Source organism: Streptomyces sp. NPDC001068, assembly GCF_042897315.1.
GTDB lineage: Bacteria > Actinomycetota > Actinomycetes > Streptomycetales > Streptomycetaceae > Streptomyces.
Genome location: NZ_JBIAYD010000025.1, coordinates 1 through 51,956, shown reverse-complemented (window position 1 = coordinate 51,956; position 51,956 = coordinate 1). Strand labels below are relative to the sequence as shown.

The 51,956-nt window shown below is 68.2% G+C and carries 67 protein-coding genes and 4 pseudogenes (1 of these 71 running past the window's edge); 25 read left to right on the top strand and 46 right to left on the bottom strand.

From position 1 onward, the window contains the following. Window positions 1–194, top strand: partial view of a type III effector protein gene (locus ACFY3I_RS41885; RefSeq protein ID WP_390866220.1) — the 3' end only. The gene continues 457 nt to the left of window position 1, outside the view; 194 of the gene's 651 nt are visible here — the last part of the coding sequence; its start codon lies off the left edge, out of view; the stop codon is at window positions 192–194. 473 nt (window positions 195–667) lie between these two features. Here ACFY3I_RS41885 and ACFY3I_RS41880 read toward each other — a convergent pair whose 3' ends face one another. Next, window positions 668–838, bottom strand: coding sequence for a hydrophobic protein (locus ACFY3I_RS41880; protein WP_390866219.1), 171 nt, complete (start codon window positions 836–838; stop codon window positions 668–670). A 138-nt stretch (window positions 839–976) separates the two neighbouring features. On the opposite strand from ACFY3I_RS41880, the gene ACFY3I_RS41875 reads away from it, so the two are divergent. From ACFY3I_RS41875 to ACFY3I_RS41850, 6 genes and pseudogenes are all read left to right on the top strand, one after another. Beyond that, the gene (locus ACFY3I_RS41875) at window positions 977–1,150 is read left to right on the top strand and encodes a CsbD family protein (protein WP_390866218.1); all 174 of its coding nucleotides are present in this window, start codon (window positions 977–979) and stop codon (window positions 1,148–1,150) included. Window positions 1,151–1,289: 139 nt separating this feature from the next. Beyond that, window positions 1,290–1,376 (top strand): annotated as a pseudogene (locus tag ACFY3I_RS41870) (alpha/beta hydrolase); the annotation flags it as partial. 179 nt (window positions 1,377–1,555) lie between these two features. Further along, entirely contained in the window at window positions 1,556–2,236 is a 681-nt protein-coding gene (locus ACFY3I_RS41865; RefSeq protein ID WP_390866217.1) for a HemK2/MTQ2 family protein methyltransferase, read from the top strand. Beyond that, a complete protein-coding gene (locus ACFY3I_RS41860) occupies window positions 2,220–2,441 on the top strand; it encodes a CDGSH iron-sulfur domain-containing protein (RefSeq protein WP_390866216.1) in 222 nt (73 codons plus the stop codon). Before ACFY3I_RS41865 ends, ACFY3I_RS41860 begins: the two co-directional genes overlap by 17 nt. After that, on the top strand, window positions 2,438–3,445 hold the full coding sequence (locus tag ACFY3I_RS41855; protein ID WP_390866215.1) for an iron-containing redox enzyme family protein: 1,008 nt from the start codon (window positions 2,438–2,440) through the stop codon (window positions 3,443–3,445). Before ACFY3I_RS41860 ends, ACFY3I_RS41855 begins: the two co-directional genes overlap by 4 nt. 9 nt (window positions 3,446–3,454) lie before the next feature. Next, window positions 3,455–3,600, top strand: a pseudogene (locus tag ACFY3I_RS41850) (IS110 family transposase); the annotation flags it as partial. Window positions 3,601–3,625: 25 nt separating this feature from the next. On the opposite strand, the gene ACFY3I_RS41845 reads toward ACFY3I_RS41850, so the two are convergent. From ACFY3I_RS41845 to ACFY3I_RS41830, 4 genes are all read right to left on the bottom strand, one after another. After that, window positions 3,626–3,952, bottom strand: a complete 327-nt coding sequence (locus ACFY3I_RS41845) for an ankyrin repeat domain-containing protein (RefSeq protein ID WP_390866214.1) — start codon at window positions 3,950–3,952, stop codon at window positions 3,626–3,628. Window positions 3,953–4,122: 170 nt separating this feature from the next. Continuing rightward, entirely contained in the window at window positions 4,123–4,527 is a 405-nt protein-coding gene (locus tag ACFY3I_RS41840; protein WP_390866213.1) for a hypothetical protein, read from the bottom strand. Between the two features lie 219 nt (window positions 4,528–4,746). After that, window positions 4,747–5,100 carry a hypothetical protein gene (locus tag ACFY3I_RS41835; protein WP_390866212.1) on the bottom strand — a complete coding sequence of 118 codons (354 nt, stop codon included), beginning with the start codon at window positions 5,098–5,100 and terminating at the stop codon, window positions 4,747–4,749. 173 nt (window positions 5,101–5,273) lie between these two features. Continuing rightward, window positions 5,274–5,834 carry a hemerythrin domain-containing protein gene (locus ACFY3I_RS41830; RefSeq protein ID WP_390866211.1) on the bottom strand — a complete coding sequence of 187 codons (561 nt, stop codon included), beginning with the start codon at window positions 5,832–5,834 and terminating at the stop codon, window positions 5,274–5,276. 378 nt (window positions 5,835–6,212) lie between these two features. On the opposite strand from ACFY3I_RS41830, the gene ACFY3I_RS41825 reads away from it, so the two are divergent. Next, entirely contained in the window at window positions 6,213–6,794 is a 582-nt protein-coding gene (locus ACFY3I_RS41825; RefSeq protein ID WP_390866210.1) for a transposase, read from the top strand. Between the two features lie 648 nt (window positions 6,795–7,442). On the opposite strand, the gene ACFY3I_RS41820 is transcribed toward ACFY3I_RS41825, so the two are convergent. Further along, window positions 7,443–7,862, bottom strand: coding sequence for a DUF4440 domain-containing protein (locus ACFY3I_RS41820; RefSeq protein ID WP_390866209.1), 420 nt, complete (start codon window positions 7,860–7,862; stop codon window positions 7,443–7,445). Window positions 7,863–8,134: 272 nt separating this feature from the next. Here ACFY3I_RS41820 and ACFY3I_RS41815 point away from each other — a divergent pair, with 272 nt between their 5' ends. Beyond that, window positions 8,135–8,356, top strand: a complete 222-nt coding sequence (locus tag ACFY3I_RS41815; protein ID WP_390866208.1) for a hypothetical protein — start codon at window positions 8,135–8,137, stop codon at window positions 8,354–8,356. A 141-nt stretch (window positions 8,357–8,497) separates the two neighbouring features. Here ACFY3I_RS41815 and ACFY3I_RS41810 read toward each other — a convergent pair whose 3' ends face one another. Next, a complete protein-coding gene (locus ACFY3I_RS41810; protein ID WP_390866207.1) occupies window positions 8,498–9,034 on the bottom strand; it encodes a hypothetical protein in 537 nt (178 codons plus the stop codon). A gap of 387 nt (window positions 9,035–9,421) precedes the next feature. After that, the gene (locus tag ACFY3I_RS41805) at window positions 9,422–9,625 is read right to left on the bottom strand and encodes a cold-shock protein (protein WP_390866206.1); all 204 of its coding nucleotides are present in this window, start codon (window positions 9,623–9,625) and stop codon (window positions 9,422–9,424) included. A gap of 518 nt (window positions 9,626–10,143) precedes the next feature. On the opposite strand from ACFY3I_RS41805, the gene ACFY3I_RS41800 reads away from it, so the two are divergent. After that, window positions 10,144–10,293 carry a DUF6233 domain-containing protein gene (locus ACFY3I_RS41800; RefSeq protein WP_390866236.1) on the top strand — a complete coding sequence of 50 codons (150 nt, stop codon included), beginning with the start codon at window positions 10,144–10,146 and terminating at the stop codon, window positions 10,291–10,293. A 35-nt stretch (window positions 10,294–10,328) separates the two neighbouring features. Here ACFY3I_RS41800 and ACFY3I_RS41795 read toward each other — a convergent pair whose 3' ends face one another. Genes ACFY3I_RS41795 through ACFY3I_RS41785 form a run of 3 tightly spaced genes read right to left on the bottom strand, consistent with a single transcriptional unit; the run spans window position 10,329 to window position 11,364 of the window. Beyond that, complete coding sequence (locus ACFY3I_RS41795) at window positions 10,329–10,703, bottom strand: STAS domain-containing protein (RefSeq protein ID WP_390866205.1); 375 nt, start codon at window positions 10,701–10,703, stop codon at window positions 10,329–10,331. Between the two features lie 50 nt (window positions 10,704–10,753). After that, window positions 10,754–10,969 carry a hypothetical protein gene (locus ACFY3I_RS41790; protein WP_390866204.1) on the bottom strand — a complete coding sequence of 72 codons (216 nt, stop codon included), beginning with the start codon at window positions 10,967–10,969 and terminating at the stop codon, window positions 10,754–10,756. Between the two features lie 44 nt (window positions 10,970–11,013). Next, a complete protein-coding gene (locus ACFY3I_RS41785) occupies window positions 11,014–11,364 on the bottom strand; it encodes a hypothetical protein (protein ID WP_390866203.1) in 351 nt (116 codons plus the stop codon). Between the two features lie 553 nt (window positions 11,365–11,917). On the opposite strand from ACFY3I_RS41785, the gene ACFY3I_RS41780 reads away from it, so the two are divergent. After that, window positions 11,918–12,118 carry a hypothetical protein gene (locus tag ACFY3I_RS41780; RefSeq protein WP_390866202.1) on the top strand — a complete coding sequence of 67 codons (201 nt, stop codon included), beginning with the start codon at window positions 11,918–11,920 and terminating at the stop codon, window positions 12,116–12,118. Between the two features lie 87 nt (window positions 12,119–12,205). Here ACFY3I_RS41780 and ACFY3I_RS41775 read toward each other — a convergent pair whose 3' ends face one another. Beyond that, window positions 12,206–12,586 (bottom strand): ANTAR domain-containing protein, encoded by a 381-nt coding sequence (locus ACFY3I_RS41775; RefSeq protein ID WP_390866200.1) that lies wholly within the window; start codon window positions 12,584–12,586, stop codon window positions 12,206–12,208. 397 nt (window positions 12,587–12,983) lie between these two features. Between ACFY3I_RS41775 and ACFY3I_RS41770 the strand changes: the two genes are divergently transcribed. After that, a complete protein-coding gene (locus ACFY3I_RS41770; protein WP_390866199.1) occupies window positions 12,984–13,247 on the top strand; it encodes a hypothetical protein in 264 nt (87 codons plus the stop codon). Between the two features lie 43 nt (window positions 13,248–13,290). On the opposite strand, the gene ACFY3I_RS41765 is transcribed toward ACFY3I_RS41770, so the two are convergent. From ACFY3I_RS41765 to ACFY3I_RS41635, 27 genes are all read right to left on the bottom strand, one after another. Then, on the bottom strand, window positions 13,291–14,259 hold the full coding sequence (locus ACFY3I_RS41765) for a Ku protein (RefSeq protein ID WP_390866198.1): 969 nt from the start codon (window positions 14,257–14,259) through the stop codon (window positions 13,291–13,293). Window positions 14,260–14,386: 127 nt separating this feature from the next. Next, on the bottom strand, window positions 14,387–15,436 hold the full coding sequence (locus tag ACFY3I_RS41760) for a ParB/RepB/Spo0J family partition protein (protein ID WP_390866197.1): 1,050 nt from the start codon (window positions 15,434–15,436) through the stop codon (window positions 14,387–14,389). Next, window positions 15,433–16,716, bottom strand: coding sequence for a ParA family protein (locus tag ACFY3I_RS41755; protein ID WP_390866196.1), 1,284 nt, complete (start codon window positions 16,714–16,716; stop codon window positions 15,433–15,435). The genes ACFY3I_RS41760 and ACFY3I_RS41755 overlap by 4 nt, the downstream gene beginning before the upstream one ends. Before the next feature lie 344 nt (window positions 16,717–17,060). Beyond that, the gene (locus tag ACFY3I_RS41750; RefSeq protein ID WP_390866195.1) at window positions 17,061–18,332 is read right to left on the bottom strand and encodes a helix-turn-helix domain-containing protein; all 1,272 of its coding nucleotides are present in this window, start codon (window positions 18,330–18,332) and stop codon (window positions 17,061–17,063) included. Window positions 18,333–18,984: 652 nt separating this feature from the next. After that, window positions 18,985–19,365, bottom strand: a complete 381-nt coding sequence (locus tag ACFY3I_RS41745; protein WP_390866194.1) for a hypothetical protein — start codon at window positions 19,363–19,365, stop codon at window positions 18,985–18,987. Window positions 19,366–19,603: 238 nt separating this feature from the next. After that, window positions 19,604–20,005, bottom strand: coding sequence for a hypothetical protein (locus tag ACFY3I_RS41740; RefSeq protein WP_390866193.1), 402 nt, complete (start codon window positions 20,003–20,005; stop codon window positions 19,604–19,606). Further along, window positions 19,998–20,354, bottom strand: a complete 357-nt coding sequence (locus ACFY3I_RS41735) for a hypothetical protein (protein WP_390866192.1) — start codon at window positions 20,352–20,354, stop codon at window positions 19,998–20,000. Before ACFY3I_RS41735 ends, ACFY3I_RS41740 begins: the two co-directional genes overlap by 8 nt. A 69-nt stretch (window positions 20,355–20,423) precedes the next feature. Then, a complete protein-coding gene (locus ACFY3I_RS41730) occupies window positions 20,424–20,930 on the bottom strand; it encodes a hypothetical protein (RefSeq protein ID WP_390866191.1) in 507 nt (168 codons plus the stop codon). Then, window positions 20,927–21,133, bottom strand: a complete 207-nt coding sequence (locus ACFY3I_RS41725) for a hypothetical protein (RefSeq protein WP_390866190.1) — start codon at window positions 21,131–21,133, stop codon at window positions 20,927–20,929. The genes ACFY3I_RS41730 and ACFY3I_RS41725 overlap by 4 nt, the downstream gene beginning before the upstream one ends. A gap of 35 nt (window positions 21,134–21,168) precedes the next feature. Beyond that, window positions 21,169–21,408: a hypothetical protein gene (locus tag ACFY3I_RS41720; protein WP_390866189.1), complete on the bottom strand. Its 240-nt coding sequence runs from the start codon at window positions 21,406–21,408 to the stop codon at window positions 21,169–21,171. Between the two features lie 98 nt (window positions 21,409–21,506). Further along, the gene (locus ACFY3I_RS41715) at window positions 21,507–21,911 is read right to left on the bottom strand and encodes a WhiB family transcriptional regulator (RefSeq protein WP_390866188.1); all 405 of its coding nucleotides are present in this window, start codon (window positions 21,909–21,911) and stop codon (window positions 21,507–21,509) included. A gap of 90 nt (window positions 21,912–22,001) precedes the next feature. Further along, window positions 22,002–22,481 (bottom strand): Pycsar system effector family protein, encoded by a 480-nt coding sequence (locus tag ACFY3I_RS41710; protein WP_390866187.1) that lies wholly within the window; start codon window positions 22,479–22,481, stop codon window positions 22,002–22,004. A gap of 22 nt (window positions 22,482–22,503) precedes the next feature. Beyond that, window positions 22,504–22,962 carry an RRQRL motif-containing zinc-binding protein gene (locus tag ACFY3I_RS41705; RefSeq protein WP_390866186.1) on the bottom strand — a complete coding sequence of 153 codons (459 nt, stop codon included), beginning with the start codon at window positions 22,960–22,962 and terminating at the stop codon, window positions 22,504–22,506. 375 nt (window positions 22,963–23,337) lie between these two features. Continuing rightward, entirely contained in the window at window positions 23,338–25,605 is a 2,268-nt protein-coding gene (locus ACFY3I_RS41700) for a hypothetical protein (protein ID WP_390866185.1), read from the bottom strand. Beyond that, window positions 25,605–26,693, bottom strand: coding sequence for a hypothetical protein (locus ACFY3I_RS41695; RefSeq protein WP_390866184.1), 1,089 nt, complete (start codon window positions 26,691–26,693; stop codon window positions 25,605–25,607). Before ACFY3I_RS41695 ends, ACFY3I_RS41700 begins: the two co-directional genes overlap by 1 nt. Before the next feature lie 114 nt (window positions 26,694–26,807). Then, window positions 26,808–28,049: a hypothetical protein gene (locus ACFY3I_RS41690; protein ID WP_390866183.1), complete on the bottom strand. Its 1,242-nt coding sequence runs from the start codon at window positions 28,047–28,049 to the stop codon at window positions 26,808–26,810. Window positions 28,050–28,051: 2 nt separating this feature from the next. After that, window positions 28,052–28,327 carry a hypothetical protein gene (locus tag ACFY3I_RS41685; RefSeq protein ID WP_390866182.1) on the bottom strand — a complete coding sequence of 92 codons (276 nt, stop codon included), beginning with the start codon at window positions 28,325–28,327 and terminating at the stop codon, window positions 28,052–28,054. 4 nt (window positions 28,328–28,331) lie between these two features. Then, window positions 28,332–29,357, bottom strand: a complete 1,026-nt coding sequence (locus ACFY3I_RS41680) for an NlpC/P60 family protein (RefSeq protein WP_390866181.1) — start codon at window positions 29,355–29,357, stop codon at window positions 28,332–28,334. 122 nt (window positions 29,358–29,479) lie between these two features. Next, window positions 29,480–31,138 carry an FtsK/SpoIIIE domain-containing protein gene (locus tag ACFY3I_RS41675; RefSeq protein ID WP_390866180.1) on the bottom strand — a complete coding sequence of 553 codons (1,659 nt, stop codon included), beginning with the start codon at window positions 31,136–31,138 and terminating at the stop codon, window positions 29,480–29,482. Between the two features lie 196 nt (window positions 31,139–31,334). Then, a complete protein-coding gene (locus ACFY3I_RS41670; RefSeq protein ID WP_390866179.1) occupies window positions 31,335–32,483 on the bottom strand; it encodes a hypothetical protein in 1,149 nt (382 codons plus the stop codon). A 46-nt stretch (window positions 32,484–32,529) separates the two neighbouring features. Continuing rightward, the gene (locus tag ACFY3I_RS41665; RefSeq protein ID WP_390866178.1) at window positions 32,530–32,751 is read right to left on the bottom strand and encodes a hypothetical protein; all 222 of its coding nucleotides are present in this window, start codon (window positions 32,749–32,751) and stop codon (window positions 32,530–32,532) included. Window positions 32,752–32,914: 163 nt separating this feature from the next. Continuing rightward, the gene (locus ACFY3I_RS41660; RefSeq protein ID WP_390866177.1) at window positions 32,915–33,091 is read right to left on the bottom strand and encodes a hypothetical protein; all 177 of its coding nucleotides are present in this window, start codon (window positions 33,089–33,091) and stop codon (window positions 32,915–32,917) included. A 1-nt stretch (window position 33,092) separates the two neighbouring features. Continuing rightward, window positions 33,093–33,224, bottom strand: coding sequence for a hypothetical protein (locus ACFY3I_RS41655; RefSeq protein WP_390866176.1), 132 nt, complete (start codon window positions 33,222–33,224; stop codon window positions 33,093–33,095). After that, window positions 33,224–33,502 carry a hypothetical protein gene (locus ACFY3I_RS41650; RefSeq protein ID WP_390866175.1) on the bottom strand — a complete coding sequence of 93 codons (279 nt, stop codon included), beginning with the start codon at window positions 33,500–33,502 and terminating at the stop codon, window positions 33,224–33,226. Before ACFY3I_RS41650 ends, ACFY3I_RS41655 begins: the two co-directional genes overlap by 1 nt. A 157-nt stretch (window positions 33,503–33,659) precedes the next feature. Then, window positions 33,660–34,052, bottom strand: a complete 393-nt coding sequence (locus ACFY3I_RS41645; protein ID WP_390866174.1) for a hypothetical protein — start codon at window positions 34,050–34,052, stop codon at window positions 33,660–33,662. A gap of 186 nt (window positions 34,053–34,238) precedes the next feature. Next, entirely contained in the window at window positions 34,239–34,403 is a 165-nt protein-coding gene (locus tag ACFY3I_RS41640; RefSeq protein ID WP_390866173.1) for a hypothetical protein, read from the bottom strand. Window positions 34,404–34,507: 104 nt separating this feature from the next. Then, window positions 34,508–35,347 carry a hypothetical protein gene (locus ACFY3I_RS41635; protein WP_390866172.1) on the bottom strand — a complete coding sequence of 280 codons (840 nt, stop codon included), beginning with the start codon at window positions 35,345–35,347 and terminating at the stop codon, window positions 34,508–34,510. 419 nt (window positions 35,348–35,766) lie between these two features. On the opposite strand from ACFY3I_RS41635, the gene ACFY3I_RS41630 reads away from it, so the two are divergent. The 3 genes from ACFY3I_RS41630 (at window position 35,767) to ACFY3I_RS41620 (ending at window position 38,304) form a co-directional block, all read left to right on the top strand. Further along, entirely contained in the window at window positions 35,767–36,525 is a 759-nt protein-coding gene (locus ACFY3I_RS41630; protein ID WP_390866171.1) for a GntR family transcriptional regulator, read from the top strand. Between the two features lie 181 nt (window positions 36,526–36,706). Further along, window positions 36,707–37,738, top strand: coding sequence for an AAA family ATPase (locus ACFY3I_RS41625; RefSeq protein ID WP_390866170.1), 1,032 nt, complete (start codon window positions 36,707–36,709; stop codon window positions 37,736–37,738). Further along, window positions 37,735–38,304 carry a guanylate kinase gene (locus ACFY3I_RS41620; RefSeq protein ID WP_390866169.1) on the top strand — a complete coding sequence of 190 codons (570 nt, stop codon included), beginning with the start codon at window positions 37,735–37,737 and terminating at the stop codon, window positions 38,302–38,304. Before ACFY3I_RS41625 ends, ACFY3I_RS41620 begins: the two co-directional genes overlap by 4 nt. A 7-nt stretch (window positions 38,305–38,311) precedes the next feature. On the opposite strand, the gene ACFY3I_RS41615 is transcribed toward ACFY3I_RS41620, so the two are convergent. Next, window positions 38,312–39,154 (bottom strand): DUF1932 domain-containing protein, encoded by an 843-nt coding sequence (locus ACFY3I_RS41615; protein ID WP_390866168.1) that lies wholly within the window; start codon window positions 39,152–39,154, stop codon window positions 38,312–38,314. Window positions 39,155–39,158: 4 nt separating this feature from the next. Further along, window positions 39,159–39,806 (bottom strand): HAD family hydrolase, encoded by a 648-nt coding sequence (locus ACFY3I_RS41610; RefSeq protein ID WP_390866167.1) that lies wholly within the window; start codon window positions 39,804–39,806, stop codon window positions 39,159–39,161. A gap of 155 nt (window positions 39,807–39,961) precedes the next feature. Between ACFY3I_RS41610 and ACFY3I_RS41605 the strand changes: the two genes are divergently transcribed. The 4 genes from ACFY3I_RS41605 (at window position 39,962) to ACFY3I_RS41590 (ending at window position 43,231) form a co-directional block, all read left to right on the top strand. Further along, window positions 39,962–40,192: a helix-turn-helix domain-containing protein gene (locus tag ACFY3I_RS41605; protein WP_390866235.1), complete on the top strand. Its 231-nt coding sequence runs from the start codon at window positions 39,962–39,964 to the stop codon at window positions 40,190–40,192. Window positions 40,193–40,582: 390 nt separating this feature from the next. Beyond that, window positions 40,583–41,611: a hypothetical protein gene (locus tag ACFY3I_RS41600; RefSeq protein ID WP_390866166.1), complete on the top strand. Its 1,029-nt coding sequence runs from the start codon at window positions 40,583–40,585 to the stop codon at window positions 41,609–41,611. A gap of 111 nt (window positions 41,612–41,722) precedes the next feature. Beyond that, window positions 41,723–42,298 (top strand): transcriptional regulator, encoded by a 576-nt coding sequence (locus ACFY3I_RS41595; protein ID WP_390866165.1) that lies wholly within the window; start codon window positions 41,723–41,725, stop codon window positions 42,296–42,298. A gap of 186 nt (window positions 42,299–42,484) precedes the next feature. Then, complete coding sequence (locus ACFY3I_RS41590) at window positions 42,485–43,231, top strand: DUF5131 family protein (RefSeq protein WP_390866164.1); 747 nt, start codon at window positions 42,485–42,487, stop codon at window positions 43,229–43,231. Window positions 43,232–43,246: 15 nt separating this feature from the next. Here the strand turns inward: ACFY3I_RS41590 and tcmP are convergent, their stop codons facing one another. After that, on the bottom strand, window positions 43,247–44,362 hold the full coding sequence (tcmP, locus tag ACFY3I_RS41585) for a three-Cys-motif partner protein TcmP (RefSeq protein WP_390866163.1): 1,116 nt from the start codon (window positions 44,360–44,362) through the stop codon (window positions 43,247–43,249). Window positions 44,363–44,630: 268 nt separating this feature from the next. Here tcmP and ACFY3I_RS41580 point away from each other — a divergent pair, with 268 nt between their 5' ends. From ACFY3I_RS41580 to ACFY3I_RS41560, 5 genes and pseudogenes are all read left to right on the top strand, one after another. After that, window positions 44,631–44,858 (top strand): hypothetical protein, encoded by a 228-nt coding sequence (locus ACFY3I_RS41580; RefSeq protein ID WP_390866162.1) that lies wholly within the window; start codon window positions 44,631–44,633, stop codon window positions 44,856–44,858. After that, window positions 44,858–45,130 (top strand): hypothetical protein, encoded by a 273-nt coding sequence (locus ACFY3I_RS41575; RefSeq protein WP_390866161.1) that lies wholly within the window; start codon window positions 44,858–44,860, stop codon window positions 45,128–45,130. The genes ACFY3I_RS41580 and ACFY3I_RS41575 overlap by 1 nt, the downstream gene beginning before the upstream one ends. Window positions 45,131–45,548: 418 nt before the next feature. Continuing rightward, a pseudogene (locus ACFY3I_RS41570) lies at window positions 45,549–45,833 on the top strand (RNA polymerase sigma factor); the annotation flags it as partial. Window positions 45,834–45,916: 83 nt separating this feature from the next. Further along, window positions 45,917–46,123 carry a sigma factor-like helix-turn-helix DNA-binding protein gene (locus tag ACFY3I_RS41565; RefSeq protein WP_390866160.1) on the top strand — a complete coding sequence of 69 codons (207 nt, stop codon included), beginning with the start codon at window positions 45,917–45,919 and terminating at the stop codon, window positions 46,121–46,123. Continuing rightward, window positions 46,120–47,226: a hypothetical protein gene (locus ACFY3I_RS41560; protein WP_390866159.1), complete on the top strand. Its 1,107-nt coding sequence runs from the start codon at window positions 46,120–46,122 to the stop codon at window positions 47,224–47,226. Before ACFY3I_RS41565 ends, ACFY3I_RS41560 begins: the two co-directional genes overlap by 4 nt. Window positions 47,227–47,985: 759 nt before the next feature. On the opposite strand, the gene ACFY3I_RS41555 is transcribed toward ACFY3I_RS41560, so the two are convergent. Further along, complete coding sequence (locus ACFY3I_RS41555) at window positions 47,986–48,138, bottom strand: hypothetical protein (protein WP_390866158.1); 153 nt, start codon at window positions 48,136–48,138, stop codon at window positions 47,986–47,988. Window positions 48,139–48,393: 255 nt separating this feature from the next. On the opposite strand from ACFY3I_RS41555, the gene ACFY3I_RS41550 reads away from it, so the two are divergent. After that, complete coding sequence (locus ACFY3I_RS41550; RefSeq protein WP_390866157.1) at window positions 48,394–49,815, top strand: hypothetical protein; 1,422 nt, start codon at window positions 48,394–48,396, stop codon at window positions 49,813–49,815. Between the two features lie 183 nt (window positions 49,816–49,998). Here the strand turns inward: ACFY3I_RS41550 and ACFY3I_RS41545 are convergent. From ACFY3I_RS41545 to ACFY3I_RS41535, 3 genes and pseudogenes are all read right to left on the bottom strand, one after another. Continuing rightward, window positions 49,999–50,157 (bottom strand): annotated as a pseudogene (locus ACFY3I_RS41545) (transposase); the annotation flags it as partial. Window positions 50,158–50,160: 3 nt separating this feature from the next. Continuing rightward, entirely contained in the window at window positions 50,161–51,006 is an 846-nt protein-coding gene (locus ACFY3I_RS41540) for a hypothetical protein (RefSeq protein WP_390866156.1), read from the bottom strand. 5 nt (window positions 51,007–51,011) lie between these two features. Next, window positions 51,012–51,395 (bottom strand): hypothetical protein, encoded by a 384-nt coding sequence (locus ACFY3I_RS41535; RefSeq protein ID WP_390866155.1) that lies wholly within the window; start codon window positions 51,393–51,395, stop codon window positions 51,012–51,014. Window positions 51,396–51,956 lie beyond the last annotated feature (561 nt).

Sequence of the window (51,956 nt, the reverse complement as noted above, 5' to 3'; positions counted from 1 at the left end):
TCGGCCCCCTCGCGCCCGAAGCGCGCCCCGCCCAGGCCGCCCTGCATGCCGCTCTCGGCACCGCCGACGCCGCCGAGCTCATCGCGCCCCTGGCCGGCATGCGTCCCTACCTCGATGCCCGCCACGCCAGCCTCGCCGATTCCCTGGACGCCATCGACGACCGGCACGCGGCAGCAGCCCCTGACGATGACTGACTCCCAGGCGCGGTCACGCCATGCGGGTGCGGAACGGCCCGCACCCGAACCACGCCGACGACGGGCAGCGGTCCCTGCTGTGGCCCGAAGAGGGCGGGCCTCAGTTGGGTGAAACGGCGCGGAGATGCCATTGGCGCAACACGGGCCGGCATTCCCCGCAGGCGGAGCCCTACGGCGCTCCCCTTGTCCGGCGGGACGGTGCGCAACAGCCGGTCAACTCTAGGCGCGCTGGTCATGACATTGAGCGTCTGGCCGACTCGGTGCGGCCGGGCCGGGGGCGGAATGCGCTGGGAGGTTGCGCGGGTTCCGGCGCGCATGCGCCCCGCCCCCGACACAACACGCCTGCCCCGGCCTCGCTTGGCAACTCCTAAGGCCGGTTTTGCGGAGTCGTGGGATTGTTCACCGGTCGTACGTGTGGGGCCCGGCCGTCGCGACGGCCGGGCCCCACACGAGAGGGTGTGTGCGGTGTCAGGTCACCATCGGTACCAGCGGCCGCGGCCACCTCCGGCGTTGGTGGACCGCATGACGAAGCCGAGCAGCCACAGCACGAGGACGACCACGGCCACCCACCAGAGGATCTTGATGGCGAATCCGGCGCCGAAAAGGATCAGGGCGAGCAGTAGAACGAGAAGCAGGGGAACCATAGTTATCAACCTCCTGGCCGCCGTGTGCCCCGCCAATCGCGCGCCATTCACCCAGCGGTCCTTGTTTGTGAAGGGAGTGGCGGGGCAGCCGGGGCTTTACCGCGACAGCGGAAGTGAAGCGACGAGGAGGCGTATTCCATGAGTGCCGGCGAGAAGGCCAAGGCGAAGACCGAGCAGGCCACGGGCAAGGCCAAGGAGGCCCTCGGGCGCACCCTCGGCAACGAGCGCATGGCTGCTGAGGGGCAGATGCAGAAGAGCGCGGGTGACGCCCGTGAGGCCAAGGAGAAGGCCAAGGACGCCTTCAAGAGCTGACGCCCGCTCACCCGGCGAGGGTGTCCCCCGGAATTGTTCCGGGGGACACCCTCGCCCTGTGTGTGTACGGCGTCCGCGGCTGCGGCGAGGGCTGGTTCGCGGCCGGTGCAGAACGGCGGGCGGCTGCGAGGCTGCCCGGATGAATATCGGCCGCAGGAACAACGTCAGCGTCATCGGCAACCCGCAGGGGCGGACGGTGGTGCTGGCTCACGGGTTCGGCTGTGATCTGAGCACTCTCTGCAAGCGTGACTTGTGAGGCGCACGAGGTTTCCCGGTCCGCCGGACGGAAACCCGTTCGGCGCCAGCGCTGCCTTGCGACCCCCGCGGCATCAGGGCACTCGTGGAGGCACCCTTTGCCGCAGAGGTCATGGGACGCAGAGGCGGACGACGGCTGAGGAGGACACTGTGACAGCCACCCTTCCCACCAGTGCCCGGCCTCTGCGCTGCTGGGTCCCCCCTGGCGTGTACGCCCCCCAGGCCGACACCCGGCTGCTGGGGCGGGCACTGTCCCGCGAACGGATCACGCATGAGACGGACGTCCTGGAACTGGGCACCGGAAGCGGCATGCTCGCGGTAGAGGCGGCACGGCTGGGCGGCCACGTCACAGCCATCGACATCTCCTGGCGGGCCGTCGTCGTCACCTGGATCAACGCGCTGTTGAACGGGCAGCGCCTGCGGGTGGTGCACGGCGACCTGACGGCGGTACTACCCAGCGACCGCCGCTTCGATCTCGTGATCGCCAACCCGCCCTACGTGCCCGCTCCAGGCAGCGGACCGTCCCAGGGCCCGGCCCGGGCGTGGGATGCCGGCACGGACGGCCGTCTGCTGATCGACCGCATCTGCGACACCGCACCGAAAGTTCTGCGTCCGACGGGAAAGCTTCTGATCGTGCACTCACACCTGTGCTCCATCGGCGCCACGCTCACCCGGCTGGCAGCCGCGGGGCTGCGGGCGCAGGTCGTCGACCGCACCCGGTTGCCCTTCGGACAGGTCCTGCTCTCCCGCCTCGACTGGCTGCGCGAGCACGGCCTGGCAGGCAGCGGCACGACAGAGGAACTGGTGGTGATCCGTGCCGAACTCGCCTGAGCGTGTCTGCCGCATCCGTGTCCAGCGCGACGGACCCCTCCTGGTCGAGGGCCCGGTCGAAGTGGTGGGCGAGAGGGGCGAGGTGACGGCTTCGACGCGTTTCATGGTGGCCGTCTGCACCTGCCGCCGCAGTCGGACCTTCCCCTGGTGCGACACCAGCCACCGCTGCCGCGGCAAGCGACCCGACGAAGGCGATGCCTTATGACCCGCCGCCTTTCCCCAGCGCTGCCCGAGCCGCGCGGCCCGCTCTCGGCCGCCGTGACGGCCGCCCTGCGCGGCGCGGATCCGGCGGGCACACCGTCCCCGGCGCACTGCTTCCCGTACGGCGATGATCTCCAGCTTGCCCTCTACGTCCTCTACGAACTGCACTACCAGGGTTTCGAGGGCGTCCCTGACGGCCTGGAGTGGGACAGCGGGCTGCTGGCCGTCCGCGAAGCCCTGGAGGACCGCTTCCTGCACGCGCTCCACACCGACGTGCCCGTCAACGGTGCCGACACCGCCGCACAGGCGCTCGACGAGCTCCAAGTCGAACCGGCAACGGATCCCGGCAACAGCGTCTCCCACTTCCTCCAGGCCGAGGGCACCCTCCGACACCTGCGGGAATACGCCGTCCTGCGCTCGCTCTACCACCTCAAGGAAGCCGACCCGCACGCCTGGGTCATTCCCCGGCTGCGCGGGCGCGCCAAAGCGGCCATGGTCGCCGTCGAGTACGACGAGTTCGGCGCCGGACGCGCCGACGAGATCCACGCGGAGCTCTTCGCCGCCCTCATGGCCGACCTCGGGCTGGACACGACGTACGGCCGGTACGTCGACGCCGCGCCGGCCGAAGCGCTCACCACCGTCAATCTGATGTCCCTGCTGGGTCTGCACCGGTCGCTGCGCGCCGCGCTTGTCGGGCATTTCGCCGCCGTCGAGGTGACCTCGTCCCCTGCCTCAAGCCGCCTGGCCGAGGCGATGCGCCGGACCGGCGCAGGCCCGGCGGCCGTACGGTTCTACACCGAGCACGTCGAGGCGGACGCCGTGCACGAACAGGTCGTACGCCACGACGTCGTCGGCGGACTGCTGGAGAGCGAGCCGCACCTGGACGCCGACGTGGTGTTCGGGATCCGCGCGACCACCTTCGTGGAGGACCGCCTCGCCGCCCAGCTCCTCACCGCCTGGCGCGAGGGAGCCACTGCGCTGCGCGCAGACGAACGCCGTGGCTCGTAGCAGGTCGCCGCCCTCGGCGACCCGGCATCCCGGGCCTACTACGACAAGAAAATCGCTCAGGGCAAGCACCACACCCAAGCCCTGCTCTACCTCGCCGACGCCAGGCCGATGTCCTCTTCGCGATGCTCCGCGACGGCACCTTCTACGAACCCCAGCCCGGCCTGACCTGCAGAAACTGCACTACGAGGAAGGACGTTCCCCGAAATGCACCGCGACATCTGAACCAATACGCCAGTCGGCAAGACGCCGCGGGCTCACACCATGAAGGTTGTCCCTGTCCGGATCAGCACCGGCCTTAACCAGCAGCGACAACACTGCGCCATCGCCTCGATACGTGAACACGGCCAGCCACAAAGGCGTATTGCCCTGCCCATCCGGGGCATCCACCTGCGCACCCCCCGCCAGGAGAGAGCCGACAACCGCGGCATCCTGCGCATCCGCCGCGAAGTGCAACTGCGTCCACCCCTGGCGGCTCTCACGACCCAAGCCCTGATCCTCATCCGTCATGCCCGTCATCATCACGATCGCTTGACGAAGGAGATAGGGGCACCCCCCGCGTTTCCGGACTCCGCACGGCAGCGACGCTGAGGGCCGGGACGTACGGGTGCCCGGCGTGCGTGGGCGACGCCACGCCCTTTGGCACCGCACGCGACCGCACCGCCACCGCCGGGGAGCGGTCAGGAGGCCCGGGATACGAGCGCCTCGTACTCGACGTCGGACAGGTGGGTGGCCTCCAGGTGGACCTGGACCCGGTCGAGCAGGCTCCGGAGTGTGTTGTAGCCGGAGGAGTGGGCGATCGTCTCCTCAGTCTTCGTCCCAGCCGGACACCAGGAAATCAGTACAACCCTCTCGTGCCGGGTCCCGTCGGCTGTCGCGAAGAGCAGGTAGTGGACAACGTAGCGGGGTTCATCGGCGGGCAGAGCCTTCAGCAGTTCGTCGTGCGTCAGGTTCCCCTTGAAGTCGGGGACTACGGTCTCCAGTGTGTCGCTCAGCCGGTAGATCACTGTGTTGATGTCCCGCCTGCTTTTCAGCTCCTGGAAGATGCTGATACAGCTGTCGTCCACCGGGATATCACCGCTCACGACGAAACCTTCCTTATGGGAGAGCAGGCCGGACGGCTCAACGACCCGACTTCTGGGAGGTTCTGGGCGGCCTGTACTGAGCCTGTCCTGTCCTGCGGGCGTGGGCAGGACCGGCGGATCCGCTTGCGAACGAGGAGTCGGCCGCGGTCAGGGAGCCACGGCCCGGCGTCGGCTCCGGTCGGCGGTTCAGGCGGAGTGACAGGCACTCGGCCGCTGAGCTCAGGGAAGCTCCACCGGATCGGCGCTGAGGAGTTTGTGGAGCTGGGGCCGGTGCAGGCCCGCGATGTGCTCGAGCAGGTCGGGATGGCGCAGCAGAGGCGCGGCTTCGGTATCCCGCTTCCCGGGGGCGGTCAGCCGCCGCAGGCCACCGGCGGCGTGGTGCTCGCTCACGGCGTCGGCTTGGCGGGCGGCGTGGGCAGCCAGGGCAGGGTCTGCCAGGAGGCAGGCCGCCCAGCTGACGACGGTCTCGTCGATCCAGGTGCGCCACGCGGTGTCGTCGGGCTGCGGATCGCAGCCGGTGAGCCGGTCCAGCTGGTGGGATCCACTCGGTGCGAGCAGGTGGAGCAGTTCCACGTCAGGCGCGGTGAGGTAACGCAGTGTGGCGGCGAGGGTGACGGCCTGCCGGGCCTGGGCGCAGCCGGAGCCGAGGAGGGAATGAGCCGCGTCACAGGGTGCCCGGCGTCCGCGTCGCGGGCCGGGACCGAACGTGCGCGGTCCCGGCCCGGAAGCAGCGTGTCCCGGCAGGGTCAGGACGTGCCGCGGCCGGTGATGAAGTCGCGGGCCCGGTCCACCAGGCCGGCCCCCGGGGCGAGGAGCTTGTTCGCGGGCGGGGTGTTCGGAGCGGCGGGGTGCGGGCGGGTCGGGGCCAGGGACTTGGCCCGGCGGATCTTGTCACCGAGGTCGTTCAGAGCCTCTTGAGAGCAGGCCTGCCGCAGCATCGGGAAGAGGTTGTCCTCCTCGTCCTGGACGTGGGCGGAGACCTCGTCCATGAGCTGCTGCAGCAGCGGGCTCATACGGGCGTCCTCGGTGTCGGTCTTCTCCAGCTCCTTCAGGAGCTTCTCGACCCGGCCGTGGTCCGCGATCTCCTTGTCCGCGATCCGGTCACCGCCCTCGATGTGCTCACGCACCGCCGGATACAGGTACTCCTCCTCGGCGACCGAGTGCCGGACCAGTTCGATGGTGACTTCGTCCACCGCGTCACGGAGGTCCTGCCCGCCGCCCGGCATCCCCTGGATTCGGGCGAACATCTCCTCGACCTCCCGGTGGTCGGTCATCAGTTCCGCAAGCGCGTCTCCGCCGTGTCCCATCGTCCATCCGCCTCTCGTGTCGTTCACGGTGCCCGGGCCGGGCCGCTCCCGCCCCAGCTGTCAGTGGTTCCCCCGCCGGGCCGCCGCCGGCGCCGCCCGGGGCGCGGTCCACCCGGTCGGATGCCGGTGCCGTTCCGAGAGTGACGGACCGGCCGGCCCGTCACCGTGCGTGCGCCACGGCTGCCGGCGGTCCGGGGCGGCAGCGAACCGGTGGCCCGTTCCCTAGGGGCGCCGGCGGCCGGCTGTCACCGTCGGCTGCCCTCACCCACCGCCGCCCACAGACAGCGCCGCAGGTCCCCGCGATTCCTCGGCGTACGGCAGGACGACACCACCCGCGACATCACAGCGAGCCCCACGAGGGACGCGGTGGGGCAGCGGATGTTCCTTGATCAGCAATCGCCAGTCCTGCGAGCCTGGGCCGCCTCGCAGAGTCCGCGGACCCGGTCGGCGTGCAGACAGGCGGTGAAGGCCATCACCTGCCCGAAGGGCAAGATCACGAGCTGGTGGGCGTCACCACCGTCACTTGCTCCCTACATCACGGCCAGCTTCACCGTCGCCGACTGCCGGGACTGCCCGGTGAATTCTTCCTGCACCCGCACCGACGCCCGCACGGTCGCCTTCCTGCCGCGCGATCTCTACGACATCCAGTCCGAGTCGCGAACTGAGCAGCACACCCAGGAGTGGCTGTCGCGCTATTCGCTGCGGGCCGCCATCGAGAGCACGATCAGCGAGTCCGTCACGGTCACGGCATGCGCCAGTGCCGCTACCGGAGCGAAAGGCCCACGTCCAGCACGTCCTGACCGCCATCGCGGTCAATCTCGAACGCATCGATGTCCACTTGCCGCCGGTACCCGCCCGGCAGCCCAGGAATCCAACCGGACTCCAAGGATTCCTCGACTGGCAGCGCATCCCCCGGCCCCGGTCCCGGCGCGTCGCCACCCATCCCGCAGGCTGAAGTGATCCCTCTCAGTACCTGAGACTGATGCCCGCCTGGCCAATCGTCACCCAACGTCGACAGCCCCCGGCCTTCGAGGGGAAGACCGGGGGCCGCCTGCCATGACAGGACGGTCATCAGAGCCACTGGTTCCCAACCCCACGCCGGCGAGAAATGGGACCGCACAACACTGCGGTGCACGCATGTCATCGTGAACTACGCGCAGAATCCAGCGCGGCCACCCTGCCGTCAACCTCCCACGTCAGCAATGCACTTCATGCCATCCGCTCTGAGAGTCGATATGCGGCGCTCAAGGTGGTGACCACCACCTTGCCCCAGACCGGTCGCAGACCGACCGCCGATTTCAACTCTGACATAACAGCTCTGCGGGGACAGTCCGTTCAGCTCGATGATCTCCCGCAGGAAGTGCTCGGCCAAGATACCCGACAGCGTCAGGCACTGAAGACGTTGAGCTGGTCATCGAACGTCATGTACGGGGGAGAGGTCAGGGGATCCTCAGCGGTCTGGAGAGTCAGCCCGGCACCGAAGAGTTGGTTCGAGGCGAGTTCGAACTGGTGGGCCAGTTCCGCTAGGACCTGTCTGACAATTGGCGTCGGATCAGGCCGGGCGAACCCGATCCGGCGGGAAAGAGCAGACAGGCCCCGGAACGGACGCTACGGACGCGGCGTCCCGTCCGGCACCGGCGTGGCCTGGTGGTAGTAGAGCCGGAACTCCCCGGCGGCGTCGCGGCGCCAGATCGACGAACGGCGGGCCTGTCGGTCCTCGATGCGGGTCTCGTAGGTGAGGTGGACGATCCCGGGGGCGAGGACCGTGCCCTCGAAGTGTTCTGCGGTGATGGGGGTGCTGTTCTCGGCGCCGCCGTGGAGCGTGGGTAGGGCGGCGACCATCTCCGCGTGCGTCCACCGCCGCCCGGAGACGCCGACCTCGATGAAATCGGGGTCGAAGAGGGCTTCGGCGAGGGGGCCGGAGAGACGGACGGAGGGGTCGTGGAGGCGTCGCTCCCGATCGATCGCCTCGGTGACGTCCGGATGCTGTGGGAGTGCCTCGGGCGCGTGCCGCTCGTTCTGGATCATGGCGACATGATGCCCCGTCGCGGCCGGCGGCCCCTCAGCGGCCGGGCGGCCTTCAGCGGCGGCAGGCCCTGGCGCCGTCTGATGATTGATGTTGTGGTGGGACGTGGCGAGCTGACAGATGCAGCATGGCCTACCTACGTCAGCGGGTCGACGAGGACGGGGCCCTACGCGAGGCCACGCGCCCGCACACCGAGCGTTTCACCACCGCTGTCGCGCTATTCGCTGCGGGCCGCCATCGAGAGCACGATCAGCGAGTTCGTCACGGTCACGGCATGCGCCAGTGCCGCAACCGGAGCGAAAGGCCCACGTCCAGCACGTCCTGGCTCACCAGCCTCAAAGCCGAGCAGGCCGGTATCGAGCGGGCCGACCGGTGGGGCATCTTCGTCGGCGAATGGGCACCCACCTTCATCGGCCTCGGACTCGCCCTCTCCCACTACGAACAGCAGGAAGGGACCCTCACCGGCTCCCTGCACGCGGTAAGGGAGGCCAGCTGAGCGACGGTCGCCCTCACAGACCGTTCGACGCCCGCTGTGCACTGGGACACGGCCGGTCCGGCTCCGCGTCTCAGTGCGGACCCGTTGCGAGATACCCAGCGGGAGTCACCTCGGGACTTGAGTCTGCGATACCGGCCTGCCTTAGCCCTCCGGCTCCGCCTGCGCGTCGCCAATGGCGATGCGCAGGGCGTGGATGCTCTGGAGGGTGTCGATGAGGGCGGCGTCTGCTGCGCCCAGCAGACGACGGGCGGCCTCTACATCACCCTGGTCCGCGGCCAGCTGGGCGCTGAGCGTATACACCGCGGTCGTCACGGCGGCGAAGGCCGCGTCCTGGCCGGGAGGGGGCTCCTCTTCGTCGGATTCCGAGACCTGGATCGCCGTGCGCTGCAGCCGATTGGTCAGCACACCGACCGCCAGGCCCGGGTCGCCCACCTGTTCCGACCAGCCGAACAGCGTGGCCAGCACGTCCTCGATCTCCTCCGACTCAGCCGACCGTGTCGCAGCCGTGATCTCCACTTCCGCGGCGGCCAACAGGCTGCCCAACAGGTGAAGCCGGTCCTCCTCCAGCGGCCCCTCGGGACGCAGGACCGGATCGGCCACCGGCTCAGCTCCCATGGCCACCAACGCCCGATACACCTGATCCGCACTCACCGGATGCTCACTACTGCTGATGCTCACGCACCCAGGGCACCCTGGAGGGCCAACCGCCACGTTCCTGGAACTTCGCGTGAGGGTCAGCCGAACAAGCGCAAGGGCTTCTGGAGCGACCCATATGACTGTGGCCCGCACCGGGAGCGCGGACCACAGTCGGGTGAAGCGGCGCGGAGAACGCCATGGGCCGATCACGTTCCGGACGCCCTACGCAAGCGGAGCGTACGACGCTCCCGGTGCGCCGGCCCGCCTTCGGCGGATCGGCGCGCCGGTCTGTGCCGTGATGAAGCTCGGATGTGTGCGGGAGTCTTGCCGGTGTAGGACGGCGGACAATTGGAGAGTGGCGGCTGCAATGCGGGACGTATCGCGCGGACGCAACCGCTGCCAGGGGCGCAGCGCCGTGCCTCTCGTCGGCTACTCCTTCACGACGTTTTCAGCCTGAGGACCCCTGGCCCCCTGGGTCATGTCGTACGAGACGCGGTCGTCCTCATACAACTCCTTGAAGCCCTGGCCCTGAATGGCGGAGAAATGGACGAACACGTCCGGGCCGCCATCGTCCTGCGCGATGAAGCCATAGCCCTTCTCCGCGTTGAACCACTTGACCTTGCCGGTAGCCATGCCGCTCTCCTCCGTAGTACGCCGGCGACACCGTACCGCCCCCGAACAGCCCGTACAGCGAACGACGCACGAGCACCCTCCTCACGAGCCATTTACCGCCCTGCACCGCCCGCCGCCAGGTACGGCAATCAGATTTCGGTGACACGAACCGGCGAGCCATCAAGTTCCGATGACACCATTCAGCCTTCGCCGGCACGGACATCCGCACTCCACAAGACCCGGATACCCCCTAGAATCGAACGCGTGAACGAGTTGCCGCCTGATGCCCCGCGCCTGCGCGCGATCCTGGCGCACCTCGACAAGCAGCTCGCCGACACCGACACCGTCGCCACCTACCTGCGTCTCCAGCGTGGTGCGGTGCTGGCGGCGATCTCCCGTGCTGAGCGCCAGGCGATCCCGCGCCCTGTGATCTCCGCGCCCAAGCGGCCCGCGGCCCTCGCCGACCGTCGCGAGGCCGGCGTCCGCACGCCGACCCGGTTCATCCTCGAACGCCCCGAGAGGGCCGGGCAGGCCGCGCCATCCACACCAGCAGCTGCACCCAGGGGTTCACCCGCAGCAAGCCCATCGAGGCCGACCTCGCCCGCCAGGCGCTCGTCAACGACCCCCGCGGCTTCACCGCCTGCACCGCCTGCCGGCCGGACACCGAGCTGGGCATCGACGTCGCCTGACCGGCCAGGACGCAGGCACCAGCAGCTCCCCCGCTTCAGGGGGCGATCGCGTCCTGGACCGTCGGCCGGATGTCCAGGACCATGTCCGCCCCGGTGACCTCCAGCACCCGCCGGAACTGGGGCGCGGGCCGGGCCACCCGCAGCCTGTGGCCATGGTGGAAGTTCAGCAGCGCGTTCAGGACACTGGAGTCAGCGAAAGTCATCTGGGCCGCGTCCACGACGACCATCGCGTGAGTGGCAGCCGCGTCCTCCAACGTCGACGCCAGCAGGGAGACGGAGTTGCTGTCGAAGGCGCCGTGGACCACGACCACCCACACCCCCTGCTCCTCGTACTGGGTCAGATAGGGCCGTGCCGACGCGTGCGACAGGGTCGGGTCCGGCCGGTCCTCACCGGCGCTCGCGAAACTCATGGCGGCGAGTATGCCGTGAAGATCAGCACCCGCAAGAGGAGACCGAAAACTCACGCCCCGGGCAGGGTGCGCAGCAGCTCGCGAACCGCGCGGCGGATCGCGATGCGGCGGGCGAGACGGGGCGCGGCGTAGGCGGTGACCAGCAGACCCGCCGTGACGCTGAACGTGGCGAGCGGGCCGATCCAGCAGGACACGAGTAAAGAGCTGCCGGTCAGGAGCAGCGCGGCCAGGGTGAGCGCGAGGGCCTGGTCGTCGTCGCGGGGCATGAACTCCCCCAAAAAACGCGGGTCACGGTCGGGCCGGGCGGGGGTCAGGCGCGCTTGAGGCATCCGGCCGGCACCTGCCCTCCCGGCACGATCCGCCACAGAGTCCCGCCGTCGCACTCCCGGTAACGGGAGGCGTCCCGGCCGACACCGACCACGCACGACCACACCCGCTCTCCCTTGCGCAGGTAACGCACGATCGGCGAGGACGTCGTCGCGACCGGACCCTCGTTCCACGCAGGCCTGCGCACCGCGACCTTCTGCACGGCCCGCCACGCCGACGCGCACGGCGTCGCCGTGGGCGCGGCGGCCGGGGCGGGCGGCGCGGCGGACAGGGCGGTCGCGAGGACGGCGGCGACGGCGGCCGCCGTGGTGAGCAGACGTCGGATCGAGTGCATACACCATCAACCCCCACCCGGGCAGGACCGGTCACGGCCCCCCGTCCAAGATCACTCGCCGGGGGAACGCCGGGCAGCTTGTCTGCCCGGTCCGGCGCGCGCGGCCCCGCCGTCGCGCGCAACACGAACACCCGGCCGCCCGGTCCCCCGCAGCGCTCCCCGCACCCCGCCCGGCCCTTCTCTCTTCCTTGCCGTGACGGGGGTGCCCTGTGGGGGATGTCAGCCCCCCCGACCACGCTCCCAAAAGCCTGGTGACCTGCACAGACTCAGGCAGATCGTTCCAGCGAGGGCAACAGATAACGCACCGGATTACGCACCAGATAGCGCACCAGAACCGGGCCCGGACCACGCGCCTCTCGGACAGGAACCTGCCCCTGTCCCCCCGGCGCTCCCGGCCGTGGCTGACATGCCGCCAGACGCTCCGGGCCGCTCACCGCCCTGACGGCCCGCCGGTCCGTCCGTCACCCGGCATGTTTCGAACAGATGCGCCAGGACGGCCGGTATCCTGCGGGTGGGGTGGCCTGAAAGCGCCACACCGGAAGAGGACGCCGCCATGACCACGCCCCCGCCGCCGATCTCGGAACCCGACCCGTCCGCGCTGGTCTGCCCCGGCGACCGGGTCGGCCCATGCACCGGATGCCAGCGCAAGACGCACCGGTACGGCAGCGGAGGGAGCCCGCTGTGCCAGTGGTGCATGACCCCGGTCATGCAGCAGTGGGGCACGGCCGTGCGGTTCGTCAGCACCCGCGTCTGACGGGCTGCGGGGCCACGGGCCGGTTCTGGCGGCGGCCATGGCCAACAGCGGCAGGAGACCGTGGTCCGCCGCGGGTTCATGGCTGCCTCAGGTTGCGCTGTCTCCGCCGTCAGTGTGTTCGCCATCCGTTGCCTGGCCCGGTTGCGGCGCTCGCTGCCGCCAGCTTTCGACGCGGATATCCAGTTCCCGGGCGACCGACTGGGACATCGGCCGGCCCAGCGGCCAGTCCACAACCTCTGCCGCCACGGCGTGGAGCTTGATGTTCAGCGACTGGGACACCTCCCGCAGCATCTCCCAGCCGTCGTGGGGCGGCACCTGCCACACTGCGGCCAGCACCCCGAGCGCCTGGTCGATCACCGCATGCGATGCGACCGCCTGCTGCATCTGCGCGTTCTCTTCGCTGAGCCGAGCAATCTTGTCAGCCGTAGCCTGGTCGGCGGGAGACCGGCGGTCACCCACGGATGCCATGAACTCTCCTGGAGGCCGGGAAACAGGACTCACTCATTCCTGCCCTGGTCCGTCACCTGCATGACATGCGGCCCCCACACAACCCGCTCAGGTCCTCCGCCGTCGAGGCGACGGAGGACCATCGGGGGCTGTTGTCCCAACCGCTCCCCGAGTCGCCGACATCGCACAGTCCACACCTCGCGGTACGCCTCGCAGACGTCCCGGAGCCCGGCCTGGCAGCGACAACAAGAGCGTCCGGCCGGCACCGGCCTCTGCACCTCCGGCGCGCCACGCCCCACGGCCTACCGCCCGGCCGACCGGCCGCCAAGAACATCACCACAAATGAATCTATACAGGACACATGGTCCGAATTCTGTGCGGTACTCAGACAGAACCTGACGCAGACAGGAGAGTTCCTATGGTGATCAAAAAGATGCACGACATGGGCATCCGCAGCGAACACGCCTACCTCGCCGGCGTCGCGTCCATCGGCCTCAGCGTTGTGTCCTGGTTCGCCAGCATGAAGGCCGAACAGGCCGGCACCGCGCGAGCCGACCGCTGGGGAATCTTCGTCGGCGAATGGGCACCCACCTTCATGGCCCTCGGCCTCGCCCTCTCGCACTACGAACAGCAGGAAGGCACCCTGACCGGCTCCCTGCACGCCGTAAAGCAGGCCAGCTGACCTAGCCGCCCCGCAGGCCCTGACCCAGCGCACCCCGCGCCACCTACGCGCTGCGGCGGGGCCTGCGGGCGGCCGCCTTCTTCCCGCCGGCCTTCCTCGCCACGGCCGTCGCCTTCTTCGCCGTCGTGGCCTTCTTCGCAGCCGCCTGCTTCGCGGGCGCCTTGGCCTTGGCCGTAGTCTTCTTCGCGGGCATCTCGTGAACCTCCGCGTCGGCGCCGGTCTCCTCGCCCCGCGAGGCCTTCGCCTTGTCCACGGACTCCCGCAGGGCCGCCATTAGATCGAGCACCTTGCCCGCCGGGTTCTCCGGCTCCGGCACCTCAGGCAGAGCGTGATCCTCCCGCTTGGCCTCGATCACCTTCTCCAGGGCCTCCGTGTAGTGATCCACGAAGTCCGGGCCCTCCAGCCGGTCGGTGGTCATCCGCTCGATCAGCTCCACCGCCTCGTCGACCTCCGCGTCCGACACGTCCGCCGCCGGTGGGTGCAACTCGGAAGGGTCGCGGACCTCATCGGGCCAGCGCATGGCGTGCAACACGATCACATCGTCCCGGACCCGGAGCAGTCCCAGCCGCTCACGGCCGCTCCAGGCGAACTTCGTCACCGCCACCCGCGCGGAGCGCGCCAGTGCCTGGCGCAGCAGTTCGTACGGCTTCGCGGCCACCTGCCCGCCGGGCTGGAGGTAGTAGCCCTCACCGATCCGGAGCGGGTCGATGGCCCCCCATGGCACGAACCCGTGGATCTCCAGCGCCTTCGCAGTCGGCAACGGCAAGTGACGCAGGTCCTCGTCGGTGATCGGGATGACCTGGGTCGTCGTGAGTTCGTAGCCCTTGGCGATCTCGTCGGAGCGGACCTCTCGATCCTCGACCTCGCAGAACTTGCGCACCCGCACCCGAGCCATGTCCTCCAGGTGGTACTGGTGGAAGCGCACCGAGTGATCTTCGGTCGCGCTGGCCACGTGAACCGGCACCGTCACCAGACCGAAGCTGATCGCGCCTGACCAGATGCTGCGGGGCATAGCTGACCTCCATCGTGGACCCCGAGCTCTTTCAGCCTATGGTCACCGCCGCACCCCGGCTCGCTGCCGATGCACAGCAACGAGGGGTCCGCACCGGCCGGTGCGGACCCTCTAGTCGGCTCGAACGTCACACGGTCGTCTGCCGGTCGCGGTGTTGGATGAGCGCGTCGAGCATCGTGTTGAACTCGTCGGGCTCCATCTTGTGGATGAGGAAGTACGCCGCGTCCCGCCCGCTGTTGTACGGGAACGGCCTTGTCTTCGGTTGGTATTCCTCCGTCTCGCTGCCCTCAGAGGACACGGTGTCGTCGGCCCGGGGTTCGGGAAGTGCGGCTGCCGGAACGTCCGGTGACAGGTCGTCCTGCGCTGCCGACGCCGTACCGGGATTATCACGGCGTGATACTTGCCCGACGGTCACGGGGTCGTCGGCTGGTGAGCCAGCTGGCTCCGAAGGCTGCGGCACCTTGATGCGGTCGGCGGCAGCCCGCTCGTCCGCCTTCTTTTTCTGGTCTGCGGGGGAGAGCTTGCCCAGGTTGCGTACGTGCTTCACGGTCCGCTCGCCAGTGGCAAGGTCCTTCTGGAGCTCTGGCGACAGCTTCAGCAATGACAGCTTGCTGGAGATGGTGTTCTGGGGGATGCCCAGTCGCCGGGCGGCCTTGGTCTGGCTCCCGTAGTAGGTCACCAGTTGCTGGAGTGCGTGTGCCTCTTCGAGTTCGGTCATGTCGTCGCGGTGGTAGTTCGCGATGAACGCGGCCTCGAGGAGAGTTTCGTCCGTGCTGACGCGGGCGTTGTCGACACGGACGGGGATGGTGGCCAGGCCTACGCGGCGGGCGGCTTCGAGGCGCCGGTGCCCGTCGACCACGACGTAGTGCGCGCCGTCGTCCAGGTCGTCGGTGCGGTCGGACCGGTCGTGCAGGTAGGCCTCGATCGTCGCGACGACGATGGGCAGGATGACGCCGACTTCACGGACGGAGGCAACCGTGTCGTCCAGGCTGCGCAGATGGTTGCGCGGGTTGTCGGGGTTGTCGCTGATCTGGGTGACCGGCAGGTCGGTGACGGCTGCCGCCGTGGTGTCGCCGTCACCACCGATGGCATGGCCGATGACGTCCCGCCGTGAGCTGCGAGCGCCGGCGGCCGCGCCGAACGCGGTTCCTCGGCCGAGCTGGTCTGCTTTGCTCACGGGGTTGCCTCCATGGCGATCATCCGCATGGTGTTGGCCTGCTTCGAGTGCGGCGCGTATGAGAGAAGCGGTTGTTTGACGCGGACCGCCTCGCGTTGTTCTTTCAGGTCGTCCAGGACGGCGAGGACGCGCTGGTCTTCCAGGCTGGCCCACTGGTCCAGGGAGGATGTGGCGACGAAGCCGCGGCGTGCGTCGTACTGGTTGACGACCAGGCCGAGGTAGTCGATGTCCAGGCCGAGGTCCTTGCGGAGGTCCTCGATCTGGTCGACGAGCATGCGGTAGGCGGTCGCTGAGCTGTCTTCGGCCTGGACCGGGATGAGGACGCCGGAGCGGGCCGGGCGTTCGTTGCGGCGCCGGCGCGCGTAGTACAGGGCTGCGTCCATGGCCAGTCCGAGGCTGGGAGGGCAGTCGATGATGATGACGTCGTAGTCGTCCTCGATCGGCCGCAGCGCCCGCTCGAGGGCTGCTTCTTTCTGGAAGCCGCGGGACTGGGCGGCGGTGAGGGCGAGCCTGGAGTCGAGGACGAACCCGTCGAAGGCGCCGGGCAGTACGTCCAGACGGCGTCCGAATCGTGGGTCGTCCACGGTGACGATGAGGTCGCGCAGGTCGCCCTCTGCCTCACCGATCATGTGGGAGACGAGGCTTTCCCGGCCGGGTTCGATCTGTGGGATACCGAGCTGGTCGGAGAGGTGGCTCTGGGGGTCGTAGTCGACGACCAGGACCCGGCGTCCGCCGATAGCCACCCGGTCGAGCCGGTCCTGGACGTCGGTCTTGGTTTTCCCTATGCGCTTGAGGTCGCCGTAGGCGAGGGAGTCAATGAACCGGGTGAGTGCGTCCCGGCCGACGTCGGGGTCTTCGGCGTAGGCCTCGGCCATCCCGAGGGAGACCGTGGTCTTGCCGACGCCGCCCTTCTGGTTGGCGTTTATGATCCGCACCGGGTCGGCGGTCTGTGCAGCGTTTTCCGGGGAGGGGTGTTCGTCCAGCCAGAGCCGGATGCTCTGCGCGAGGCCCTGTGTGTAGGAGACCGAGCGGTCGTTGCAAGTGCTCCTGAAGTCGTCGTACAGGCCGGGCGGGAGCCACGGGGAGAACGACTTCGCGCCCGACGTGTCGATCTCGGGGATGGGGCGGGTGTTGGTCCGCCAGGCGGTGATGCCGGCTTCGACGGCATCTTGGATGTCCAGGCCGAGTTCGGCACATCGGATCTTCAGTTCACGTTGGAGCGCCGGGGGGAGCTTGGACGTCACCTTTTCCCGGTCTCCCTCAGGGTATGGAGAGGCCACGACGTCACCTTACTGACTCTCCCGGCTTTCGTGGTGCCCGGTTCACGGGATCTGATCGGTTTTCACCTGACAAGTGAGTGCCGGATTATCACCGGGTGATAATCCGTGGCAGTCGTCGCGCCGGACCGCGGCGTATCACCCGGTGATAGTCCACTGAAGATCACTCAGCGGACGGCACTGGACGGGTCAGAATTTTCTGACCCCTGAGGGAGCACGGGCAAGGCGGTGGTGCTCCTCGGCGGGCAGTGCCGCCGTTGGGCAATGCGGGCTCGTTGGCGCTCTGTTGGAGGGGGCGGGGCGCTACAAGGTTCTGGCGCAGTCGACGCGGTCGGGCCGGCTTGCTGTCAGGCGCTGATACCGAAGGTATGCAGCCACCACAGGCCTGGGGCGAAGGTGACGCCTCGGACTACGAAGCCGACGTCCAGCAGGACGGCCGCCAGGGTGATGAGTACGGCAACTATGACGAGCAAGGTGAGCCGGTCTTCGTACTCCGGGACTGCTTCAAAGGCCAGACGGATGAGAACGATCAGGATCGCACTGCCGATAAGGGTGAAGACGGAGTCGGTCACGGCAAGGAGCGCGAGTCCCCACCATCGCGGCCCGTCTTCCGATGCGCACGCTGCTGCGAAGGCAGCACCGTTGAGGAAGACGAAGACGGGCACGAAGATGATCATGAGGGCTGTGAAGGCAGCCATGCCGGGAGCGAAGTTCCAGGGGAGGAGCGGCAACAGGAACGGGGCCGGCCGCTGCGGGGCCCGTATCGGCGCCGTCTGGGGAGGCGGGCTCTTCGTTGGTGTGGACCGATGGGGGAGCTGCTCCGCTCCGTCTGCGGTGGGGGGCTTGCTCCGGCGATCGGATAGCCCTTCTTGCTTCGTCGAAGTCTGCGTGGTGGTGGCGGCCTTGGCGTTGACCTGCGTTGACACCCCGGAAACGCACTTCTCCTCGGTGAGACGGGCGACCTGCCCGCGTAGCACTTTGATCTCCTGCCGGAGCAGTCGGATCTCTTCTTGCTGACGGTCGATGTCGGTGTTCATCTCCCGGACCAGGTCGCTGGCGTCGCGCAGCCGCCTTTCCTGATCATGCACCTTTTCCTGCAGACGGTCGCGTTCTCGCTCCATCACTCTCGCCTGCTGCCGTTCCTCACGAAGCTCACCAGCCAGTTCCTGAAGGCGCCGTTCCTGGACCTCCAGTTCCTGGCTGGTGTGCTGACGTACCCACTCGATCGCTTCCTGTACCGCGGCATCCTGGCTGCCCTGCGCGATCCGCTCCTTCTCTGCGAGATCGGCCCGCAGCCGTGCGATCACCTCGTGGGCATGCCGGAGCCTGGCTTCAACGGGTCCAAGTCTGTGTGCTTCGTCCGCCAGCCTGCGCAGATCTTCGAGGACGCTGTCAGTGAGAGGACTCCCCTTGAGGGCGGCGAAGCGTTGCAGGTCCTCGACGAATTCCTTGCGGGCGAGGCGTTCGCCGCTGAAATACCGGCTCACCACAGCCGGGGAGTAGCCGGTCGCGTCGGCCAGTTGCTTCTGCCTGGCGCCGGCCCTCAACAGAGGCTGCCAAGCGGCCTTGAGGGCTTCACTGTATGCCCGTATCGCCGCCTTGCCTGGGTCTTCGCTCATCAGGGCTCTCCCTCTCCCGGCTTGCATGATGCCGCTGAGCGATGTGTTCACGCACCAGGGCAGAACGGATTCTTGAGAGCCTGTTGCCTGTCGGGATGCCGTCAAGTTGCCGATCTTGTGGCAACGCTCCGTTCCCACTTCCGCAACGCTGACGCTTCCCCATGCTCAGAGTCATGGCCCGAACGGTTCGGAGCCATGATGATCGGAGGCCAGTCATGGCAATGGAGCAGCACCACGCGACCAGGCGGCGGCCCTTCCTCGACATACGGATTGGCGGCGTTCGCCTGACTGCCCAACGGATCCCGTACCGGATGCTCGCTGTGGCGGCAGGGATGGCGGGTTCTTTGGGCAGCGCAGCATGGTTCGGCCGCTGACCAGGCAGAGAAGGACCGACTCCACGCCGGCCAACCGGGTTTTCCGACTCCTGGACGACACTTCAGGCGCGACACCATCCAGGAGAAGACGGATCGACTGGCCGGCAGTCGACGCTCACGCATTGGACGCCGCGAACCGACCTGGAAACGATCCGCGGATTATCACCAGGTGATAGTCCGCCGAAGATCACTCACCGAGCGCACCTGGACCTCCCAACGCAAAAAGGGCCTGGCCCCGCACTTGCGGGGCCACGCCCTTGTCGGTTCCTAGTGCCGCATCAGGCAACGTTCGTCCCGTTGACCGCTTCACGCAGGTGTTGGCCGGCGGCACGGTCGGGGTGCGGCAAGGTGCGCGGTGTCGTTGGCTTGTCGGGCCGGGGCTCTGCATCACCGAGGTAGTACACAGCTCCGGACTCACGGTGCGGCGTGTCCACGACCAGCCAGCCGACGATCCGACCCCGTGTATCCCGGACTTGCCAGGGGTCGAGACCTTCTCCCCAGTACACCCGCTGTTCGGAGCGTTGTTCAGGGCCGAGCCGACCGCTCATGTCATGGCAGCCGTGTCCACGGCTGTCGGCACACTCGAACAGGACAGCTGGGGTGCGGGTGTCATTGACGAAGACGACGGAGCTGAAGTTGGCAGGGTCTGTGGGATCCACGGTTGCATCGCAAGCACTCAGAAGTCCCACAACGAGAGCAGCAACCGGCCAGGCTGTGCGCGGACCACCACCCAAGTCGCCCCTCCCTGTTCGGCAACGGAGCCTACAGAAGGCAAACGTTGCCTGATGCAGCACTAGTTCTTCCGAACACGTGGCAGGTGCGCGTGCAGGTGGACCCGGAACGCAGAAAGGGCCCGGCCCCGCAGAGATGCGGAGCCGGGCCCTTGTGGTCGGTGCCTCAGCGCTTCAGGACGCGCGGAAGGTGGGCGTGCAGGTGCTGGGTTACGGCGGGGATGCCTTGGTCTGCGAGGCGTTGTGAGAGGAGGTTGGTGAGTGCGCATGCGCGGTGCCGGCCGCCTGCGCATCCGATCGCGATGCGGCGGGGGCCAGCGGGGAGGGCCGCGTAGTCGGTGAGGTTGTCGAGGAGTTCGCGAGCGCCGGGGGTTGCGAGGACGACGTCTTGGACGCGGGGGTGGTGGCCGTCAAGGTCAAGGATGTCGCGGGCGGCGGCGGGGTCGCGTAGCCTCTCGCGGACGTCCTCGATGCGGTCGGCCTCGGGCAGGGCGGGGCGGCCCTGGTGGTCGGTGTCGAGGTGCAGGAAGCCGAACGACACCAGGACGATCGGTACATGGTCAGGCATGGTCGCCCTCGGGGACGGGGTGGGTGTAGCGGATCGGCTTGCTGAGGCTGCGGGCGTATTCGATCTCGCGGCGGGTGCTGTCGCCGATGTAGCCGCCGGGGTTGACGACCAGGACGTCGTCGGCGAGGTCGATTTTGCGCAGGTGCAGGGTGTCCAGCATCTGCTTCATGCGGGCGGCCCGGGCGGGGGTCGACCACAGGGCATGCGGCTGCTTCAGGTTGCAGCCGGGGGCGAGGACGATCCGGCCGGCGGCCGTCTCGTACAGGGTGGCGTCCGCCATCGCGTCCCAGAAGCGGGTGGATCCGCACAGGACGACGATCGCCGGGCGGGAGGTGGAATCGGTGTGCATGGGGTCCCTTCGGTCGGGTGCTGGAGTGGGCGGGGCGGCCCGCCGTCACGCGGCGGGCCGCCGGGGTGGTCAGGCGGTGAGCCGCCGGAGGGCCGGAACAGCGTGGATGCTGCCGCAGTCGACGGAGCCGTCGGTGAGGTGAGGTGAGCGGCCCTGGGTGGGGGCGAGGTCGGTGAGGATGTCGACCAGGACGCCCTCGGTGTCGAGGGTGATGTCGACGTAGCCGCGTCCGCAGGTGCACGGCACGACCAGCGTGAGGATGTCGAGGGCGCCGTCGTGCTCGGTGATGCGGAGGGTGTGGTGCATCCACGCGCCGCCGTCCAGCCAGGCGACGGCGGAGGGTTCGAGGCGGCGGCCGCCGTCGACGGTGACGGACGGGTAGCCCTGCCAGTCGACCGCGTCGACCACACCGGCGAGCGTCTCCGGGTAGGCGTAGTACACGTGGTGGGCGGCGGCGGTTTCGGCGTCGTCGCGCTGCTCGGCATCGTCCGGTCCGACCGTGTCGGTGGCGATGCCGAGCAGAACGGCGAGCGGGCTGTCCGGCGCGAACGGGAGGGTGCGGGGCAGGGTGGTCATCGGGTCTCCGATCGGGACGTGGTGCGCGGGGTGCGGGGGCGGGGTGTGCGCGGTGCGATGGCCAGCGCCAGCAGCTCGCGGTTGCGGCGCTGCTGCTCAGGGGTGAGCGGTCGGGGCGCCGGGCCGGTGCGGTGCCAGCACAGCGAGGCCGGCGGTTCGGGGTAGGCGAGGGCGCGGGCGGTGTCGCGGGGGGTGCTGCTCATGGGTGAGCCCTCCGTGCGGAGTGATCGAGCAGGGGTCAGGCGTGGTCGCCCACGGGGTCCTTGCTGGACTTGGGCTGGCTGTCGGAGGCGAACCGGCCTAACCGCGCCTCCACCGGGTTCTTGGTGATCCAGGCTTCAGCGCAGACCTTGTGCGCGGCCTCACCTGCGTGGGAGCGCAGCGGCGTCGGACCGCCGCACAGTGCGCACGGCTTGGTCCTGCGGTGGTCGAAGTGCTCGGGATCCCGCCAGTCCAGGAGCGCGCCGGGCGGCGGCACCCGACCAGGCAGGAACGGTTTCCGCCCGGAGCGGCTCTCTGTCGCATCGCTCTCTGCTGCGACTGCGGGGCGGGCGCGGGCGGGGCGGGCGGCGGTCCTCATGCGGCACGGCCCCGCACGGCGGTCCGGTCCCGGGCGGCCTCCCGGTCGGCGAGGACGTCGACCCAGTCAGGACCCAGTCGAGCCGCCAGCCGGGACCGGAGCTGGGTGCGCTGCCGGGGCGTGGTGCCCGCGATGATCCCCACCGTGGTGGTGCCCATGTTGACCAGTGCCCACAACAGGCAGTCGGCGGCCAGCGGGCAGCGCGCACACGCGCTGCGGGCCTGCGCCAGCTCCGGCACTTTGCGGGCGTAGTCGCCCCGCTCGAAGTCGAACAGCGTCGGGCTGACCTGGCAGCGGGTGAGGGTCGGGCTCTGGGGCCGGGGGAAACGCGGGTCCTCCGTGCCATGGCGCGGAAGGGTGTGCTGGCCGGTCCGGGCGTGCGTGGGTAAGGCGGGGGCCATACTGGGATCTCCCTGTCTCGTCTCATACGGGATGGGTGGACCCGGGGCAGGCGACGGTTTGGACGCCTGAGCGCCTGCCCTGGGGCGGATCTACAGGGCAGCGCTGGCGGCGGCGAACGCGAGCAGGAACAGCGCGCCAAGGATCAGGTCGACCGCGCGCGACAGCAGGACGAACTTGCGCACCGCGATGGCGGACAGGACACGGATGCGAGCGGCGCGGGTGTCGCCGGTCATGCTCGCAAGGATCTCCGCGTCGTCCGGCAGACCTGCCCAGTAGGGGAATGAGGCCCGGTCACGACCGGACAGGCGGGGCCGGACGACCAAGAGCAGCAGGACGGCGGCCAGAGCCAGGGCAAGGACAGCGGCCACGCCGAATGCTGTGGTGAGTACCGGCAGGTGGTCGCCGATGGTGGAGCCGAGTCCGGCGAGGACGGCGCCGACGAACGCCAGCAGTAAGGACGCCTTGCTGTCGGTGCGGGTGATCTTCGCGTCGGTGTCGCGTACCGCGTCGTCCAACGCCTGGTCCAGGGTGTACGACGTCAGGGATCCGGTGTCGGGCAGAGTCGTCACAGGCGGGGTGTCCTCTCGGGGGTCAGGCGGCGAGCCGGTGGCCGGCCGCGGGCAGGGTGTAGCTGGACGGGTCGGCGTGTGTGCCGTCGTAGCACTCCAGGCAAGTGCCGAGTGTCCGGAGCGGGAGGCAGTGGTAATAACGCCGACCACAGGGCCCGGGGCAGGTCTGCCGGGCAGCCATCGCCTTGTCGAGCGCGCCCTCCTGCGCGAGCGTCGGGGTGCGCTTGGGCACGGCCTGGTCGACGCTGAACAGCCAGGCCCGGGTGGGGTGGTTGCACGCCCATTGCGGCCGGTAGGAGCACCATTTGCAGCGTAGGACGGCGACTGGGTCGTGTCCGCCGGGGCTGAGGTGGAGGTCGCGCAGCTGGCGGCGGGTGACGAGCCCGGCCGGGACGGCGGTGCGGTCGTATTCGGGTAGCCGGGCCGCGTCGCGCGCCATCCGGACCACTTCGCGACGGCGCCGCTTCTTGGGGCGCGGCATCACCGGATCCAGGCGCCGGGCAGCCGGGCCGGGTGGTGAGGGTAGCGGGGGCCGGGGCGCTGCGGGCGGGGCCGGCCGATCCGGCGGCGCGGGCGGGGAATGAGCACGGGCGGGTCCTCCTGGCGGTCGGTGACGTGCCGCGCCCCCGTCGGCCGTGGCGGCTGGCCGGGGGGCGCGGGATGGTGCCGGGTCAGGTCGTGCGCGGTCGGCGTGGGTCGATGAGGTTGTCTTTGTCATCGAGGTCGGACGGCCTGTTGGGGTGTCGCCCGTCAGTGCGGGCGACACCCCAACGGAGCGTCCGAGCAGTTGAGGAACGTGCTGAGGGCCCGCAACCCCCTCAGGGGGTGCGGGCCCTCAGTGTCGGAGCGGCTGCGGTCAGAGATCGGACGGGAGCTGACTGCCGGTGTCCGCGTCGTACGCCACTCCGGTCGGAGACAGGCGGACCGTGCGGAGTGTGGCTCGGGTGCCTTCCTTCCAGGTCTTGCCCCCGACCTGTATCTGCACTGTCACGTCCGCGAGCGGATCGGAGATCGGGATCTTGATCTCGGGATCCTTGGGGTACCACCCGTCCCGCTTCGTACTGCTGGCGGTCTTCCCTGACGAGTCGATCCGCAGGAAGCGCGCGTTGCGGTCGAAGTAGGTGCGTAGTTCCACCACGACGGTCTGCCGGTCGGTGCTCCACTGAGCCACAACGTCGGCGTCCACTCCGTCGACCCGGAGCGCGGCCCCGGAGCGCCCCTTGTAGTCGGCGGCTTTCGTCTCCCGCTCCTGGCGGTGGTCCTGGTCAGCTGTGTACTGCCAGACACCGGCTCCGGCGATGCCGAGTGCGGCTACGGCGGCGACGGTCGGCCAGGTACGGCGCCGGGACCTCGACGCAGGAACGTCGGACGGCGGTTCCGGTGCGGACGTCGAGGTGGGTGGTTGGGGTCCGTGGTGCCACTCCGGTTCCGGGCCTTCGCCGGTCTCAGCCTGCTCGAACCAGTCAGCTTTGCCCATGCGGGCGACGGTAGCGCGTAGTTGCATCGCCTGTCCGGGGTCACCGCGCAGATCCGCCACCTGCGCCCTGAGCTCCAGCCAGGAAAGCGCCTGGGGGGAGTTGAGGCCGTGGGCGTTGATGTCCTCGCGCTCAAGAAGAGCGGCTAGCTGAGCGGCCTCATCGAACCGCCCTTCCAGCGCGGCCTGGAGGACGCTCTCATGCCGGGCAAGGTCGAAGCGCTCCGCACCGATGACGTTGGGAGGCATCTCCCAGTCCCAGTCATCGGCCCCCGCGGTGCCGGTGGGGTCCAGCTCAGCGGGCTCGGGCGCCGGGGAATCGTAGACCAGCAAGTCGTCAAGGTCGACATGCTCTTGGGCGTCTTCCAGGTACTCCGGGACGTCGTCCTGGTCGTCGTCGTAGTCACCGTCCAGGACAGCATCCGGCTGGTGCGTCACCTGCTGCTCGATGACGGGTGCGAGGTCGTACGCGGCGACGGCCTGCTGCGCCATGCGTCGCCGTGACGACGTGTCGGTCAGCCGTGCCTCATCCTCGGTCAGGACGGTCTGGATGACGTCGACGTAGTCGGGGCCGACTTTCCACACTGCCTGACCAGGTCCGAGGGTCGGGATGACGTCGATCATGTGCTGAGGCAGTCCGAGCAGAGCGCCGACCCGGGCAGCCTCTTCCGGTCCGAGCCGCCCGACGTGGGCGATCTCGCACAGGCGCGCCAGGTCCTGCGCCTTGCCCTCTCCGAGGTCGGACAGGGTGTGCATCACGACGTCCAGGCTCAGCGCGGCCTTCCGGCTGTTCTTCAGCTGTCGCTGGATGAGTTCGGAGGTGGCCGGGGACAGGAGGATCTGCCAGGCCTCCTCGAGGACCAGGTGCCGGTGCACGGCGGTCGACTGGGGCAGCCACACGTGCTCTGCCCAGCAGGACACGGCGGCCATCAGGGACGGGATGGCAGGCGACTGCCGGTCCAGGCCGGTGAAGTCGAAGCTGATGATAGGTAGGTCCGTCTCCGGCAGGCTGGCGCCCTCGCCGTCGAAGATGCCGCGCAGCGACCCTTCGGTGTAGCGGGACAGGGCGATTGCGGCGCCCTCGCCCCACTCGGCGAGCTTGGCAGCCGGCCAGCGGCCGGCCTCGGGGCTCACCAGGGCGTCAACCAGTCCGACGAGGGCGGTCGACTTGGGGTGGTTGAGTGCGTGCTGGAGAGCGTGGGTGGCCTGGTGGCTGAGGGCCCCGGGTTCCACTGCGAGGATGAGTGAGCGGACCAGCTGCTCGCGCACCTGCGGGGGGAACAGCTCGGACACGGGGTTGAGGGTGAAGTCGTGGGCGCGGATGACGCGGCCCCCCAGAGCCCGCACCACGGGCGCCCATTCGCCGGTTGCGCCGTCCTCGCCGAAGGAGTCGATGACGACGGCCTGGTGGCCGTAGTCCCGGATCTCCCGGCTCACGCGGGTCTTGGCCGTGGTCGACTTTCCGGATCCCAGTCCCCCGAGGGCGAGGGAGTTGGTGGCGGGGAGGATGGCGGAGTTGACCAGCACGGGGGAGAGGTGGAAGGCGCGCCCGTCCAGCAGGGAGCGGCCGATCGGGATTCCGGGGAAGCGGTCGGCACTGGCGATGAGGGGTGCGGTGATCGCGGCGTGGGTGGAGGGCAGGCGGATCATCAGAGGATGGCCCCTTTCCTGGTGGAGGCCCCGTGCGGGGTGGTCATCACGTGGGCGCGGTGCTGCTGTCCGGGCAGCCAGTCGAGCCGGATGCGATGCCGGTCGGCCGCGAGGGAGGCCTGCCAGCGGGCATCGGTGACGGCGCCGGGGGTGTCGCCCCAGACGGTCATGTAGGCATCCAGGTCGACGAGGGTCGCGCCCTGCACCAGTGCGCCGTGGGCGGTCTCGCTGGCGATCTCGCGGGCAGTTGCCTTGATCTTGTCGGTGCTGAAGGCCTCGCCCGCGGCTGCCTGCCAGCGGGCCGCACGGTGGGACTGGGCGACGGGGAGCGGCCGGTACAGGACTGCGAACGAACGGTCGCCGCGCTGTTCGCGTCCGTCACCGAGCAGGACCCGCAGCATCAGGTCTCCGCTGGCGGTGTCGGGCCATTCGGTGATCCGGGCAGTGGCCGCGTACTCGCCGGTGTCCAGGCCGACCCATCCGGGGCCGCGCTCGACAACTGCGGGCGCCGGCATCGGCTCGGCAGGGGCAAGGGCAAGGGCACCGAGAGTGGCGAGTTCGCCCGCGACAGTCTCCAGGATCCGGTCTCCCGGTCCCACGGCCTTGGGGACGTGGACCGAGACGGTCTGTGTGTGGGTGGTGGCGTCGGTGACGGCGGCGTGGTGGGTGACGTGCACCTGGATCCCGCCGGACCGGGCCTGCCCGCTGGCGAACTGGAGAGCGCGGGCCACCGCGTCATGAAACGCGACCCGGCGCGCAGGGTCCTGCATGGTGCCGTGGCTGGGGTACAGGGTCCATGTCGCGGTCGTCCCGGCCTGCTCGGTCATGGCGGCGGGTGCGGTGCGCTCGCGCAGGTGCCGGTAGCCGACTGCCGCCCACCGGCCGATCGAGCGGGGGCCCGGCGCCATGTTCAGTACGGCCGCCGCCGCACCGATCAGACCGAACGTCCAGATGGGCGGCGGGGAGATCATCGCGGACGCGAGCACGGCACTGCCGACTCCCACGTTCGCCTTGGTGAGCGCGGATTCAACGGGGCTGAGTCCGCGCTGGAGAGCGGGAATGCGGTAGCCGGGATCCAGGGAGTACACGGACTTGCCTCCAGTGAATTGGGCGGTGCGTGACGGTCGGCGTGATGCGCCTGGCCCCGGTCTGCTCATCCCGGACAGTGCGGGTGAGCAGACCGGGGCCAGGAAGGGGTCCGGTTATGGGGCAGGCGGGGTGGGCGCCGGGCCCGGCGCGGGGGGCACCGGGGGAGCCGCGGGCGGGGCTGCGGGTCGGGCGGGCTGTTGGCCGGTGCCCTGGGACTCGCGGCGTGCCTGCGCGATGCGCCTGCGCCGCTCGATGCTCTCGGTCGTGTCGCGGCGGGCCTGGTCGACCGCTGACGCGGTGGTCAGGCGTCCGGACCGGTCCGGCTGCTGGATGCCGTACGCGGCGAGCAGGACGCCCCGGTCCTGGTGCATGGCCCGGCCGGGAGTCGGCACGGTCCGGATGCGGCGCGGGCCGTTCTCCTGCTCGTAGACGTCCGGTACGCCGACGCGGACTACACCGCGGGCGATCGGGTTGTCCGTGTGCCGTTCGACCAGGGTCCGGGCGGCGCGGGCCACCCGGGGGCCGAAGTACGGAACGCCGTGGAAGATCATGCGCAGCATGAGTGCGTCCGCGGCGACCAGCAGGACGGCGTCCATCACGAGGGAGCCCTGCACGAGTTCCACGAAGGGGCTGACGATCAGCAGGGCGAACGGGGCGCCCATCAGTCCCAGCAGTCGCTGCGCCCATGCCCAGACGGCGGATGAGTCACCCCCGCGCGCCAGCGACGCCAGCACCAGGGGCGCCATGCACACGAACACCACGATCCCGAGCTGGCGGACCATGAACACCAGCGCAGCGAACGCGAGGGCGACCACCAGGGCGGAGAGGATCAGCAGCTTCGCCAGGGGGTTCGCTGAGTCCGCGCCGTGCGCCATGTCGCCGCGGATCACGCTGAACAGCGTGCCCTCATTGCTGTCGAACGCGGCCGTGAACGCTGCGCTCATTGACCGGTTCAGGAGCGACACGGCGCCGGGGACCGCCGCCATGCCGGCCACGGCCGCCAGCGTCCATCCGGTCGACGCTCCCATCTGCCGCATGCGGGGTGCGCCCTGCCAGGCGGTCAGCCCGCACACGACGACCACACACACGAAGATGGTGACGGCCAGGTGCTGTCCGAGCCACATGAACGGCCCGTACACAGCACTGTCAGCCGTCTGCGGCGCCCATGCGTGCTCTGGGACAAGCAGTCTCTTGAGCGTCGCAATCAGGCTGTTCGCGAGTTCCTTGACGTGGTCGGAGGCGCCGCCGGTGAGGCCGGAGCTGCTGCCGGGCGAGCTACTGCCGGAGCTGTCGCCCCGGCAGTAGTCGTATCCCGGCGTGCCCTTGAGGAGTGCGCACGGGTCCTTGTCTGCCATGGTCAGCCCTTGGCCTGGGTGACGGTGGAGAACAGGGTGTCGCCGTAGAGGGCGAGGACGACGGCGACGAACAGCGTGCCGATCGCCATCGACCCCTTGCGCAGTGCGGTCTTGGGATCGCCGGACAGCTGGAGCATCATCCGGACCGCGATCACGGCGATCACAGCGGCGATGCCCTTGGTGACCAGACCGCCGCCGGTCAGGCCGATCGTGTCGAAAAAGTCCTTGAAGCCGCCGGACATGTCGACGGGCTTGGCGAGGATCTCGAACTTCTGCATTTGGTCAGATCTCCTTGTGACTCTGAGGAACGGGGCGGGCGACCGCGAAAAGGTCGGTCATGACGTCCATGTGGTCGATGCGGACTTTCGTCCCGGGGCGGGGAGCATCGATCATCCAGCCGCCGCCGATGTAAATTCCGACGTGGTGAATGCTTGATGCGCTCGTTCCGTAGAACACGAGATCACCGGGCCGTACCTCGCCCGGTTTTACGGGCTCGGATGCGGCGTATTGCTGTGCTGCTGTGCGGGGCAGGTAGATGCCTGCTTTGGCGTAGGCGTACAGCGTCAGCCCGGAGCAGTCGAAACCCGTGATGGGTTCCCCGGAGTGACCGTTGGGAGAGCAGCAGATTCCTTTGCTCGGTCCGCTGGCGCTTCCGCCACCCCATGAGTACAGGGTGCCGATTTCCTCGCTGGCCGCGCGAATGACTCGGGCGGCTTGAGTCGTCGTGGCGGTCTTGCCGCCGGACGGCTGCTTGGCGAGTGCCTGAATGGAGTGGACGTAGGTCTGTGTCTCTTTGTACGGAGGGACTCCTCCGTACTTCCGGACGGCGCCGGATCCTGCGTTGTAGGCGGCGAGCATGTTGGATTGATGATCGCCGGGAACGTCCTTCACGTCTTTGGCGATGTCGCACAGGTATCCGGCTGCCGATGGGATCGCGTCCTCGGGATCCCAGACGTCGCGTTTCCCGTCGCCGTTTCCATCGATCCCGTGCTTTTCCCAGGTGGACGGCATGAATTGAGCGATGCCCTCCGCGCCCACTTGCGACCGGGCTTTCGGATTGAATCCGGATTCCTGGGTGAGGAGTGCGGCGAGCAGATTGGGAGTGACTTCCTGGCAGTGTGTTCCCGCGTCCTGTACGAGGTGCTTGTACTGGCTGGGAACGGTCAGACTGAGCGCGGCGGACACGGGGTCGTCGCCAGCGGCCTGGATGAGTGCGCAGACGACGACGGCCGCGGTTGCTCCGACGCCGGCGGTGAGGGCTAACGAGGCGCGCAACGCCCTCTCTCTCCTTCCGGGGATATTGATCATTTTGGCTGTTCAGGACCGACACCCGTGACCGTCGCAGGACCGTCACCCGAGGGCGGCTGACCGTCACCCGGGCGGGCCGGGTGACGGTCGGCGGGCGGTGACCTGGCGGTATGGGGTGGCGGTCACGAGCCGGACAGAGCGGCGGCGGTGAGATCGGCCAGCCGATACCCGCGCACGCCTTTCGCGCCCCTGTCCGATGCAACTCCGAGTAGCTTGGTCAGTTGCTTGCCGCGCTCTGTGGCATCGGACTCATTGATCCCGAGGGCGGGGGCCAGTTCGGCTGTGGACATGAACTCCGCGCCCGCTCCCTGGATGATCCCAATGGCCTGCTTCAGGGGTGATTCGGGGATCGCCTTCTGTTGGCGCTCGTGCACGTCGTCAATGACTTCCCACATGAACTCATCCGGGAAATTGAATCCACGGATGAGGGTGGAAGAGCCGTGCGCGAAGAGCACGCCCTGGCCCTTGATGTCGGGGTCCAGGAGCGCCGGGCTGATCGGGGCGACCGTCTCAAAGTACGTGTCCCCGAGTGCGACCTTCGCCGTCCCTTCGGATGCCACGTACAGGCACATCCGGTACAGGAACTGATCCCGGACCATGACCGGAATTGCGTTCTGCGCCGGACGCTGGGTCAGCATCACGACGGAGATTCCGGACTCAAGACATTTGGCGACCAGCGAACGCGCCTTTTCGGCGATACGGGCAGCGTTTTCCTTGCCAGCGTTCGTGCCGTCGTTGGCGAAGAAGTCGGCCGCTTCGTCCACGATGAAGAAAACCGGCTTGAACTTGGGTTCAGGATTCCGGTTCCTTTTCGCATCCTGGATCCGCGCGTACCTGCGGTCCGCGCGGGAGTTCAGCTCGTCGGCCATGTCCTCGAACACGTCCGGGTTGTCGGACGCTTCGTAACGCACGGCAACTTTCTCGAACTGAGTGAGCCCGCAGAATTTCCCGTCCAACAGGTACAGGTCGAATTCACCGTAGGCGATCAGCAGGCATGTGATCAGACCGTTGATCAGGGTGGTCTTGCCTGTCTGGGTCATTCCGCCGACCAGGAGCGAAGCTTTGTCGAAGGTCTTTGCTCCGGCCAGTTGCCCGGTGACGTCGTGCCCGAACGGGACCCCGGGAAAGGCCTCGATCTGCTGCCGGGTCGGCGCCGCGAACGGGCTGGTGAAGGGCGGGTCATCAAGGACCAGGAGCCGCACCCGGCGCTCGTTGTCCCGGCTGCGCTCCATCTTCGTATGCAGCCGTGTCTTGCCGAACATGCCGGCCACGTTGCCGAGCCTGCGCTCAACGTCCTTGTAGGTGCGGCCCTCCGGGACCAGGAAGTCGTACAGGGTGCCGCGCGGCACCTGCTCGATGGTGACCTGGTCGCCCCGGATGATTTCTTCCCTGCCGATGGCTCCGGCGCGGGCGAGGGCGAGTGTCAGCTGCGGGTGCGGCACGGCGGCCTGCGCGGCGGCCAGCTCGGCAGCGGGATCACTGCTGATGACCGCCGTCGCGGGGGCTTCCTGCGGCATCGCAGCGGCTGCCGGCTTCTTGTCGCTGGCCGCGGGCGCGGCCAGGGCTCCCTGGATGACCCTGCGGACTCTCCAGGCCAGATAGCCGAGCAGGACTAGCACTCCGGCGACCAGCAGCACGGTCACCGGCCATGACAGGCCGAGTTTGCTCTTGACGGCTCCGAGGACTGCAAAGACCGTGACCAGACCGCCGATCGCTCCGGCGCTCTGCCCGTACAGGTCTTCACCTCCGCCAGCCCTGGCGTGCGTCTTTTTCCTCGACACACCCCCTCCTTCACCTTCGGTCTTTGTGGGTTGTCCGGTGCTCGCCGGGTCTGCTCCCTGGGTCTGCGAACGGAAAGATCGCTCACCAGGTCACTCGCCGGGTCTGCGCCGGCCGACTGCGTCTTCCGGCAGTCGCAGCAAGGGCCAGCCCGCACGGCGCAGGCTGGCCCTCACTGGTGGTGCCGGACGGTGCGGGTCAGGCAGCGTCCTCGGATTCGTCCTCTACGTCCTCGGAGGCCTCCCCGTCGTTCTCCTCGTGTGACAGCAGGGCGCCCCAGGCGCGGCGCACTCGCGCCTCGCTGCCGACGAATCCGCGCTCGCGGAACGTGTGGACGGCCTGCCGGTAGGACAGGGGCGGCTCGTCGCGGTAGCGCAGGCTGCGCAGCACGACGTTCAGTTGCTCGTCGGTCAGCTGCTCACCTGGCTGAGGCGTGGGCACACCCGCGACGGCCGCGAGTTCGGCGAGCGTGACGGCGTCACGCTCGCCGTGACGCTCCCCGTCCCGGTTCTCCGGGGCACCATCCTGACCTGCGTGACGGCCGCCCTCACCCGTGCCGGAGGCGTCACGGCCGCCGGTCAGGGCGGGGGTGTGGGGACCCAAGGCGTCACGGTCGGCCGTGACGGGCAAGGCGGGCGCGGTCAGCGTCCAGGTGTCCAGGTCCGGCAGTTCGATCTCCGCGACCGAAGCAGGCAGCGGCTGGTCGGTGACCATCTTCTGCGTGGCCACGGCCTGCCCGTGCAGCTGCTTGGTCATGTCCTCCTGGGTCTTCAGCCGGGCCAGGCGGTACTCGGTCTCCGCCTCGGCGACCCGGCGCTCCAGGTCGGTCGCCGCGTTCAGCAGCTCGATCCGGTGCGCGGCTTCCGCCTCCATCGTCTCCAGGCGGTCGGCGACCTGCTGTCGCTTGGTGGCGATGTGGTCCCGGGTGGTGGACGACGTCCGGCGTCCCAGGGACGGCAGGGTCAGCCACCATGCGCCCTTGGTCGCGAGGATCGCGACCGGGGTGAGGATCACCGCGAGGTCGAACCCGCCGTGCAGGATCAGGTCGGTGGTCGGGATCGCGGCGTTGATGGCCGTGAGCGCGAAACCCGCGTACTGGACGCGCCGGGTACGGCCCAGGTTGTTGCCCGCGAGGATCTCGGTTGCCTGGAAGACGACCCAGAGGGCGTCCAGGGCGCCGACGGTCGGCGCGGACCATGCGCCGAAGCGCGGATGCAGGATCTGAAAACTGACGTAGACGGAAAGGGCAGCCACCCCGAGGGTGACGGCACCGAGGATGCCGAGCACCACCCCGCGCGAGGATGGCCTCCAGCTCCAGCCCTTCGAGTCGGAATCGGTCGCGTTCACGGTGTCCTTTCTGGGGTCGTGCAAACAGGGCTCAGTCGGGAGCGGGTCAGTCGAACCGGAAGCCTTCGGGGATCTCTCCGGCCCGCAGCTCCGCCGCCATCTCGCGGTACTCCTGCGCGTGGTTCCGTGCGAACTCAGCGGCGCGGGCGGCGCACGCCTGCGTGTGCGGCGAGTTGGCCGGGTTGGTCGCGGCCTGGTCGCCGGAGGCAGCCGCTCGGTCCGAGCGCGCCGCGGCGATGTTCTCCAGGTAGTCGGCCTCAGCGTTCATACGGGCACGGGTGATCCGGGCCATGGGGGTCCTCCGGGGTGGTAGGGCGCACAGGCTGCGCGGCTCCCCTGGACCGCGCCCGGACCGGCCGCCACGGGGGCAGGGGCCGGGCCGGGCGGGTCAGGCAGTCGGCAGAGGTGGCGGTGCCGGACTGAGGAAACCGTCAGCGCCGGTCCTGGCGCTGACGGTTGAGGTAGGCGTCCTGCAACGCCGTGAACGACTCGAACAGCCGCTGCCCGGTGGGGCAGCGGCTGGTGTCGGTACACGTCGTGCAGGTGGCCCGGTGGGTGCGGTACGCGGTGTGCGCGGCCTGGTAGCGGGCGTACAGATCAGCGGGCACGTCAGTACCCGTTGGCCTTGCAGGCGTCGCAGACGCCGCCCGACCAGCCCTCGAACCACCCGCTGCACACCGAGCACTGGCCGGACGCGGCCAGGACCAGGCGTAACGCGGCTGCGGTGATCCGGCGGCGCATCAGGCGCCCGCCGTCCCGGCCGTGACCAGCGCGGCCCGCTGCTGCGGGCCGCCGCACGGACCGCAGAGCGTCCAACGCCCGCATACGCCGCAGGCGTCCTGCTCCGTGTCGTCCAGGGCGACGGCGGCGAGGCGGGCCTGCATCTCCGCCACGGTGCGCGGTGCGCGCCGGTGGGCGGGGATCCGGGCGTCCTGCTCGCGGACGACGGCCAGGAGGTGCTGACCGAGTCGCTGGTGGGCCTCGTCGGTCGTGATCGTGCGTGACATGCTGTCAGCCACAGGAACTCCCTTCGTGAGTGCCTGTAATGGCGGCCCCGGGCCTCTACCTCCGGGGCCGCCGCCTGCAGCTGGCCGGGCGGCCAGCCACGGCCCGTCTCCCGCTCCCACCCGCCGTGGGGCGGGAGACGGGAAGCGGAAGTCGGACCGTGGCGGATCGTCAGGCAGCCGGCGTGTACGACGCGGGGGTCCGGCCCTCGCGGATCAGGACCAGGTGGTCCGACGTCGTCCACGTGTCGCCGACCGCGTACGGCTCGGCATCGGCACGCATGATGTCCCGGACGATCACCGCGAACAGCGCCGTGCGCCGGAGCAGACTGCTGGCACGCTCGGGATCGCGGATGACCGCGAGGACCTCGTAGGTGCTGATGCTGGTCTGGTAGATCGCACCGACCGTGCGGGGCCCGATCTCGGAGTCGATCCGCGCGTCGCGCTGCGGGTGCGGGCGGGTGCCGGCCGGGGTCGGCCGGTCCGGGGTCCGCTCGTGCGGGACCGGGCGCCTCGGCAGCGCAGGGCGGGAGTCCAGGGCAGGGGTGGCTGTCATGCTGGGCATGTCGTGGGTTGTCCTCTCAGGAAGGGCGGCCTGCGACAGGACCCCCGGGGCGGCCACCCCGGGGGTCCATCGCGTGAGTGCGTCCTGCCACTCCGCCGGTGACCGGCGGGGTGCGTCCTGCGCACTCCGCTGCTGACCGACCCGCGGTGAGCGGGCCGGTCAGCAGCGGGCAGCGCAGGGCTGCGGTCAGGCACCGATCAGGCGGGCCTGCTCGGTCAGGGTGTGGATGCGGTCGGCGATCTGAGCGCGCTCCCTGCGAGACACGCCCTCCTGGACCAGCCGTGCGCGAGCCGCGGCCAGCTGGTCACGAACTCGCTGGTGCGGTGTGCGGGGGTCAGTCGGGACTGCCATGTCGGCCTCCGTGGTCGGGAAGTGAGGTGCGTCCTGCGCACTCCGCCGTCGACCGGCCCGCGGTAAAGCGGGCCGGTCGACGGCGGGCAGTGCAGGGCTGCGGTTCAGGCGGCTGACGTGGTGCTCGTTCGCGCGTACTGCCTGCCCAGCTCGTGCTGACGGCGGTCATACGCCTCGGTGTCCCTGGGGATCAGCGGTACGGCGGGGGATTCCGTCGGAGCGTCGCCAGCGGGCAGCTGCGCGCGCCGGGTGTCAGCGTCGGTGACCTTGGGGAGTACGGCGCTCCACTGCGTGGCCCGCGTGGGAGCGGCAGCCGCGTAGTGGCGGTCCAACCGGCGCCGCTCCTGCGCGAAGAACTCGCGGATGGCGCGACGTCGGGGCTCCTGACGGAGCAGGCGGAGGAACGTGACGGCGAGGCGTTCGCCGTCACGGCAGGGCAGCGGCAGCCCGTCGCGGCCGGTGATCTCGGCCTTGCAGGCCCGGCACTGCTCCTGGTGCCGGCGGAACGCACGGCGGATCGTGTCGGCGCTGAGCGGGGTGGGCGTGAGCTGGCTCGCGGCCGGGGTCGGAGTCGCCTTGGGCTTGGGCAGCACCTTGGTCGCGCGGCGGGACGCGGTGGTCGGGCGGGCCTCGATCAGCACCGTGTGCCAGTCCTCGACGGTGATGTCGATGGTGACGCGGCGGTCCGTGCCGGCCATGCAGCGACGGGGGTTCGGAGTGCCAGCGGGGTCGGTGTGGTGGGGCACCAATTTCGGGCTGCTGTTCATGCCGGTGATCGGGCACCAGGTGCGGCACTCGGGGCAGACCATGTGCTCCCGGCCGGGAGCGAGGTCAATCTCGGTGGCCGGGATGGTGGAAAGGACGATCGCAGGGCGGGGATTGACCTTCGTGGTACGGGTCTTGCGGCACCGCTTGCGAGCCGTCGGGGTGGCGGTCGTGGTCACGATGACTCCTCAGATCGGAGGGGCGGGGCGCGTCGCGATGCCTTCTCCGCCCGTCAGGCCGCACAGGCCGTAGCCCAACGTCCTGATGGACGGACAGCACATCAGCGCTGCAACGTGCGCCACAGGAAGCCATGACCCGGGGGATTTGGTGGAGCTATCACCCCGGCCCTCCCCAACTACAAGGTGAAGGGGCCGCCTGCGGTTCTGCAGTGAGGAGCCAGGTTTCGACTCTCTCACCAACCTCGCTAACGAGGTTGTGGGCCCCAGTAGAGCCCATCCTCGCTATTGATGTCAACGACATCGTTACCGAGGTTACGATTTTCCGGTATCCTGTCCCGGTCACCCCAACCCGCCAGGGCGCCCCGTTGGACACCTCGGTAGCAATCACTCATAGGATCGTTACCGAGGTAGGGAGACAGATGGCAGCGGACCAGACCAGCGCACAGCCCACCAAAGCTCAGCAGATCGCTGACGACCTGAAGGCGGCGATCGAGCAGGGTGACTACGGGGCTGGCGATCGCTTGCCGGGAGAGAAGGCGCTGGCTGAGCAGCACGAGGTTGCCGGTCTCACCGCTCGCGCGGCGCTGAAGATCTTGCATACGGAAGGCCTCATCGAAATGAGGAAGGGAGCCAGTCCTCGCGTCATGTCGTTCGAGCTCATCCGACGCCATGGCATCAAGCGACTGGCTCGTGACCAGTGGGGAAACGGAAGGACGATCTGGTCCGCAGACGAACGGCTCCCAGACATTGACCAGATCGCTGTCTCGGAAAACGTCACCCCTCCGCCTCACATCAGGGACGTGCTTGATCTGACTCCCAGCGAGACGGTTTGTGTACGGAGCCGGCGGTACCTGGTAGACGGACGCCCCGTCATGGTTGCTGAGTCGTACTTGCCCCAGGCGTTGGTGGAAGGATCTCCCATCACCCAAGCGGACACCGGCCCTGGCGGGATCTACGCTCGCCTGACGGATCTTGGCCACGCGCCAGCGCGCTACCGAGAAGAAGTTCGCGTACGCATTCCCACCGTCAGCGAAGCTGCACGCCTCGCTATCCCCAGTGAAAGGTCGGTCATCAAGCTGGCCCGCACGGCCTTCGACTCCGAAGGGCGAGCCGTGGAGATCAATGAGATGACCATGGATTCCGCCGCGTACGTGCTGGACTACGAATTCGATGCCTGAGCGCTGGAACTCCGGCATAGAGACCTCCGCCTGATAGCTCGTTCTGTGGGAGCCATCACACCGGCAAGATCCTCAGCGCGACATCACAGCGGCTTGTCGAAGCTCGTGCACGTGCCCGTACACAGGTTTTCAACATCCGCATACACATGGGATTTCGGGGTCTGGATCTAGGCTCCGGCACATGACATCGGAGGCGCAGAGAGTGGCAAGGCACGTGGGTTGGCGGCCGGAGCATCTGCGTGAGCACCGTGAAGCGCATGGGCTCACGCTGGAGCAGGCGGGGGAACGGCTCCGACAGGTAGCCGAGCAGGCCAAGTTGAAGGGCATCCCCGCTGCCAACCCCCAGACGCTTTGGCAGCACGAGCAGGGCGAGGTGTTCCCGGGCCCTCACTACCGGCGCGCCTACTGCCTCCTGTATCGCGCCACCGAACCGGACCTGGGCTTCCGAACGGCCCTGCCGGGCGAGGAGACGTCTTTCAAGGTCACGCCGGTGGACGACCATCTCAATGGCGCGCACGTCCTAGCCGTAGAACGGGCCATCCACGCCATCGCGCCCGGCGACGAGGCGGCCGACCACGTCACGCTCCAGCAGCGCATCATTGATGCCTGGAAGCGCCGGCACACGGGCGGAGACCCGCACCGGCCCTCGCTCATTCTGGTGGGCGGATACGCCGGGAGCGGGAAGACCGAGTTGGCGCGTTTCTTCGTTCAGCTAACCGGCTGGCCCCTGCTCGACAAGGACCCGCTCACCCGCCCGCTCGTGGAGAAGTTGCTGGTCGCTCTAGGTGCCGACCCGAACGACCGGCACACCAACGTGTACCGGGAGAACGTCAGGCCGGTGGAATACGACTGCCTGATGCAGCCCGCAATGGCCAACATCAAGTGCGGCATCAGTACGGTGCTCACCGCGCCGTTCATCTCCGAGATGACGAACGCCGACTGGATGCAGAGGCTGGCCAACCGCTGCAACGCCTTGGGTGTAGATGTCTATCCGGTCTGGGTGCGTTGCGATGAGGAGTCGATGCGGGAGTACATCACGTTCCGGTCCGCTGCTCGGGACGCCTGGAAACTCGCGCGCTGGGGCGAGTACGTCAGCACGATCGACATGGACCTGCGGCCGGCGGTGCCCCACCTGGTCGTCGACAACCGGCTCGGCACCGCGGTCTCGCTCGCGGACCAGGCCAGGCAGGCGATGGGGGCCGTCTACGCATGACGGGGAAGCAGGGCGTGATCCTCTACGGCCCGCCAGCGTCGGGCAAGGACACCGTCACCGCGGCGCTCATCCAGTTGAGTCCGCGGTACGTGCAGTTCGCGCGGCTCAAGGTGGGGACGGGCAAGGCTGCCGGCTATCGGATGGGCACGGTGGGGCATCTGCGCGAGCTGGAGGCCGCGGGCGGCGTCCTCTACGCGAACGCCCGGTACGGCAATACGTATGCGATCGACCGGCCCGGCGTCGACGCCGCGTTCGCGGCCGGGGTGCCTGTGGTCCACCTCGGGCAGGTCGAGGGCATCCGAGCGCTGGTCGACGGCTACCCGGCCGACTGGTCGGTGGTGCTGCTGTGGTGCCCACGCGAGGTGACTGCGCAGCGGTCGGCGGGGCGCGGCGACAGCGACACCGCGGCGCGCCTGGTGGCATGGGACGCGACTCGTGAGGACCTGGACGCGCACCCGGGCATGGCGTGGGACCTGACCGTGGATACCACGGCGTCGGCTCCGCAGGACGTGGCGCAGCTTATCGACCAGCTGCTGGCGCAGCGGGCGGGAGCGGCGCCGGCATGAGCGCGGGTTACGGCTGGGCGAGTCGGTCCAAGGCGTCGGTGAGCGTGAGTTCGCCGTCGTCTTTGGCATCGTTCCACCGTGCCAGCGTTGACGCGGCCGCGTGCAGCATCTCCGGGGGAAGGCCGGCATCCGCGAGGGTGTCGGCGACCTCTTCCATTTCCGGGCCCCAGCGCCAGGCGCGTGCGGCGGTCTTGGCAATGTATTCGGGCTCAGCGAGGTACGAGCCGGTGCGTCGAGCGGCGACCTGGAGCAGTTCTTGGTCGACGCCGTGTGCCTTGGCGAGGGCAACGGAGAGCGCCACGAGTACGCGTGAGGTCTTCTGGAAGCTGGCGAAGGCCAGCTTCAGCGCGGATGCTGTCCCGATCTCCTGGCCCAGCGCGGCGGTCTGCACGTCGGTGTCCGCGAAGAGCGCTTCGACGTCGGCAACCGCGGCGGCCGGGCCTGACAGATACAGCGTGGGGCTCTTGCCGCCGACGGGTGGGGAGCCGATGACGCCTCCGTCCACGACGGTCGCAGTACTCCCGAAAAGGTCGGCGATCCGTGTCGTCCGGCTGGGACTGATGGCGTTGGCTTCCACGTATACGCCGGCGTACCTGTGCTCAGCGACGTCGCGGGCCAGGTCCTCGGCGGCAGCCGGCGGGCAGAGGCTGATGACGATGTCGCTGCGCTCCAGCAGCTCGGACAGGGTGGCCACCGCCGTCAGGCCGAACTGCTCGGCGCGCGCGATGCTGGCGGGACTGCGTCCGGCCGTGCACCACAGGACGGGTGACGTGTTCGTCGCGGCGCAGGCGGCGACGGCGGCGCCCATGCTGCCCGGGTGGAGGATGCCGACGGTCCGCTGGTGGGGCATGGGGCTACTCCGGGGAGTGGGTGAGGAGGTAGTCGATGGCGTCAGTGACGTCATCGACAGTGTGGTGAGGCGCGGCCAGTCCCTCCGGCCAGGGGCGGTCCTTGACCCAGATGGTGCGGAGTCCTGCGCGGTAGCCGCCGACGATGTCGGTTTCCGGGTTGTCACCGGTCATCCAGTCGCCAGGGGTCAGCTGGGTTCCGCAGCGGGCGGCCGCCAGCTCGAAGAGGCGTGGGTCTGGCTTGCGGACGTCGATGTCACCGGAAGCTGCGATTCCGTCAATCAGGTCTGCGAGGCCGGTGGACTGGATCTTTGCGCGCTGAATGTCACTGGAGCCGTTGGTCGCGACGCCTATGCTCCAGCCGCCCGCCTTGAGCCGCGTCAGGCTGTCGAGGACGGCGGGGCGGCAGTGCACGGCGGCAGCAATTCGGTCGACGTACACGCGCCACAGATGATCGGCCGACTCGTTGAGCTCGAAGGTGCGACGCAGACGCTCGAAGTCACCGCGGTCCGCACGGTCAGCCAGTTCGTCTATCAGCCAGCGCTGGATCTCGGGCCCGTAGCCGTGATCGTGGCTGAGTTGCACGACGGCGTCTGTGACGGCGGACCGGCGGTCGACCAGGGTGCCGTCCAGGTCGAAGAGGGCGAGGCGCATGCCGATGACCCTAGCTCGGAGGAATTTTCCCTGGACGCGCCCTCAACGCACAGCGGTTAGCGAAGACTTATGTATAGTTCTGGATCACGTGAGGAGGGGAATCAGTGTCTGATCTACTCGATGCAGTCGACGCTCTACTCGCGCGGCCGGACACCATGCCGCCACCGGAAACTCGGGCACGTCTCCGCAAGGCCGACGGGCTCACCCAGGAGGAAGTCGCCGGCGTTTTCGGCGTCACCAGGGTCGCGTTCCACCGCTGGGAGACCGGACTCGCCAAACCGCGCCGCCGCCACCTTGAGGCTTATGCCCGACTCCTTAAGGGTTGGGCCGATAAGCACCCAGAAGTGACGTCCGGTCCTGAAGTGAATACCCGAGAGGCAGGCTGAGCGGCTGATGCTCTCCCGATCTCCATAAATGCGAAGCGGCCCCTGTCGCCACAACAGGAGCCGCTCCCAAGTCCGACTCGCACGCCCTTGTCAAAGCTCCGAGTCGTGAGCAGCGAGGTGACCTCGTCTGCCGGGTGATGCTCGTGGGCCAATGGCCCGCGTGGTCACCTATACCCAGAGTATGCGGTAGAGATAGCCGCAACGCCACTACTCCGGGTTTGGCGCTAGATCACACTCGCTGGGCACGACTCCCCTACCTGGGGAGATGACCCAGTTGCGTCGCCTGTTCTACCGTCCGCCAACCGCGCGGACCGCCTCACTCCCACCGACTGCGCCTGTGCGCGCGTCGGCCCCGGCCGCCGCCGGCCACCAGCTGGTGGAGGTGGCCCGGTGATCCAGCACATGAATCTGGTTTTCCAGGCAGACGGTCTCAAAGTCGGTCAATTCGCATTTCTCATGGCCTGTGCCAATCACACTGACGATCGCGGCTACGTGATCGCGCACATGCAGCAGCTGGCTGATGAGGCGCACATGCCGCTGCGGACCGCTCAGGCCAAGCGTGCGGAGCTGGAGAGGCTCCGGCTGCTCAAGGCCGCGCCCCGGTACAGCCCGAAGAACGGGGCGCAGATCGCCAACTTGTTCCGCATCAATGTTGATCTTCTCCAGAGCATGAAGCGGGCGCCGAGGGACTACGGGCCCTCTCTGGTCGAAGAACTCACCTTCGATGCCCCCCAGATGGAAAACCGCAGCTCAGACCCCCATGCAGATTCTGCACCCCCCCCTGCGAGATCTGCACCCCCCCCTGCAGATCTCGCACCCCCCGGTGCAGATCTCGCAGGGGCAGGGGGTGCAGATTTCGCACCCCTTCTCCTTCCCTCTTCTTCTCCCTCCTCGTCTCCCTCTTCTCTCTCTCCCGTAGCCGGTGACGCTGACGCTGCTGGAGACGTCCCGCCGGACGGAGAGAGAGAGATCGAAGCTGCGCCGGAGGGAGACAACCCCTCCGGGGCTGAGGTCCCGCACCAGCGGGAGGGCTCAGACAAGAGCGCAGCAGCAGGAGGCCGGATCGTGGCCGCGTACGCCGCTGCCCTCGGACGGCCAGTACTCAACGGGACCCGGGCCAAGCTGTTGGGTCAGGCTGTCGAACTGCTCGACCAGGGACTCCCCGAGACCTGGCTGTGTGACCGGGCCCAGGAGATGGCCGGCCGTGGCTGGACGAACATGCACCGGCATGTCGAAATGTCCAAGGCCCCCATCGTCCCGGCCGCCGTCAGCAACGATCGTCCCCGAATGCCTGAGTGGTGTGAGGAGTGCGGCGAAGGCACCCCCGCTGCCCGGCTCAACCCGCGGTTCCGGACTCTTGGAGAGCTGGGCACCGGTGAGAAGTGTCCCCGCTGCCACCCGGACGTAGTGGGCCGGTAGTCCCGCTGCACGCCCTTGTGCCGCCCTGGGGCGCGCCCGGCGGGAAAACCCCCGCCGGGCCCCGGTAGCGGCCCTCACAGCGCCACACAGACGATCAAGGAAGGAGCCTCGGTGCCTGACCGCAATCTCGACTTCGGCAAGTTCGGCGCGCGCGGCATCAAAGGCCACGAAGCCGTCGCGCGGCAGCTGGACGCGCTCGCCGGGTACGTCGCCACCCCGATCACTGCCCGCCGCGGCCTGCTTGCCCGCCTGCACTACCTCACCCGCAGTGACCGCGCCCGCGCCGCCGCCAGGGAAGCCGGCCTCACCGCGACGCCCCGCACGATCCGGGCCTGGCTCGCCGGCACCCGCTCCCCGTCCCGCGCCAACCTGGCCGCGATCGAGCAGGCCTACCGCGCCGTGCGGCGCGAGAACGTCGCCCGCTACCTCCTGGCCCGCCTCAACCGTGATGGCCGCGGCACCCGTGTGGAGTTCCACCCGCTCAACCAGTCCCAGGTCACCCGGCCCCACCAACGGGTGGTGGAGTACCGGACGCTGAACGTGCGGCGCTGGGACCGGATCGTCGCCGCATGGGTGGCCGACGATGACGACGCCCTGGACACCGCCTGGGTCGACGATGCGGTGGTCGACCTCGGCTCCCAGTGGGGCCAATACGAATACGTGTCCAACATCGGATTCGCTGCGTGACAGCGCCTTTACAGCGGGCCGATCACCTCACAGGATGGGAACGTTCGTTCTATCAATGGGGTGATGGGAGCCGTACGGAAGCCGGATGGTTGGATGCCGGTACCGGTCGTGAGCCGTCTCGTTGGGCACCACAAGCCGCAGCGGTACGGGTGGACGGGCCCGGTTCGAGGGGATGGAGGGCCGGCCGTGAGTGATCGCAGTTCGATCGAGTGGACCGAGGCGACGTGGAACCCGACCACGGGATGTGACCGCGTTTCCGAAGGCTGCGACAACTGCTACGCGTTGACGCTGGCGAAGCGACTGAAGGCGATGGGCTCGCCGAAGTACCAGGCCGACGGCGACCCACGGACGTCCGGGCCCGGCTTCGGGCTGACAGTGCATCCGGATGCGCTGCGGGTGCCGTACGGATGGAAGAGCCCGCGCACCGTGTTCGTGAACTCGATGAGTGACCTGTTCCATGCCAGGGTCCCGCTCGACTACGTCCGGCGCGTCTTCGACGTGATCGCGGACACGCCGCAGCACACCTACCAGGTCCTGACCAAGCGGGCACGGCGCCTGCGGCAGGTGGCCGATCGACTGGACTGGCCGGCGAACCTGTGGATGGGCGTCTCGGTGGAGAGCGCGAAGGAACTGCCGCGCGTGGACGACCTGCGGCAGGTGCCGGCGGCGGTGAAGTTCCTGTCGTGTGAGCCGCTGCTCGGCCCCTTGGACGGCCTGGACCTGACAGCGATCGACTGGGTCATCGCAGGAGGCGAATCCGGGCCAGGGCACCGTCCGCTGGACGAAGCATGGGTGACCCAGATCCGCGATACCTGCCAGCAGGCGCAGGTGGCGTTCTTCTTCAAGCAGTGGGGCGGCCGCACACCGAAGGCAGGCGGCCGCGAGCTTGGCGGCCGTACCTGGGACCAGATGCCGCTGCCGGTGGCCGTGTGAAGGATGCTGCTCGCGTCAGGAGGCTTCGTCGACGAGGTCTTGCGGGGCGTAGAAGCGCACAGTGCACCCTTCCGGCCACGCGCTGCGCGCATCGACTGGGCTGACCCGGAAGGCAAGGCCTTTGGAAGCGAGATCGCTCAACGACTTCCTTAGATGTTTGTCCATGTAGTTCAAGCGGGCGGCCTGGCTGGAGAGCGTCTCCCACCGCTGTTCCGTGCCCGCGTAGTTGCGCAGTGCCGCATCCAGACGGCTCTCGACCGCTTCCTCTCCGAACAGGGTCAGCGCGTCCAGGCTGTCGGCGGAGGCGCCCTCACCGCTGTAGCTGTCCAGCTTCCACGCCATGGGCGCCCAGCACTTCAGGCCGGCCTCGCTGTGGGTGGCCAGGATCAGGTGGTACCTGGCGCTCTGGCTGCTGATCTCGACGCCGAAGTCGCTGCTGAACAGGCCGAGGGCTTTCAGGCCGTCCTGGTAGGCGGCGGAGAACGCCTCTTTGCGCGTCCTTGCCCGCCGGTCACCCGCCACTGCCGCGCGCCAGTGATCGCCGCCGAAGTAGGGGGTCATCGCCTTGTCGAAGTGCTCACGCTCGCAAAAGCGGTGCAACTCGTTGGTGAACAGGGTGAACAACACCTCGTCACGCGGCCCGGCCATGCACTGCCTGATCAGCGAGAATGGGGCGCTCTTCAGCCTGAAGGGGTCGATGAGCCACAGTACGGGGACGTTGGGGCGCGGACGATGGGCCAGCGCGGACAGCCTGGGCTGTTGCTCGGCGAAGGTACCCGGAGGGAGCACCTGGATGTTGAGCTTGGGCGAGCGCGGCAGCTTGGCCACCTGCCGTCGAAGCTCTTCCACCCGGTCGGCACGCTCTTCGAGACAGATCAGGTTGAGCCGACTGAACTTCTCATTCGCGGAGTGCTCCAGGAATGTCCGGGCCACCACAATGGGAGAGCCGGCCAGTCCGTCGGAATAGATGCCAGGGCCCGCGAAGCAGTCCACGATGGTGGCTTCGGGAAACTTCTGCAGGATCTTCGCCATCCAACACTGCAGATAGTGCCGATACACAAGGTGCTTCACCTGTGTATGTGGGTCGCTCTTCCAGACGGTCTGCTGCTGGAGCTCTTCAACCCGGCCCATGACCCCTCCCCCGGAACGCATCGGCTCAAGACCCAGGGTCACCGCTGCGGAACTAGTTGTCTACAAGACCAGTCGGCCATTCCACCGCCGCACGGCCAGCACGGAAGCCACACCGTTCTCGGCCACATGGCTGGAGAGGCAAGCCGTCTGACCCACGGTTCCAGTACTCATTCGTTCGGATGAACAACGCCTCCCACGGACTGCCCTCGGTCCCGCCTTCCCGGCGATACCGTGGTGACACCGACTTCCTCCGGGCCCAGGAGCACCGATGAGTGAACAGCCGACGCCGACCGACCGGCAGCAGCTGGAGCCCGCGGCCGCCGACGCCGTCCGCGCCTACGCCGCCCGAACCCGCGAGCAGGCCGACCAGTTTGCCGCCGTCCTGGAGGACATCGCCGAAAACGGCCTGCCCCCAGTCGAGGACTGCACCCCCTGGGAAGACCTGCGGGAGGCGCACCTCGCCCGCCTCGCCGCGCAGCGGCCGGCCGTCGCCTGATGCCCCAGGGACACGGGCCCCGCCGCGCCCGGATCGCCTTCTCCGACGCCGCCGCCAAGCAGCTTGAGGCCATCACCAGCGAGGCGGACATCCACGCCCTGGACCGCGCACTGGTCGTCATCTCCGTTGACCCCGAGATCGGCGCACCGATCCCCGGCGACACCACTGGCCCCCAGCTGCGCCAGTACACCGACGACGTCGAAGCCGTCCGCGTCCTGTACTTCGTCACCGTCCTGCGCACCGTGGTCGTCATCGCGTACATCGAAATCTGACTCGTGTCCTGTCGGCACCTCCTGGTGGCAGCTCGCCTGTAGAAGCACCTGGACACCCACCGCTCCAAAACAAATTTGTTCGTGGAGTTCACGCTCGGCGCCTACGCCGCCTCTTAGCTCATAGCGGGTCCAACAGCGGGTCCGTCAGAGAGGGAGGGAGTCCTCAGGTGGACCGGGTTACGTGTGTCGTCACCGTCGCATCGCTCGTAACGGCGAGGGGAGCCGGGCTGCTGTCGCTGTGGTTCCGCCTCCGCTGGCGTGAGCGACGGGAGCTGGTGCGTCTACGGTGCCTTGCACATGGGATTGAGACCCTTGCCATGGGCGGCAATCTGGAGTTCGACACGCAGTCAGCAGATGGTCATCACCTCAGGATGCGTATGGAACGCGTCCCCGCTGTTGCCGATCGGCTGGAGGCTGCGTGAGCGACGAGAACAGGGCCGGGCACCCTGACTTGCCAGCATCACTTTCCAGTACGAGCCAACAGCCCCAACTGGAAAATAATCGGACGACCGACGCAGACTTTTCCACGTTTTACCGTGCCACGATCCGTAAACTCATAGGCTTTCTGGCCAATCAAGGTGCACCGCTTGCAGACGCAGCGGATATAGCCCAGACAGCGATGATGTCGGCGTATCAGCGGTGGAACGATATTCATCAACCTCGCCCGTGGGTATATACCGTAGCCGCCCGCGCACTTGTGAGGAAAATCGCTGACGTGAGAGAGGATCCTGTCGATGATGTACCGGAGCCAAGCGCGCTCTTGCCTCGCCCGGATGCTGTCGCCGAATGGGAGTCTCGGCACTACGCTTTGAGCATCGTGAGAAATCTACCCCTGCCCGTCAACGACAAGTCCTCGCCTGGACTCTCAGCGAGTTCACACCAGCGGAGATCGCTGAGCAGCTCAACATGACACCGGAAGCAGTAAGAGCGAGTTTAAAGAAAGCCCGCCGTGCTGCAACTAAATGTGTTCGTGAATGGGAGGAGGGACGATGACAGGCCGCGAGCAGCCCCTCAGTAAGAAAGCCGTAGACGAATTTGGTCGCACACACGATGAGATGCTCGGCGCGCTCGATTCGGTAATCGACGTTGAAGCGGGGCTGCGTGAAATCTTGCTTCAATCCGACCATGACGAAATGGCAAAAAGCCTGGAATCGGTTGTCGATGTTGAGGCAGGTCTGCGTGCGATTCTGCCGTCGCCAACGAACGAGGAACCCCTCATACCGCCAGCGCCGGCGTTGCTTCCGGCCCGCGCTTCCATGAAGGAAATTCTGCGGATGATTCCTTCTCAGTCAAGAATGCTGCTGCGCAACGAGCCTCGATTTCTGGTTGCCCTGGATGCTATTGACCTGATCATTGCGGCAGACGCATGTTTGCATGATCTCGGAATCATGGCAGCGAGCCTCTTCGATGCACTGTATGGCACCCGCATGAATCTTGAGAAAGCCGTAGAGTGCTCGGTCGCCTTCGTTTATACGGCAGACAAAATTCTTCGCACCATCCGTGAAGCTGAGGAGCTGGGCGTCTGGCCGGACAACGTAAACGCAGAGGGGAATTTCTCGCAAGTGGTGGTATATAGCAAAAATCTTGCCGCGGCTATCGATCGTGCCAGTGAGGCGCACAGGGCTTACCAGGCTCGAAATCGGCGGGAAAGACTTCAATCGGGAAACCGTCGGGCACGCCAGAACGAACGAGAACTCTTTCAAGAACTCACATTTGCCCAGAAGGAGGTCGAGCGAGTCGCGCATAATCTCGACAGCATCGTTCCAGTGGGGCTTGCAACTCGCCTATATCATGGAGCCTTGGAGTACATGCGTCGCTACCTGCAGACGTACCTCTATGTCCAGGGTTTTCCGACCCTAAATCATCAAGAGCTGCGTGACTTCGTGAACGATTTTACGTCATCAGATCTACGGGGAACGCTATTGATCGGCACCGACCTGACGGACGTCCGCTGGACCATCAGCGGTACGTTGTGGCCGCAGGAAATAGACGTTGAAGATCTCAAGACGCGATCCTACGAGGCGCCGGAAGGAAGCGGGATTTATGTAGTTCGCTCTGGGACTGCGACGATCCGAGAGCTCGCTGAATTGGCCTGAGAGCATGGGAGTCCCGGCGCGGCGTCACGGTGCCACACGGCACAGCGACACCGCCCTCCGCCGCGCCGGACCCTACGCTTCCGGCGCGGCCGTCGGTCGGGCCGCCTCCGGCGTCCAAGAGCCCCGCGCCACCACGTGGCCTCGCATGCCTCTTCAGGACCCCCACCCTGAAAGACCACCCCCATGCACGCGCTCACCCGCGCCGACCGGGCATGTCCGCGCCGTAGCACAGGCAGCGGATGTCTCGGTGTGGACGGTCTGGAATTGGTTGGCGGTGGCACGGGCCAAGGGGCGACTGACCCCGCTGGTCCGGTCGGGCGCGCCGGTCCCGGGCGATCTGCAGGAGCGTCTGGCGATGTGGGGCGGGAACGCCCCGTGCCGGGCAGCCAGGCATCGGCTACGGCGCTTTCGTGCCGCCGGAGGACGGCCGGCACTGCCTCGACTGCCGGATGGATCTGTCCCGGCAGTATCCGGGGCTGTTCTCGGCGTTGTTCAAGCGCCGCATCTGAGCATCTGGACGTCCGGGTAGTCCCGACCATGGGCCCGACTCGGGTTTCGGGGGATGCCGCGGGTCTCGGGCCAGGCGCTCCGGGGTCCGGTTGGTCAGGAGGACGTTGAAGCCTCCGAGGCCTCAACCGGGCCCCGGAGGCTTGGTCCGTGCTTCGTGTCAGTGCTGCGGGCTGGGGGGGTGGTGCCCCCGCAGGCGCGGGGGCATGCTTGGTGGTGTGGGAGGCGGTTTCGCCTCCCACACCAGGATGCTCAGTTGCCGGTCAGCAGTGTGTAGAGCAACGTGGCGATTGCTACACCTACGAGGATGGCTCCTCCGAGTTTCTCGTTGTTGTAGGCGATGTAGACGGCGGCCGCGGCGATGGCCGTGACGACGATCGCGCTGAGCTTGTCGACGGGACTCACCTGGACCCCTCTCGGGGTGTCCTGGGGCCTGCCGTGACTGCGTCTTTGGCCGGAGGCGTCACGGCAGGCCGAACTGATCCCGGCGTCTCCAACAGGCGCCGGGATTCCCGTGGTTGACGGGATGCCGCCCACAGTGACTGGTGCGTTTGGTGGGGTGCATCTACATCGACGTGCCTCTTGTGGGGTTCCGATACGGTGACCATCCGCACCACTTCGCATGCATCGGCGTTGGGGCTTCAGTAGTGGGAGGTACCGGTGGAAAACCGGCCCGGGAATCGTGACGGTGATCTTCTTCCGGAGATGTTGGATCCGGACACGATCGAGGGCTTCGCCCAGCGGGTGCGGAGGCTGTTCGCGATGACCGGCATGAGCACCAACCAGTTCCAGCGCCTCCACAACTTTCCCGACGCGTCCGTCTCCAAGTACCAGAACGGTACGAACGTGCCGCCGCTCAGATTCGTCCTTGCGTTGCTGGACGAGGCGAAGCTGCGGGGAAAACTGCGTGATGAGGCAGCCGAACAGGACCTCCGGGACTACGGCCGGCTTCTGCGCCGGCTGAACGAGGACGGCCGCGGACACCCCAAGCGCAGGGAATTTCTGCGTGAATACGAGCTGGCCATGGAGGCGAGGCGCGACGAGCAGCAGATCCTCGAGATGGCCGAGGAGGGACAGCAACTGGCCGAGGAAGAGGCCTCCCCGTCTACGTCTGCGGAGCGGAAGGCTCTCATCCGGGCTGAGCTGCAGCAGCTCGCCGTACGGCAGCAGTCGCTGATCGCCCGACGGGATGCGGTACTGAGCGAACTGGCCGTTCTCCGGCAGAGCTACGCCGAAGCGGAGGAGCCGTCCCCCGGGGTACCCGTCGCCCCGCAGTACGCACCCGACCAGTACGCACCCCACCCTGACCAGCAGGTCGGAGGCCTTGGTGCTCATGCCGGCCCCAGGTCTCTGCCTCCTGGGGGGCATGCGCACCGCTCGTCCCTCGCCCGGTTCGCGATCGGTGCGGCCGTGGTGCTCGTGCTCGGTGTATACGGCATCAATAAGTTCGCGGGCATGAGCGGGGACGGGTCTGACGCGAAGGGGACGGCTTCCACGGCGCCCTCGCAGACATCGTCTGCCTCGTCGGCGCAGTCATCGTCGGCGTCGCCGGCGCAGACATCCTCCGGCTCCCCGACGACGAACGCCTCGCCTATCGCGGCGGGCTGGCGGGAGGTGTACCGAGATCGGACGTTCACCATGCCCATGCCCGGCGGTGACAATTGTCAGCGCGACCTGTTCGACTTGGACGCCGATCCCATCAGCCTCCGGCGACAGGAGGGTGACCTTCCGCCCGAGGTGGATGCAGATGCCTTCGACCTCGAGTGGCACACCTGGTTCTGCTCAGCCTCTCCCGACAACCGTGACGCGCTCGACTTCAGGGTCGATGCGGTAGGCCTGAGCGGGGCGACGGTCCCGTCACCCTCCCGGTGCGTCTTGGACTCCCAGACGCAAGCGATCACCAACCCCATTGCCGGGGGCGAGGTCGGCAGCGGGACGCCCCTTCACAAGGGCGCATCCCTCTGCGTCAAGACGGACACGGGCAACCTCCTCTACCTCAAGGTGATCAAGGAGATCGATAACTCCGACGGCTACTTCGCGGGGTTCACGTTCTCTGCTACACGATGGTCTCCCGCCTCCTAGCTTGCTGTGCGCGGAAGGCTGCTCTGCCGTCACCGGCAGAGCAGCCTCGCCGCCCGGCGCCGCGGTGTCGGATCTGTGGGGGGCGGTGCGGCAGCCTCGCGCTCGGGGGCCGAGCCCTTGTACGGCGCCTTGCTACTGCTGGAGGACGGCCGTCACTTCCCACGTCTGGCTTTAGAGATCGTCTCAGTTGGTCAATCTCCGGTAGCAGATGAGGGTGGCGGCGATGCCGGCGAAGGCGAGGAAGTGCTCGGCTTTGCGTTCGTAGCGGCGGTGCAGACGACGGCACCCGGACAGCCAGGCCACAGTCCGCTCCACGGTCCAGCGGTGGCGGCCGAGACGCTGTTCTTAGCCTGTTTCCACGACCGCGTCCGGCGTTCTGCCCTGCTGGCCCTGATTGGCGCGCTGGATGCACATACGGGTGAAGGCGAAGACCTCGTCGACGTGATCAGCGGGGTGGGTAGTGTCGGTCGCCGCCAACTGGCATGTGACGGTGCCGATCCGGGCCGCAGTGACCATCCCGGCCACGTGGCCGGAGGGGGTGTAGTCGATGAAAGCCATGGTGCCGTCACCGATCTTCGGAGCGGCTAGGGACTGGCTGTCCTGATCGATTTCCCATCTCGCGAGGATGTCAGAGCGATTGAGCGTCTTCGAGGCCGAAGTTGCGGTCTCGAAGAAATCCATTTCCAGGGTGATGCCGTAGTCAGGCCCTGTGAGTTCTATGCCCCCTTCGAGCGGCGCGCCGCCCTGGTCCGTCACATCGGGTTCGCCGGCTGGCGACCAGCCAGCAGGCAGAGCGGATTGGTTCGGAAGGACTGCCTTTGCGACGTCCCTGGACGTGATCGGCGCTAGTTTGGGCCCGCTGCTGGCGTCCGGGGTCCTGGTCGAGGCGTTGGAAGGCGTGGTGGCTGGTGAGCTGTCGATGGTGATCACTTGCACTGTGCCGTACACGCCCAAGGCAAGTAAGAGGGCCAGCACGATGACGGTAGCGATGAGAGCCACGTATGCGCCGCGTGACTTCGTGATCGTCAAAGGACCGATGTTGATGGTGCCCTTCACAGTGCTGCTGTTCACGCTGACCGTCTGTACGGTCATGTCCCTGCCCGCACGGAGAGTGTTCTGCGTCGCAACGCTTTCCAGCCGCATCGCAAACTGCGGATCGTCGGCGAGAGCCCCCGCCAGCACGGACCGCACCCGGCCTACTGCTTCAGGTGACCCGGGTTCCTGATCGAGCTGAGCCAGTGCCGCACGACCTTCTTGAGATCCGCCGAGCCGGTCCCTGACCAGCCGGGACACCTCCTCACCAGCTGCCGTTCCCACACTGGCACCTGCGCTGGTCGCCAGACCACTGGCACACACTCACCTGCGGTGACTGCTCCGCCGGCCCCGGCAGCGAGTTCCGCGCCCACCCTGACGGCCTGTTCGAATGCCCCGCCGACCACCCCATCGCCCCCCAGGACATCGACGTCGATGGCCCCCACGTGTGGGCCGTCGACGCCTCCGGCATCCTCGGCTACGTCACCAACCCCGACCACACCCTGGACGCGCTCGGTGAAGCCCTCGCCGACCTTGGCGACGCTCACGAACTCCCCGACCCCGCATACGTCACCATGAGGTCCTTGCGGAGCGCCGTCGACGCATTCGGAGAATACGCGGCGGCATTTCTCGCGGGAATCGCACCGGTATCCATCCGGTAATCAGAGGACACCCGAGCCGTTATCCCAGAATCCATCCCGGGTCGAATGTGACGCATTCCTGTGGTTCAGGACCGCACATATCGAGCGGTCCTGAACCGGGGGTGCGGCGTCAGTCCAGAACGTATCCCATTCGAGAATTGACGCATTCTCAGACGGCGAGATGGTGGTGGGGTGCCATCCCAGAATCTAGCTCGGTGTCAGTTTGACGCACACCCAGTCCTGGCGGTCCGTCAAGACTGGGTGACGCGGCGGGAGTCCGGCACCCTCCAGCCGCCCCCTTCGCCTGACTGCGGAGCCGTCAGGCTCCCTGACCAGCGCGGAGCGCTGGTCGGCAGGGCGGGCACGGAGTGCCTGCCCGTGCCCGGACGGAGTCCGGGCCTCCGGCGCGCAGCGCCGGTAAGTGCCGCGTAGCGGCACCGCGTCGCGTCTGCGGAGCAGACCGCGCGC

What these genes read in the sequence shown, in the direction of transcription:
- ACFY3I_RS41880 (WP_390866219.1), bottom strand. Translation starts at nt 838, where the DNA reads ATGGTTCCCCTGCTTCTCGTTCTACTGCTCGCCCTGATCCTTTTCGGC.
- ACFY3I_RS41875 (WP_390866218.1), top strand. Translation starts at nt 977, where the DNA reads ATGAGTGCCGGCGAGAAGGCCAAGGCGAAGACCGAGCAGGCCACGGGC.
- ACFY3I_RS41855 (WP_390866215.1), top strand. Translation starts at nt 2,438, where the DNA reads ATGACCCGCCGCCTTTCCCCAGCGCTGCCCGAGCCGCGCGGCCCGCTC.
- ACFY3I_RS41845 (WP_390866214.1), bottom strand. Translation starts at nt 3,952, where the DNA reads ATGACGGATGAGGATCAGGGCTTGGGTCGTGAGAGCCGCCAGGGGTGG.
- ACFY3I_RS41830 (WP_390866211.1), bottom strand. Translation starts at nt 5,834, where the DNA reads ATGGGACACGGCGGAGACGCGCTTGCGGAACTGATGACCGACCACCGG.
- ACFY3I_RS41825 (WP_390866210.1), top strand. Translation starts at nt 6,213, where the DNA reads ATGTTCCTTGATCAGCAATCGCCAGTCCTGCGAGCCTGGGCCGCCTCG.
- ACFY3I_RS41820 (WP_390866209.1), bottom strand. Translation starts at nt 7,862, where the DNA reads ATGATCCAGAACGAGCGGCACGCGCCCGAGGCACTCCCACAGCATCCG.
- ACFY3I_RS41815 (WP_390866208.1), top strand. Translation starts at nt 8,135, where the DNA reads ATGCGCCAGTGCCGCAACCGGAGCGAAAGGCCCACGTCCAGCACGTCC.
- ACFY3I_RS41805 (WP_390866206.1), bottom strand. Translation starts at nt 9,625, where the DNA reads ATGGCTACCGGCAAGGTCAAGTGGTTCAACGCGGAGAAGGGCTATGGC.
- ACFY3I_RS41795 (WP_390866205.1), bottom strand. Translation starts at nt 10,703, where the DNA reads ATGAGTTTCGCGAGCGCCGGTGAGGACCGGCCGGACCCGACCCTGTCG.
- ACFY3I_RS41790 (WP_390866204.1), bottom strand. Translation starts at nt 10,969, where the DNA reads ATGCCCCGCGACGACGACCAGGCCCTCGCGCTCACCCTGGCCGCGCTG.
- ACFY3I_RS41785 (WP_390866203.1), bottom strand. Translation starts at nt 11,364, where the DNA reads ATGCACTCGATCCGACGTCTGCTCACCACGGCGGCCGCCGTCGCCGCC.
- ACFY3I_RS41780 (WP_390866202.1), top strand. Translation starts at nt 11,918, where the DNA reads ATGACCACGCCCCCGCCGCCGATCTCGGAACCCGACCCGTCCGCGCTG.
- ACFY3I_RS41775 (WP_390866200.1), bottom strand. Translation starts at nt 12,586, where the DNA reads ATGGCATCCGTGGGTGACCGCCGGTCTCCCGCCGACCAGGCTACGGCT.
- ACFY3I_RS41770 (WP_390866199.1), top strand. Translation starts at nt 12,984, where the DNA reads ATGGTGATCAAAAAGATGCACGACATGGGCATCCGCAGCGAACACGCC.
- ACFY3I_RS41765 (WP_390866198.1), bottom strand. Translation starts at nt 14,259, where the DNA reads ATGCCCCGCAGCATCTGGTCAGGCGCGATCAGCTTCGGTCTGGTGACG.
- ACFY3I_RS41750 (WP_390866195.1), bottom strand. Translation starts at nt 18,332, where the DNA reads ATGAGCGAAGACCCAGGCAAGGCGGCGATACGGGCATACAGTGAAGCC.
- ACFY3I_RS41740 (WP_390866193.1), bottom strand. Translation starts at nt 20,005, where the DNA reads ATGCCTGACCATGTACCGATCGTCCTGGTGTCGTTCGGCTTCCTGCAC.
- ACFY3I_RS41735 (WP_390866192.1), bottom strand. Translation starts at nt 20,354, where the DNA reads ATGCACACCGATTCCACCTCCCGCCCGGCGATCGTCGTCCTGTGCGGA.
- ACFY3I_RS41730 (WP_390866191.1), bottom strand. Translation starts at nt 20,930, where the DNA reads ATGACCACCCTGCCCCGCACCCTCCCGTTCGCGCCGGACAGCCCGCTC.
- ACFY3I_RS41725 (WP_390866190.1), bottom strand. Translation starts at nt 21,133, where the DNA reads ATGAGCAGCACCCCCCGCGACACCGCCCGCGCCCTCGCCTACCCCGAA.
- ACFY3I_RS41715 (WP_390866188.1), bottom strand. Translation starts at nt 21,911, where the DNA reads ATGGCCCCCGCCTTACCCACGCACGCCCGGACCGGCCAGCACACCCTT.
- ACFY3I_RS41705 (WP_390866186.1), bottom strand. Translation starts at nt 22,962, where the DNA reads ATGCCGCGCCCCAAGAAGCGGCGCCGTCGCGAAGTGGTCCGGATGGCG.
- ACFY3I_RS41700 (WP_390866185.1), bottom strand. Translation starts at nt 25,605, where the DNA reads ATGATCCGCCTGCCCTCCACCCACGCCGCGATCACCGCACCCCTCATC.
- ACFY3I_RS41690 (WP_390866183.1), bottom strand. Translation starts at nt 28,049, where the DNA reads ATGGCAGACAAGGACCCGTGCGCACTCCTCAAGGGCACGCCGGGATAC.
- ACFY3I_RS41685 (WP_390866182.1), bottom strand. Translation starts at nt 28,327, where the DNA reads ATGCAGAAGTTCGAGATCCTCGCCAAGCCCGTCGACATGTCCGGCGGC.
- ACFY3I_RS41680 (WP_390866181.1), bottom strand. Translation starts at nt 29,357, where the DNA reads ATGATCAATATCCCCGGAAGGAGAGAGAGGGCGTTGCGCGCCTCGTTA.
- ACFY3I_RS41665 (WP_390866178.1), bottom strand. Translation starts at nt 32,751, where the DNA reads ATGAACGCTGAGGCCGACTACCTGGAGAACATCGCCGCGGCGCGCTCG.
- ACFY3I_RS41655 (WP_390866176.1), bottom strand. Translation starts at nt 33,224, where the DNA reads ATGCGCCGCCGGATCACCGCAGCCGCGTTACGCCTGGTCCTGGCCGCG.
- ACFY3I_RS41645 (WP_390866174.1), bottom strand. Translation starts at nt 34,052, where the DNA reads ATGCCCAGCATGACAGCCACCCCTGCCCTGGACTCCCGCCCTGCGCTG.
- ACFY3I_RS41640 (WP_390866173.1), bottom strand. Translation starts at nt 34,403, where the DNA reads ATGGCAGTCCCGACTGACCCCCGCACACCGCACCAGCGAGTTCGTGAC.
- ACFY3I_RS41630 (WP_390866171.1), top strand. Translation starts at nt 35,767, where the DNA reads ATGGCAGCGGACCAGACCAGCGCACAGCCCACCAAAGCTCAGCAGATC.
- ACFY3I_RS41625 (WP_390866170.1), top strand. Translation starts at nt 36,707, where the DNA reads ATGACATCGGAGGCGCAGAGAGTGGCAAGGCACGTGGGTTGGCGGCCG.
- ACFY3I_RS41620 (WP_390866169.1), top strand. Translation starts at nt 37,735, where the DNA reads ATGACGGGGAAGCAGGGCGTGATCCTCTACGGCCCGCCAGCGTCGGGC.
- ACFY3I_RS41615 (WP_390866168.1), bottom strand. Translation starts at nt 39,154, where the DNA reads ATGCCCCACCAGCGGACCGTCGGCATCCTCCACCCGGGCAGCATGGGC.
- ACFY3I_RS41610 (WP_390866167.1), bottom strand. Translation starts at nt 39,806, where the DNA reads ATGCGCCTCGCCCTCTTCGACCTGGACGGCACCCTGGTCGACCGCCGG.
- ACFY3I_RS41605 (WP_390866235.1), top strand. Translation starts at nt 39,962, where the DNA reads ATGCCGCCACCGGAAACTCGGGCACGTCTCCGCAAGGCCGACGGGCTC.
- tcmP (WP_390866163.1), bottom strand. Translation starts at nt 44,362, where the DNA reads ATGGGCCGGGTTGAAGAGCTCCAGCAGCAGACCGTCTGGAAGAGCGAC.
- ACFY3I_RS41580 (WP_390866162.1), top strand. Translation starts at nt 44,631, where the DNA reads ATGAGTGAACAGCCGACGCCGACCGACCGGCAGCAGCTGGAGCCCGCG.
- ACFY3I_RS41575 (WP_390866161.1), top strand. Translation starts at nt 44,858, where the DNA reads ATGCCCCAGGGACACGGGCCCCGCCGCGCCCGGATCGCCTTCTCCGAC.
- ACFY3I_RS41565 (WP_390866160.1), top strand. Translation starts at nt 45,917, where the DNA reads ATGGGAGTCTCGGCACTACGCTTTGAGCATCGTGAGAAATCTACCCCT.
- ACFY3I_RS41560 (WP_390866159.1), top strand. Translation starts at nt 46,120, where the DNA reads ATGACAGGCCGCGAGCAGCCCCTCAGTAAGAAAGCCGTAGACGAATTT.